This is a genomic window from Vibrio sp. HI00D65 (assembly GCF_001635455.1).
Taxonomy (GTDB): Bacteria; Pseudomonadota; Gammaproteobacteria; order Enterobacterales; family Vibrionaceae; genus Vibrio.
The window spans coordinates 57,672-115,342 of the sequence record NZ_LWEH01000085.1; the positions used below are offsets into that span (position 1 = coordinate 57,672).

At 43.9% G+C, this 57,671-nt stretch carries 52 protein-coding genes, 1 tRNA gene and 2 pseudogenes (1 of these 55 only partly in view); 16 read left to right on the forward strand and 39 right to left on the reverse strand.

The features are described 5' to 3' along the window. On the forward strand, positions 1 to 322 hold the end of the coding sequence (gene trpA, locus A3712_RS08240) for a tryptophan synthase subunit alpha (RefSeq protein WP_063523029.1). 485 nt of this gene lie to the left of the window's left edge; 322 of the gene's 807 nt are visible here — the last part of the coding sequence; its start codon lies beyond the left edge, outside the window; the stop codon is at positions 320 to 322. 83 nt (positions 323 to 405) lie between these two features. Here the strand turns inward: trpA and A3712_RS08245 are convergent, their stop codons facing one another. After that, positions 406 to 1,203, reverse strand: a complete 798-nt coding sequence (locus A3712_RS08245; RefSeq protein WP_063523030.1) for a slipin family protein — start codon at positions 1,201 to 1,203, stop codon at positions 406 to 408. Positions 1,204 to 1,272: 69 nt separating this feature from the next. Then, positions 1,273 to 2,679: an NfeD family protein gene (locus A3712_RS08250; RefSeq protein WP_063523031.1), complete on the reverse strand. Its 1,407-nt coding sequence runs from the start codon at positions 2,677 to 2,679 to the stop codon at positions 1,273 to 1,275. A 469-nt stretch (positions 2,680 to 3,148) separates the two neighbouring features. Here A3712_RS08250 and A3712_RS08255 point away from each other — a divergent pair, with 469 nt between their 5' ends. Continuing rightward, on the forward strand, positions 3,149 to 4,408 hold the full coding sequence (locus A3712_RS08255; protein WP_063523032.1) for a dicarboxylate/amino acid:cation symporter: 1,260 nt from the start codon (positions 3,149 to 3,151) through the stop codon (positions 4,406 to 4,408). Positions 4,409 to 4,521: 113 nt separating this feature from the next. Here A3712_RS08255 and A3712_RS08260 read toward each other — a convergent pair whose 3' ends face one another. From A3712_RS08260 to A3712_RS08285, 6 genes are all read right to left on the reverse strand, one after another. After that, positions 4,522 to 5,103 carry a TetR/AcrR family transcriptional regulator gene (locus tag A3712_RS08260; protein WP_063523033.1) on the reverse strand — a complete coding sequence of 194 codons (582 nt, stop codon included), beginning with the start codon at positions 5,101 to 5,103 and terminating at the stop codon, positions 4,522 to 4,524. 306 nt (positions 5,104 to 5,409) lie between these two features. Next, positions 5,410 to 5,805 (reverse strand): hypothetical protein, encoded by a 396-nt coding sequence (locus tag A3712_RS08265; RefSeq protein ID WP_063523034.1) that lies wholly within the window; start codon positions 5,803 to 5,805, stop codon positions 5,410 to 5,412. Positions 5,806 to 5,816: 11 nt separating this feature from the next. Further along, positions 5,817 to 7,067, reverse strand: a complete 1,251-nt coding sequence (locus A3712_RS08270) for a hypothetical protein (RefSeq protein ID WP_063523035.1) — start codon at positions 7,065 to 7,067, stop codon at positions 5,817 to 5,819. 12 nt (positions 7,068 to 7,079) lie between these two features. Further along, complete coding sequence (locus tag A3712_RS08275) at positions 7,080 to 8,699, reverse strand: methyl-accepting chemotaxis protein (protein WP_063523036.1); 1,620 nt, start codon at positions 8,697 to 8,699, stop codon at positions 7,080 to 7,082. A gap of 116 nt (positions 8,700 to 8,815) precedes the next feature. After that, the gene (locus A3712_RS08280) at positions 8,816 to 10,012 is read right to left on the reverse strand and encodes an EAL domain-containing response regulator (protein WP_063523037.1); all 1,197 of its coding nucleotides are present in this window, start codon (positions 10,010 to 10,012) and stop codon (positions 8,816 to 8,818) included. Between the two features lie 14 nt (positions 10,013 to 10,026). Continuing rightward, on the reverse strand, positions 10,027 to 14,301 hold the full coding sequence (locus tag A3712_RS08285) for an ATP-binding protein (RefSeq protein WP_063523038.1): 4,275 nt from the start codon (positions 14,299 to 14,301) through the stop codon (positions 10,027 to 10,029). A 541-nt stretch (positions 14,302 to 14,842) separates the two neighbouring features. Between A3712_RS08285 and A3712_RS08290 the strand changes: the two genes are divergently transcribed. From A3712_RS08290 to A3712_RS08310, 5 genes are all read left to right on the forward strand, one after another. After that, positions 14,843 to 15,091, forward strand: coding sequence for a hypothetical protein (locus A3712_RS08290; RefSeq protein ID WP_063523039.1), 249 nt, complete (start codon positions 14,843 to 14,845; stop codon positions 15,089 to 15,091). Between the two features lie 109 nt (positions 15,092 to 15,200). Further along, positions 15,201 to 15,779: a septation protein A gene (locus A3712_RS08295; RefSeq protein WP_063523040.1), complete on the forward strand. Its 579-nt coding sequence runs from the start codon at positions 15,201 to 15,203 to the stop codon at positions 15,777 to 15,779. Positions 15,780 to 16,043: 264 nt separating this feature from the next. After that, positions 16,044 to 16,442, forward strand: a complete 399-nt coding sequence (yciA, locus tag A3712_RS08300; protein WP_004741235.1) for an acyl-CoA thioester hydrolase YciA — start codon at positions 16,044 to 16,046, stop codon at positions 16,440 to 16,442. A gap of 187 nt (positions 16,443 to 16,629) precedes the next feature. Next, on the forward strand, positions 16,630 to 16,926 hold the full coding sequence (locus A3712_RS08305; protein ID WP_017631803.1) for a YciI family protein: 297 nt from the start codon (positions 16,630 to 16,632) through the stop codon (positions 16,924 to 16,926). 1 nt (position 16,927) lies between these two features. Beyond that, the gene (locus A3712_RS08310) at positions 16,928 to 17,323 is read left to right on the forward strand and encodes a GspS/AspS pilotin family protein (RefSeq protein ID WP_063523041.1); all 396 of its coding nucleotides are present in this window, start codon (positions 16,928 to 16,930) and stop codon (positions 17,321 to 17,323) included. 83 nt (positions 17,324 to 17,406) lie between these two features. Here the strand turns inward: A3712_RS08310 and A3712_RS26640 are convergent. Next, positions 17,407 to 17,784 (reverse strand): annotated as a pseudogene (locus A3712_RS26640) (5-methyltetrahydropteroyltriglutamate--homocysteine S-methyltransferase); the annotation flags it as partial. A gap of 312 nt (positions 17,785 to 18,096) precedes the next feature. Between A3712_RS26640 and A3712_RS08315 the strand changes: the two are divergent. Continuing rightward, a complete protein-coding gene (locus A3712_RS08315) occupies positions 18,097 to 19,008 on the forward strand; it encodes a LysR substrate-binding domain-containing protein (protein WP_063523042.1) in 912 nt (303 codons plus the stop codon). Positions 19,009 to 19,120: 112 nt separating this feature from the next. Here A3712_RS08315 and A3712_RS08320 read toward each other — a convergent pair whose 3' ends face one another. Continuing rightward, complete coding sequence (locus tag A3712_RS08320) at positions 19,121 to 19,321, reverse strand: DUF4250 domain-containing protein (protein WP_004741624.1); 201 nt, start codon at positions 19,319 to 19,321, stop codon at positions 19,121 to 19,123. A 98-nt stretch (positions 19,322 to 19,419) separates the two neighbouring features. Next, complete coding sequence (locus A3712_RS08325) at positions 19,420 to 20,100, reverse strand: hypothetical protein (protein WP_063523043.1); 681 nt, start codon at positions 20,098 to 20,100, stop codon at positions 19,420 to 19,422. A 236-nt stretch (positions 20,101 to 20,336) separates the two neighbouring features. Here A3712_RS08325 and A3712_RS08330 point away from each other — a divergent pair, with 236 nt between their 5' ends. Next, on the forward strand, positions 20,337 to 22,712 hold the full coding sequence (locus A3712_RS08330) for a YgiQ family radical SAM protein (protein WP_063523044.1): 2,376 nt from the start codon (positions 20,337 to 20,339) through the stop codon (positions 22,710 to 22,712). 99 nt (positions 22,713 to 22,811) lie between these two features. Here the strand turns inward: A3712_RS08330 and A3712_RS08335 are convergent, their stop codons facing one another. Genes A3712_RS08335 through A3712_RS08345 form a run of 3 tightly spaced genes read right to left on the reverse strand, consistent with a single transcriptional unit; the run spans position 22,812 to position 25,757 of the window. Beyond that, positions 22,812 to 23,285, reverse strand: a complete 474-nt coding sequence (locus tag A3712_RS08335) for a GtrA family protein (RefSeq protein WP_063523045.1) — start codon at positions 23,283 to 23,285, stop codon at positions 22,812 to 22,814. Then, on the reverse strand, positions 23,272 to 24,741 hold the full coding sequence (locus A3712_RS08340; RefSeq protein WP_063523046.1) for an ArnT family glycosyltransferase: 1,470 nt from the start codon (positions 24,739 to 24,741) through the stop codon (positions 23,272 to 23,274). Before A3712_RS08340 ends, A3712_RS08335 begins: the two co-directional genes overlap by 14 nt. Continuing rightward, positions 24,738 to 25,757: a glycosyltransferase family 2 protein gene (locus tag A3712_RS08345; protein WP_063523047.1), complete on the reverse strand. Its 1,020-nt coding sequence runs from the start codon at positions 25,755 to 25,757 to the stop codon at positions 24,738 to 24,740. The genes A3712_RS08340 and A3712_RS08345 overlap by 4 nt, the downstream gene beginning before the upstream one ends. A gap of 125 nt (positions 25,758 to 25,882) precedes the next feature. Here A3712_RS08345 and A3712_RS08350 point away from each other — a divergent pair, with 125 nt between their 5' ends. The 4 genes from A3712_RS08350 (at position 25,883) to A3712_RS08365 (ending at position 29,850) form a co-directional block, all read left to right on the forward strand. After that, on the forward strand, positions 25,883 to 26,560 hold the full coding sequence (locus A3712_RS08350) for a response regulator transcription factor (RefSeq protein WP_004741618.1): 678 nt from the start codon (positions 25,883 to 25,885) through the stop codon (positions 26,558 to 26,560). Beyond that, the gene (locus A3712_RS08355; RefSeq protein ID WP_063523048.1) at positions 26,557 to 27,813 is read left to right on the forward strand and encodes a sensor histidine kinase; all 1,257 of its coding nucleotides are present in this window, start codon (positions 26,557 to 26,559) and stop codon (positions 27,811 to 27,813) included. Before A3712_RS08350 ends, A3712_RS08355 begins: the two co-directional genes overlap by 4 nt. 150 nt (positions 27,814 to 27,963) lie before the next feature. Then, positions 27,964 to 28,911: a 1-aminocyclopropane-1-carboxylate deaminase/D-cysteine desulfhydrase gene (locus A3712_RS08360; RefSeq protein WP_063523049.1), complete on the forward strand. Its 948-nt coding sequence runs from the start codon at positions 27,964 to 27,966 to the stop codon at positions 28,909 to 28,911. 201 nt (positions 28,912 to 29,112) lie between these two features. After that, positions 29,113 to 29,850 (forward strand): dienelactone hydrolase family protein, encoded by a 738-nt coding sequence (locus A3712_RS08365; protein ID WP_063523050.1) that lies wholly within the window; start codon positions 29,113 to 29,115, stop codon positions 29,848 to 29,850. Positions 29,851 to 29,927: 77 nt separating this feature from the next. On the opposite strand, the gene A3712_RS08370 is transcribed toward A3712_RS08365, so the two are convergent. The 6 genes from A3712_RS08370 to A3712_RS08395 form a co-directional block, all read right to left on the reverse strand. Beyond that, positions 29,928 to 31,181 carry a D-amino acid dehydrogenase gene (locus tag A3712_RS08370; protein WP_063523051.1) on the reverse strand — a complete coding sequence of 418 codons (1,254 nt, stop codon included), beginning with the start codon at positions 31,179 to 31,181 and terminating at the stop codon, positions 29,928 to 29,930. Between the two features lie 295 nt (positions 31,182 to 31,476). Beyond that, the gene (locus tag A3712_RS08375; protein WP_063523052.1) at positions 31,477 to 32,403 is read right to left on the reverse strand and encodes a LysR family transcriptional regulator; all 927 of its coding nucleotides are present in this window, start codon (positions 32,401 to 32,403) and stop codon (positions 31,477 to 31,479) included. 259 nt (positions 32,404 to 32,662) lie between these two features. Next, entirely contained in the window at positions 32,663 to 33,448 is a 786-nt protein-coding gene (locus tag A3712_RS08380; protein ID WP_063523053.1) for an HAD-IIB family hydrolase, read from the reverse strand. 35 nt (positions 33,449 to 33,483) lie between these two features. After that, entirely contained in the window at positions 33,484 to 34,767 is a 1,284-nt protein-coding gene (locus tag A3712_RS08385; RefSeq protein ID WP_017070429.1) for a TRAP transporter large permease, read from the reverse strand. Between the two features lie 9 nt (positions 34,768 to 34,776). Then, the gene (locus A3712_RS08390; protein ID WP_063523054.1) at positions 34,777 to 35,241 is read right to left on the reverse strand and encodes a TRAP transporter small permease; all 465 of its coding nucleotides are present in this window, start codon (positions 35,239 to 35,241) and stop codon (positions 34,777 to 34,779) included. 107 nt (positions 35,242 to 35,348) lie between these two features. After that, positions 35,349 to 36,362, reverse strand: coding sequence for a C4-dicarboxylate TRAP transporter substrate-binding protein (locus tag A3712_RS08395; protein WP_063523055.1), 1,014 nt, complete (start codon positions 36,360 to 36,362; stop codon positions 35,349 to 35,351). 272 nt (positions 36,363 to 36,634) lie between these two features. On the opposite strand from A3712_RS08395, the gene A3712_RS08400 reads away from it, so the two are divergent. Together A3712_RS08400 and A3712_RS08405 are read left to right on the forward strand one after the other, a co-directional pair. After that, positions 36,635 to 37,339, forward strand: a complete 705-nt coding sequence (locus A3712_RS08400) for a glycerophosphodiester phosphodiesterase family protein (protein WP_063523056.1) — start codon at positions 36,635 to 36,637, stop codon at positions 37,337 to 37,339. 9 nt (positions 37,340 to 37,348) lie between these two features. Then, positions 37,349 to 38,092, forward strand: a complete 744-nt coding sequence (locus tag A3712_RS08405; RefSeq protein WP_063523057.1) for a DeoR/GlpR family DNA-binding transcription regulator — start codon at positions 37,349 to 37,351, stop codon at positions 38,090 to 38,092. An 86-nt stretch (positions 38,093 to 38,178) separates the two neighbouring features. Here A3712_RS08405 and gltS read toward each other — a convergent pair. From gltS to A3712_RS08425, 4 genes and pseudogenes are all read right to left on the reverse strand, one after another. Beyond that, positions 38,179 to 39,417: pseudogene (gene gltS, locus A3712_RS08410) on the reverse strand (sodium/glutamate symporter). 253 nt (positions 39,418 to 39,670) lie between these two features. Next, positions 39,671 to 39,761, reverse strand: a tRNA-Ser gene (locus A3712_RS08415). A gap of 160 nt (positions 39,762 to 39,921) precedes the next feature. Beyond that, positions 39,922 to 40,371 (reverse strand): L-alanine exporter AlaE, encoded by a 450-nt coding sequence (locus A3712_RS08420; protein ID WP_063523058.1) that lies wholly within the window; start codon positions 40,369 to 40,371, stop codon positions 39,922 to 39,924. A gap of 249 nt (positions 40,372 to 40,620) precedes the next feature. Continuing rightward, complete coding sequence (locus A3712_RS08425) at positions 40,621 to 43,134, reverse strand: ATP-binding protein (RefSeq protein WP_443083588.1); 2,514 nt, start codon at positions 43,132 to 43,134, stop codon at positions 40,621 to 40,623. 130 nt (positions 43,135 to 43,264) lie between these two features. On the opposite strand from A3712_RS08425, the gene A3712_RS08430 reads away from it, so the two are divergent. Further along, positions 43,265 to 43,834, forward strand: a complete 570-nt coding sequence (locus A3712_RS08430) for a UPF0149 family protein (protein WP_063523060.1) — start codon at positions 43,265 to 43,267, stop codon at positions 43,832 to 43,834. A gap of 130 nt (positions 43,835 to 43,964) precedes the next feature. On the opposite strand, the gene A3712_RS08435 is transcribed toward A3712_RS08430, so the two are convergent. The 15 genes from A3712_RS08435 to ruvA form a co-directional block, all read right to left on the reverse strand. Then, on the reverse strand, positions 43,965 to 44,996 hold the full coding sequence (locus tag A3712_RS08435; RefSeq protein ID WP_063523061.1) for a potassium channel protein: 1,032 nt from the start codon (positions 44,994 to 44,996) through the stop codon (positions 43,965 to 43,967). Positions 44,997 to 45,171: 175 nt separating this feature from the next. Continuing rightward, positions 45,172 to 46,233 (reverse strand): quinolinate synthase NadA, encoded by a 1,062-nt coding sequence (gene nadA, locus A3712_RS08440; RefSeq protein WP_063523062.1) that lies wholly within the window; start codon positions 46,231 to 46,233, stop codon positions 45,172 to 45,174. Positions 46,234 to 46,378: 145 nt separating this feature from the next. Further along, on the reverse strand, positions 46,379 to 47,164 hold the full coding sequence (ybgF, locus tag A3712_RS08445; RefSeq protein WP_063523063.1) for a tol-pal system protein YbgF: 786 nt from the start codon (positions 47,162 to 47,164) through the stop codon (positions 46,379 to 46,381). Between the two features lie 33 nt (positions 47,165 to 47,197). Further along, positions 47,198 to 47,740: a peptidoglycan-associated lipoprotein Pal gene (gene pal, locus A3712_RS08450; protein ID WP_004741083.1), complete on the reverse strand. Its 543-nt coding sequence runs from the start codon at positions 47,738 to 47,740 to the stop codon at positions 47,198 to 47,200. Positions 47,741 to 47,851: 111 nt separating this feature from the next. After that, positions 47,852 to 49,204, reverse strand: coding sequence for a Tol-Pal system beta propeller repeat protein TolB (gene tolB, locus A3712_RS08455; RefSeq protein WP_063523064.1), 1,353 nt, complete (start codon positions 49,202 to 49,204; stop codon positions 47,852 to 47,854). 12 nt (positions 49,205 to 49,216) lie between these two features. Further along, on the reverse strand, positions 49,217 to 50,284 hold the full coding sequence (gene tolA / locus A3712_RS08460) for a cell envelope integrity protein TolA (RefSeq protein WP_063523065.1): 1,068 nt from the start codon (positions 50,282 to 50,284) through the stop codon (positions 49,217 to 49,219). A 13-nt stretch (positions 50,285 to 50,297) separates the two neighbouring features. Next, a complete protein-coding gene (gene tolR / locus A3712_RS08465; protein ID WP_004741086.1) occupies positions 50,298 to 50,741 on the reverse strand; it encodes a protein TolR in 444 nt (147 codons plus the stop codon). Positions 50,742 to 50,744: 3 nt separating this feature from the next. Beyond that, positions 50,745 to 51,428 carry a protein TolQ gene (gene tolQ, locus A3712_RS08470; protein WP_063523066.1) on the reverse strand — a complete coding sequence of 228 codons (684 nt, stop codon included), beginning with the start codon at positions 51,426 to 51,428 and terminating at the stop codon, positions 50,745 to 50,747. Then, positions 51,418 to 51,837, reverse strand: a complete 420-nt coding sequence (ybgC, locus tag A3712_RS08475; protein ID WP_063523067.1) for a tol-pal system-associated acyl-CoA thioesterase — start codon at positions 51,835 to 51,837, stop codon at positions 51,418 to 51,420. Before ybgC ends, tolQ begins: the two co-directional genes overlap by 11 nt. 193 nt (positions 51,838 to 52,030) lie before the next feature. Further along, the gene (gene ybgE, locus A3712_RS08480; RefSeq protein WP_063523068.1) at positions 52,031 to 52,333 is read right to left on the reverse strand and encodes a cyd operon protein YbgE; all 303 of its coding nucleotides are present in this window, start codon (positions 52,331 to 52,333) and stop codon (positions 52,031 to 52,033) included. Beyond that, positions 52,326 to 52,433 carry a cytochrome bd-I oxidase subunit CydX gene (gene cydX / locus A3712_RS08485; protein ID WP_000270284.1) on the reverse strand — a complete coding sequence of 36 codons (108 nt, stop codon included), beginning with the start codon at positions 52,431 to 52,433 and terminating at the stop codon, positions 52,326 to 52,328. The genes ybgE and cydX overlap by 8 nt, the downstream gene beginning before the upstream one ends. A 31-nt stretch (positions 52,434 to 52,464) precedes the next feature. Further along, complete coding sequence (gene cydB, locus A3712_RS08490) at positions 52,465 to 53,601, reverse strand: cytochrome d ubiquinol oxidase subunit II (protein WP_063523069.1); 1,137 nt, start codon at positions 53,599 to 53,601, stop codon at positions 52,465 to 52,467. Between the two features lie 14 nt (positions 53,602 to 53,615). Beyond that, positions 53,616 to 55,202, reverse strand: coding sequence for a cytochrome ubiquinol oxidase subunit I (cydA, locus tag A3712_RS08495; protein ID WP_063523070.1), 1,587 nt, complete (start codon positions 55,200 to 55,202; stop codon positions 53,616 to 53,618). Positions 55,203 to 55,753: 551 nt separating this feature from the next. Next, a complete protein-coding gene (gene ruvB / locus A3712_RS08500) occupies positions 55,754 to 56,770 on the reverse strand; it encodes a Holliday junction branch migration DNA helicase RuvB (RefSeq protein ID WP_063523071.1) in 1,017 nt (338 codons plus the stop codon). A 197-nt stretch (positions 56,771 to 56,967) separates the two neighbouring features. Then, positions 56,968 to 57,579 (reverse strand): Holliday junction branch migration protein RuvA, encoded by a 612-nt coding sequence (gene ruvA / locus A3712_RS08505; protein ID WP_063523072.1) that lies wholly within the window; start codon positions 57,577 to 57,579, stop codon positions 56,968 to 56,970. Between the last annotated feature and the right edge of the window lie 92 nt (positions 57,580 to 57,671).

Sequence of the window (57,671 nt, forward strand, 5' to 3'; positions counted from 1 at the left end):
GCTTGAGTCTGTTTCAGAACTAGGTGGTGGCTACACTTATCTACTTTCTCGTGCTGGCGTAACAGGTGCAGAAACCAAAGCAAACATGCCAGTAACCGCACTGCTTGACCGTTTGAACAAATTCGACGCGCCGCCAGCACTACTAGGTTTCGGTATCTCAGCTCCAGAGCAAGTAAAAGAAGCTATTCAAGCAGGCGCTGCCGGCGCTATTTCTGGCTCAGCGGTTGTGAAAATCATTGAAAACAACGTTGAACAACCAGAAGAAATGCTTAAAACACTGGCAGAGTTCGTTGCACCGATGAAAGCGGCAACACAGAAGTAATGGTTAGCATCTTCTAAACACGACGTTAAATTCAAAAGGCGCCACAAATGTGGCGCCTTTTTTATTACGGCTAAAAACCCACGCTAATCATCGGATTTCATCGCTTTCTTGATCGCCGCTTCATTGAACGTCGCTTTTATTGGATCGGTGATTTTATCCACTAAATCGACAGGCATAGGAAATACGATGGTGGTGGTACGTTCATTCGCCACTTCGGTCAATGTCTGCATATAACGCAATTGGATGGCGTTAGGCGCTTTGTTTAGCACATCTGCGGCTTCTCTGAGCTTGGTCGATGCTTCAAGCTCACCGGTCGCATGTATTACCTTAGCTCGGCGAGAGCGCTCGGCTTCCGCCTGTTTAGCCAGAGCTCGCACCATGCTGTCATCCAGATCGACATGCTTGATCTCAACGTTGGCGATCTTGATCCCCCAGTTATCGGTGTGTTGATCAAGAATGGATTGGAGATCTCTATTGAGCTCTTCACGTTCAGACAACAGTTCATCTAACTCATGCTGACCTAAAACCGATCTCAATGTGGTTTGGGAAAGCTGACTGGTCGCTTCTAGATAATTCTCAACATTATTGATCGCCATCTTAGGATCCAACACTCTGAAGTAGACCACAGCGTTAACCTTCACTGACACGTTATCTCTGGTGATCAAATCTTGTGTGGGAACATCCAATACAATGGTTCTTAAATCGACTCGAACCATTTGTTGAATGAAAGGAATGATGATAATTAACCCTGGCCCTTTCACGTCATAAAAACGCCCAAGGAAGAATACCACTGCACGCTCGTACTCGCGTAGTACTCTGAACATACTGGCTATCAGTAAGACAACCAACACGATAACAATACCTATAGTGTGTATAAACATAACCGCCCCCTAATGGTAACGATGACTCAACAATGAATAAGTCCTTCGGGTTAACCCTCTAATCAAGCACTAACCAATTTTTGATGATGTCTCATCAGAGAGAGCTTCAACATCCAGAGAAAGTCCTGTTAACTTGATGACTCTGATACTCTGCCCCGCTTGCAGCTCACTAGTGCATTGGGCTTGCCAAATTTCGCCAGCAACAAGCACTCTACCTGCGCCAGGAAAACCGCTGACCACCTTACCTGTCTCACCGACCACCGCTTCCATCCCAGTGGTCACAGGCTTGCTTCTTACTCGAGCTAACATAGAGAGTGTTACGACGATAAAAGCAACGGAGAACAAACTTATCCCGATAATTAGCGGTAATGCGATTTGGTAGCCAGGTACTTCAGTGTCCATCAACATGATGGAACCGAGTGAAAACGCAGCAACACCCCCTAAGCCAAAAATACCAAAACTCGGACTGAAGGCTTCGGCGACCATCAAGGCAATACCGAGCAAAATGAGGGCAAGGCCGGCATAGCTCACAGGCAACATTTGTAAGGAATACATAGCCAATACCAAACAGATACCTCCAAGCACCCCTGGCAACCCGACACCAGGGTTATAAAACTCAAGCAGCAGACCATAAATACCAATCAGCATTAAGATGTACGCAACATTTGGATTCGTGATTACCGAGAGCAAACTAAATCGCCAATCTTGTTCTCTCTCGACAAAGGCCACGTCATTAAGTTCTATGCCCTGATTGATGCCATTAATCATGATGGTGCGACCGTTACTCATTTCGACCAACTGTTGGAGGTCGCTGGCTATGAAATCAATCACATTCAGCTCAAGGGCATTCTCGGAATCCAAACTCGCTGCTTCTCTTACCGCTTTTTCTGCCCACTCTTCATTTCGATTGTGTAGTTTAGCTAAGCCAACAATGTAAGCCGCAGCATCATTAATGACTTTCTTCTCCATTGCGGTAGTAGCTTTTATTTGCTCGGAACTCTCCTCTTTCGCTGAGCCTTGCTCATTGTCTGTGGTGCTGTCATCATTATTGGCGTCACCTTGAGGAGATAACGGATTGGCTGGCGCTTTTCCTCCGCCAAGTGACACAGGAGTGGCAGCCCCCAAATTTGTCCCGGGAGCCATAGACGCGATGTGACTAGCAAGCAAGATATAAGTCCCAGCACTTGCTGCGCGTGAACCTGCAGGTCCAACCCAAGTAGCAATCGGAATGGGTGAAGTGGTAATGGCACGGATAATGTCACGCATCGACGTATCTAACCCGCCGGGCGTGTTCACTTTTAATATGACGAGCTTGGCTTGCTCATCGTGGGCTTGCTCTATCTCTCTTGTTAGGTAATCACTGGTTGCAGGACCAATACCTCCATTCACCTCAATCACCCAAACATCATCGGCTTGAACATTTACCGAACTGGATAACAGAAGAAATGCGAACAGATACTTTAAAATAAAAGTCATGTCTCTCTCCTTACAACTGAGATGCTAGGTAGACGTTTTATTTAAAGCGCAGAGGTAACATCTTGGTAATAAATCGATACCTTAAGCATAGTTCAGGCTGAATTTCATACAACACTTCCATTTAGAATCACTAAAAGCATAGCGAGCAAAAAAAGAGCATAAATGAAAATCAAATGTTAACAACGTAACCTCAATACTTAAGGATAAAAAACATTCACAAAACACGACACATGCTCACATTTATAAACTCGGTAAATATAAGAACAAGAAAAAACAAAAGCAATCGTTTGCTTGGGTATAAGAAAACACCAAATCACGGTAGGCCTACAATTTTTGGCGTAGTTTCATCTCAGCTCATATTGATAAATGTAAAGGATACGTGTAAAACTCTTCGCGAAATATTTATCCAATGGTACATCGTACATTGGTGAGTAGTTCTGGGAATTTTATATTTAGTAGCACAGAGGTTATGGAAGTGTTAAAAGAAAAGAGTTTAATAAGCAACATTGGCGTTCAAGTCGTTATTGCAATGTTCATCGGTACCCTAGTTGGTGCGATGATGGGTGACAGCGCAACAATGTTCGCTCCACTGGGTGCTATCTTCATCAACTTGATCAAGATGCTGGTTATCCCTCTAGTTGCGGTTGCCCTAATCTCAGGTGCAGCAGGCCTAGGTAATAGCTCATCTGCTGGTAAGGTTGGTATCACAACCCTAGGTTACTTCGCACTAACGTCTGCACTTGCTGTAGCGCTAGCGCTTGTAATGGGCGAAGTATTTGAACCAGGTCGTGGTATCGATGTTTCTGGCGTAGAAGGCATGTTCTCTTCTGAGTACGCTGCGAAAGGCGAACTGCCAACGTTCTGGGCAACTATCACCGGCATGATCCCTACCAACGTTTTCCAATCATTGAACGAAGCAAACATTCTGCAAATCCTAGTTTTCTGCTTGTTCTTTGGTATTGCGCTTTCTAAGCAAGCGAAAGAAAAGCGTGATCCTATCATCAATGGCGTAAATGCGATTGTTGACGCGATGGTTTGGATGATCAACAAGGTAATGATCATCGCTCCACTTGGTGTATTTGGTCTAATGGCTGAAGCGGTAGGTACATTCGGTTTTGGCGCACTAATGGTTGTGTTTAAACTGTTTGTTGTTTACATCGCCGCTATCCTGATCTTCGGCTTTGTTGCTTACCCGCTAATGATTCAAATCTTCACTAAGACTTCAGCTAAGAAGTTCCTAGTTGCAATGAAGAAGCCTCAAGCGGTTGCTCTTTCAACAGCATCTTCAATGGCTACACTGCCTGTAACCATGGACACTGTAGAAAACGAGCTAGGTGTACGTAACTCTACGGCTTCGTTCGTTCTACCGCTCGGTGCAACGATCAATATGTCTGGTAACGCGATTTACTACGGCCTAGTGGCTATCTTCTTCGCACAGCTATTCAACATCGACCTGTCTATGGGTGCTTACGTTGCTATCATCGTAACATCAACATTAGGCGCAGTTGGTCAAGCAGGTGTTCCTGGTCCTTCTTTCCTAGTTGTTGCCGTTCTTCTGGCGGCTGGTATCCCTATCGAAGGTTTACCACTGTTGTTCGCTCTAGACCGTATCTTCGACATGATTCGTACAGCACTGAACATCACTGGTGATGCAGCATGTGCAGTTATCGTTGACTCTCTAATTGAAGACGAAGCAAAAGAAGCTGAACTACAGAAGAAACAAGCATAAATTTTGATTACATCGAAAAAAAAGCCACTCTATGAGTGGCTTTTTACATTTTAAGATAAGGTCATTGCTGAGCTAAATTCATAGGCTCCAGCCTTTTTGATGTTCTACACACCTCAGTAAACGTAGCTATTTTCTTTCTTAAACAAGCTTGCGATAACTTCTTGATACTGCATCAAGTTAAATGTCGAGCTCTCAGAGTTGTACTTTTGCTGTCTAGTCTCTAAATAAGGCTGAGAAACCAGTGAACTTAACAGCATCTGATAATAATCAAAGTTGGATTCGTTACAGCCATCAACTAAATAAAGTAGGTTTTCAAGAGTTTTGTGATAGATGAAACCGAACTTAGATTCTTTTAACCTTTGCACATTGTCGTGATTAAAAGAGTTACCACCAAGGGTGAATAATAAAAATATATTTGGCGCTCTTTCCCAAAACTCAATAAGCTCTGAGATTAACTGTTGTAGCTGTATCCCTTCCACTCTTTGATATTTTGAAAACTGTTCCTTAAATCGATTTGTATGCTCTTCAATGAGCTGGTCAAAAAGCTGTTCTTTATTATTAAAGTAATAAAGAATTAAAGCAGGACTTACCCCTGCACATTTGGCAATAGAGCGAATTGATACTTTATTATAAGGCTGAGAAATAAATAACTTTTCTGCTGAACTTAATATTTCTTCTCTTTTTTCTTTTGGCATCAGATTGTATCCCGCCCGCTTGCTTACATTTACCACACATTTTATAACTCTAAGAAACAATCTCAATATGAAAAAAAACACATTTAATACACCGTTAGATAATCAAAACTTATAACTCTAAACTTAATGTTTTTTTAAATAGTATAATTAAAATCAAACTGAATAATTACTTTAAGAAACAATAACATATAGATAAACAATGTCATGTAAGGGTTTAGTAAGGCTAGCTATCTTAAATGTAAGGGAAATCAGCTTAAACGTAAGCCAATGTAAGAGTGGCGCTCATGTTGAGCGCCACATATAAAATTAAAGCTTTAAAATCACTTTAACTGTACTATCAACTAAAGATTCGTCGATATAAGCAATCGTATTTTTCGAGCTAGCAACCATGTTTTTTGCTAGGCTCTCCTGGCCAACAGCCTTAGGTGGCTGACCTTTACCCGTGAATACGCGCTTTGCCCAATATGCTTGCAACTGCGCTTCGGTTTTTTGAGTAATAGCTTGGTGAAATTCACCTTTCTTTGGGTGTCCGTCTTCCAAATCAACCGCTTCAATTTGTAGTGACTTGGCTTTTCCTAAGTACAACTTCTTAACCGTTGAAGCATCAAGCTCAGACATAGCAGGGTTACCAACTACAACTAGGCCACCGAATGCGTTCATGCTACTAAGAAGAGCAGCGACTACAAATGTTTTTTTCAACATGATTCTCTTCCTTAAAATACCGCATCAACTTTTACAGTGTACAAAATGTTATCGTCGTTCTTATATTCCGACGCTACACCACCATTAGTTGAACCAAAGCCAGTTAGGTAACTAATATCACCTTTTAGCGCAATATTCGGTAGGAAGTCCCAACGAGCACCAATGCTGTATGTTGTGCGCTGTGTGTTTAGCTTATCAGCCAATGCTTTTGCTGAACCATATGCGTATTTCGCAGACGCACTGGTTGGGTTTTGAAGTACATTTGCAAGCTGACGGTTAGCTTCTGCATTTCGCTCGTCATCGTCCTGCGTTTCCATGTGTGACACGGTAATGTAAGGCGTTACTTCATCTAGACGGTATGCTGCAGTTAAGTAAGCTGAATCCACATCGTAAAGAAATCCTTCAACGGTTGTGCGTGTCATTTCTGAAACCAGCATTAAGTTGCCGTTTTCGTATCGACCACCCAGACCATAAAACTTCGCTTTCTCGTCATCAAACGTTGTATTCAATGCTTCATTGTTGCCCACATTCCAGTTAGTCGAAGAACTGACCACAGCCTGGGCATACACAGCACGAAGCGTCCAAATATCATCAGTCCAGTTGACCACACCACCAGCAATATCATCAAACTGAGTATCCGCTTTGTAGGTGTTTCTTGAACCCGAAAGCTTCTGTGAACCAGCGAAGCCTTGGAACGATAGCATGCTGTCATCCAGCTCTACATCATAAATGAAGTCGACACCCGTTAGAGAGGTAAGCACCACTGAACCGTACACTTCATTAGGTACTCGTACACCAACTTGTGCGTACCCCACTTCTAGATAATCAGAGTACATGAACAGTGGTAAACGTAATTTACCACCACGAACCGTTAAGTTCGGCGTCACTTTGTGGCTTAAGAATGCCCACTCAATATCTGGAGACCAGTTCTCTTTTTTATTACCACGAGCAACCATTTGAACAACGGCTGAAGTTGACGCATTAACTTCGAACTCACCTTGTAAACCAAACAAAGAACCTTCATCAAAACGTACTTTATTCTCCGAATTCATGAAGGCGTGGCTTTGATTACCTAGTTGCATGTTCAAAGATGCGAAACCATTGAAACTAAATTTATCAGCAATTGAGTTTTGCTCTTTCGCTTCAAGGATAGCGACCTTTTTCTCTAGCTCGGCCAATTTTTGCTCATCTGAAGCATGTGCAGCAAACGTTGCTGCAAGCGCCACTGCTACAGGCAATAAGCGAAATGGGGAGTTAGTCATTATTGTTCTCCGTTATACTTTGAATTGTGATGTTGATTCGCTAAGCTCTGTCACGATGCCACTCAACTGGTGGCTCAGAGCTTCTAGTTGATCGGTAGACTGAGACACTTGGTGAGAGCACTGTCTAAAATCGTCCATATGGGTATGAATTTGTTTTGAAGCGCGAGCTTGATGCTCTGTCGTACTCGCTATCTGACGGTTCAGCTCAGTAATTTCTTCGACCTGGCCGCTAATTTCTAATAGGTAATCACCGGCATTTTGTGCATCCCCAACCGCTTGAGAAGAGCTGGCGAGACCTTGGTCCATCGCACCTACCGCCGCATTCGAACCCGACTTAAGCTCACCGAGTAAGGCATTAATCTCAGTTGCTGATTGTTGAGTGTTATTGGCGAGCACACGTACCTCATCGGAAACGACTGCGAAGCCGCGCCCATGCTCTCCTGCTCGAGCAGCTTCAATCGCTGCGTTTAGGGCCAATAGATTGGTTTGCTCGGCAACGCTTTGAATCGTGCTTAAAATTGAGCCAACATTGCTCGCATTCTTGTCCAGTTCTTTCAATTTGGTTGCGGTATCACGAATATTGCTCGCCAGTTCTTCTATCTCTTGGCTTGTTTTCAGCACCACTTGAGTACCCGTTTGAGCACTGGTATTGGCCTTTTGAGCTTGGGAGTCTGCATGTGATGCAAAGCCAACGACTTGTTCAATCAGAGCGATGATGTTGTTGACGGCATCGGTCACTTCTTCGATGTGATCACGCTGGGTGCTGTTCAAGGCTAAGGTTTGATTGGACTCAGTACGGATTTTGTCGCTCACAACCTCAAGCTCTTGCCCAATGCTTAACGTGCTTGCAATGATCCCTTGAAGCTTCTCAATGAACTGATTAACACTTTGTACTAAGGTTGCTATTTCATCTTTGCCGGAATAATCGATGCGAACGGTTAAATCACCATCTCCGGTTGCGATTGCTTGCATTTTCTCAGTGACAAGCAGGATTGAACTGATGACAGATTTGAAAATCGCATAGCCCACTATAAAAACAGACAAGACAAAGAAAACGCCAAGCCAGATTGACTGCTGAGCAGCATCGTTTGCGGCATTCTCTGAGTGCAATATGGTGTTTACGACATTTTGACTCGCAGATGAGCGAAGTACTCTACTTGCCGCAAGTAACGAATTATATTCAGCAGTGAGTGCATTCGATCTTGCAGTCAGATTCTCGAAGGAGTCGTTCAAGTTAATAAAATCTATACTTAACGCGTACGCGGAATCCGTGTACTTTTTTAGCGAGGTCGACAGTTTGTTGAATGCTTGCGCCTGTGAAGGTAAAATATTGGCTCCTTTACTGGCTTCAACTTGAAGTTCAGAGGATATTTGGCGTGCATAGTCGAGAGCCTGCTCATCTTCCATGATCACAGCAGCTTCGAACTGCTGTTGAACATTGGGCAGCAGCGAGTGAATTTTAGTGGCGTGCTCTAATGCAGGGTAATAACTTAATTCTAACTTAGTTAGTCGTTGGCTATTATCGCGGTGAATAAAAACATTAATGGTTATTATCGCCGCTAAACTGAGCGAGATAATAGATAAAAGAACGACGAATTGTACTTTTATATTGATATAACGAGACAGCAGCATAAGGTTCTATTGAATTAGCGCAAATTGATAATTATGTTACCGCCAGTTCACTTTTATCGGTGAACACATTCACTAAACAAATATCACTTTATGTTTAAATGGCTCCCCTATTATCCCTACGCCAGTAAATTGAACTCGGTTATTTTCTTTTCCCAGCTACTTTTCCACTCAGGCAGTTGATCAGCTGGCATCGGACGTGCAATAAAATACCCTTGAGCCAATGTATCTTTATTACTCATTGAGCGTATATCTTTCCAAATTGATGTATCTTCAATACCCTCTGCTACAGTCGTTAAATCCAATAATTTAGCGAGGTAAAGTGAAGCTCTCACAATTGCTCGACTAGAGCGGCTTTGCTGGATGTTTTTAACGAAGTCGATATCCAGTTTCAATGCAGAAAATGGCAGATCATCGAGTTGTTTCAGTGAGGAGTAACCCGTTCCGAAATCGTCAATTGCGAGCGGAATACCACGCATGCATATTCTTGTTGTAGACGCTAAAGCAAGCGCAACACTTTCAACTAGATCGGATTCCGTTAACTCCAGTTTAATCTGTTCAACATCTAACCTACCGTTATCGATAAGCTTAAAGATATGATCGACAATTTCACCGTCGATCATATCTTTCGCTGTTAAGTTCAAGACAAACCTTCGGCTGCATAGGAAGCGTTGATCGTTAATCGCTTGCTCGAGTAACTGCTTCAAAACATTTAGCATTAACCCTGAATCAATGAGACGCGTCAAAAAGAAAAATGGACTAAGGACACCATAGTGGGGATGCTGCCAACGAATTAACGATTCACTCTCCGTCCACTCTCCCGTGTGAATACAGACGATGGGTTGATAGTGCAAAACCATCTCATGGTTCTCGACAGCCTTTACAATGTCCTCATCAGTGATCACGATATCTCGATTTGAACTTAAAGCCGATTCTGGTTTTTTAGTATCCCTGCTTACCAGCTTTAACAGCCGTGCGCGATCAATCGGCTTTTCTAATACACCCAATAAATTGAGATTAAATGCCTTACACATTTTACTAGCTGCATCGAGCACGGTTTGGTTTTCAGCACTCGTTATGATGATATTGCCCTTGAAGTTCAAATTAGCTAACCGTTTTAGCAATTCGATCCCATCTATCATTGGCATATTGAGGTCACACAATATTAGGTCGACCGAAGACTGTTCAATGTGGTCTAAAGCCTTACACCCACACTCGAAAGAATGAACCATACCGACACTTAAGCTGTTCAATACCATGGTCATGACATTCAACTGAAAGGGGTGGTCTTCGATTACAACAATATTTTGATCCATAGTGTTCCCTTAGCCTATTGAGCATACGTCGTGTAGAAGCTTTGTAACTTCTGCGTTAGTCGCTCCACTTCATGGAAATACTCTAAGTATCCACCTCTTTGGTTTGCAGAGGCGTCTTCTAGCTGCTGCAGTTGCTCAGCCAGCTCAGTACTGCCAACCATCTTCGCTGCACCTTTCATTTTATGGACAACTTGTTTGATCTCATCGAGGCTCTCGCTCTCACATGCAGCGAGTAACAAAGGCAAGTCTGAGCAGTGACTCAGAATAAAATCCTTGATGATCTGCTCGATGAGATCCTGATCTCCAAATAATTCCATCAGGTTTTGAATATCAATGGGCGCAAGGCTAGTTTCAACACTCGCATCGTTGGCCACTAACGGGCTAACAGCCGGTGTGCCTCTCATAAGATGCTTATTGATCGTGTCACCAATCACTTTGAGCTTGGTAGGCTTAGACAAAAAGTCATCCATGCCAATCTCAAAACATTTGTCATTTTCACCCTTAACAGCGTTTGCTGTCAGCGCAATGATAGGCAATCGAGGTATATTGTAACTTTGCTCTTTCGAACGAATCTGTTTCGTTAGCTCATAGCCATCCATCTCAGGCATATGACAGTCTGTGATAAGTAAGCCATAGTCTTGCTTATCGAGCACCGCTAGCGCTTCTCTACCGTTATCTACCATATCGGCATGAAAACCTAGCTGCTCGATCTGCTTAATAATGATCTGTTGGTTAATTGGGTGATCTTCCGCAATCAGTATCAGCCTATTATTTTCCATCGCCGATTCGCGTGATTCAGTGCTTAATCGTAAGTTGTTTTCTTCCTTTACGACTTCTTCGACAAAGGTTGGATTATTGCTTAAGCAGTGTCTTAGCTGTGAAGGCAGTAATGGGTTCGCCGATAAATTCCAACCTAACTTACAAAGTGCAGGTGAAAGCATTCCATGTTCGCTTAGACAGATAAAATGCACGCTCTCGTCAGGAGAATCCATACTCTGAGCAAGCTCATGAGGGACGAACACAAAGCCAGGCTCAATGGTCTCTACCCAATGCGCCAACTCTTTCGTAGTTTGCACGCTCTTTGCAATCACCTTAATCCCCCAAGATGTCAGGTAGCTCTCCAACTCTTGATGCTGCATGAAGGTTTTGGTGAGCAAAGCGACTTTACCTGTCATATCTTGATACTGGTTATCATCAAGTGATGTCAGAGGTACTGAGATAGTAAATGTTGAACCTAAGTTCACCTTACTTGTCACGTTCAGTGTCCCGCCCATTTGCTCTATCAATTGCTTCGAGATAGTCAACCCAAGGCCCGAGCCACCATACTTTCTCGTAGTGCCTTCATCGGCCTGCACGAAAGGTCTAAATAAATTTCGGATATGCTCTTCGCTAATGCCGATTCCGCTATCGAAAACTTCAAAACAGACTTGTTGCTGGCCATCGTTTTGACTGACTAACTTCGTCGTTAAACCAACAGTTCCATGCTCAGTAAATTTAATCGCATTGCTCAAAAGGTTATTCAGTACTTGCCCGAGGCGGATGTCGTCCATCAATACCGAGTCTTTTAATTCAGGGTCTCGCCAGAACTTGAACTGCAAACCTTTGGCATGCGCCTGCCTTGCCTGCAGCTGAATTACCCTAAGAGTCAAGGTATCCAGACTTGCAGGCTGGTAATCCAAAGTCAGCTTACCTGCCTCAATTTTAGAGAAATCAAGAATGTCGTTAACGATGTGCAATAAGTTATTAGCGGACTGGCTTAACGTTGTATGAATCTTTTGTACTTCATGACCCACTTCATATTGCTCGGAAAGCTCTAACAAACTCACAATACCACCAAGGGGCGTTCGGATCTCATGACTCATGTTGGCTAGAAATCTCGATTTCGCCTCGGTAGCCGCAATCGCACTCTGCCTTGCCTGAGTAAGCTCTCCTTGCTGCTGCTTTAGCTCGGTAATATCCGTCAGTACAGAATCCCACTCATAGTAATCACCACGATCGGATATTTTGCTTTGTAGGTTAAGCCAGCGATTCTGGTTCTCGATATTGACGCCAATATCCAGACTCAATTTTCCATCTTTGTTGCCACAACGTATTTTTCGAATCAGAGTACGGCGATCTTTCGCATTTAACGGCGCAAAGAAGCTCGTTGGAGAACGACGTAATTGAGATGGCGTAAGCCCAAGAAGTTCTTCGATTCCATTGCTGATAAACACGAACTCGATATCGTGTAAACTTCGCTTAGGCTGGATGTGTTGTATCACCGCACCGTGTAAATTGTTCGCGAGTTTTTGGACGCGGTCATCTGCACTTTTAGCGATTTTTTTCGCTTCATACAATTCAGTCAAATCATCGAGAATCGTTACTGAACCTTCGATATTTCCATTGGAAATGTACGGGCACTTCCAGTACGCGTAATGCTTACTGCCAAATGGCGAGACCACCTCTTTTTCCAAACGAGGCAAAACATTCCCTTTGTGGATCATGGCGTCTTCGTCTGGATTATTAATGATTGCTGCTTCTATTAAGTCAAAATCCTTAAGCGCCCTAGCCACACTGTTGAAACTCACAAGTTGGTTATCTAGATCACGTACCACAATTGGAAATGGCATTGCGTTAAGTAGTGAACGCTCGAACTCGACTTGATGCTTCAACGCAGACTCAGCACGCTTACGGTCCTCAACCTCACGGCTTAATTTCCAGCTCCATGCCATGATCGCCATGATAAGAACGGATGCGACAGAAATAAGAATGGCAGCACCCAAAATCACATCTTTAGTGTCAACTCCAGATTCGTAAGAAACATCTAACCAATTCTTTTTAATTTGCTGGAATTTATGATGTGGAATCGCAAACAGCGCTTTATTGATAATGTTTCCTAATATCTCTTGATCAGCTTCCACGCTGTAAGCTACAGGAACATCATTGTCTTTAGAAAGTAGGCTAATTACTCGCAAGTACCCTGAATACTGTCCTTGAAGAAGCGGTGATGCTAGATACAAAGAGAGCATTGCAGAGTCAACTTGCCCTTTATCAACCGCCTCTAATACTCGCTCAACCGAGTCATACTTTTTTATTGGGCAAGCTTCGCAGTAACGCTTGGCCAATTGGGAGCCAACGCTATCGTCAGTAGTACCAATAATAGCGTTCTGAGAAAGCTCACCAAACACATTGACCTTGTTACTATCGCTTTTACCAATCAGCGCCCACGGCTCAACCATAAAAGGTTTTGAGTAAAGGTGACGATCGTCCACACCAGCAAAAGGAGTCGCTTTAGTATGGATCAGGGGTAGAGAAACCGTTTGTAAGTCGTTCCCTTCGATACCGAAGTCATTTTCAAAAATGAAATTTAGACCAGTAAGTCGAGAGATCTCATTCAAGATATCAATAGAAATACCATCAGGCTGCCCTTCACTGTTCACAAATGAAATCGGCTTTGAATCACGAATGTACGACACATAGATATTGGGGTTCAGTGATAGGTATTGCTGCTCTTTTTCCGTCAATAACAACTTATTTTTGCTAACAACCAGTAATAGACGCCTTTGTATTTCGTTTAACCATTTCTTATGGATATTAACGATTTGATTAGGCTTATCTTGGTTAATTGAAGTATTGATGATGTTCAATAGCTTCCTATTTTCAGGAGTATCAAGAAAAGCGATAACGTAGTTATTCAGAGGCAAGCCATCATGTAAATTCACAGACAGCGATGCATCATAGGGGCTATTCATCAACTTACTGTGTAACAACACGCCATCATCCACAACTGCGAGAACTTTCTCACGTGCAACAGCGGCTATCGCATCCTGATATGATGAGTATGATTTAAATGAAGAAAACGGAAGTAAGGACTTTACAGACGATGCATTGCTCGAGTTTTCAAAGTATGCAAGCTTGCGTCCTTTCATGAGCAAATGACTCTCGATAGGTTCGCTGCTCAAACTGATCATTCGGCTCGATAAAATCGGTTTCGAGTAGATAACACCACCACTTGAAACATTTTGTTCTGCCGTGATGATGGCGTCCACGTCACCCGTTTTTAGCATATTGTTAAGTTCAGACGGTGACTGGTAACCAACAAACTCTACACCATCAAGTCCATCTTTCACGTAGAAATCAACTAAGTCCGGCAATAAACCCGAAACCTCTCCTTGTTGTGATTGAGCATAAGGAGCAAAATCTGAGATTTGAGTTCCCAGTTGAATTGATTCATCAGCTTGTGCTTTGTGTGATGCGAAAAACACCAATGTAATCAAAGAAAATAACTGAAAGAAAAAGATACGGTACATGATAAACCTGACGTTATAGCAGCAGCGTGCTTTATAACGTCAACTTCACAGCTATTCAGCAAGTAGCGTTAAACAAAATATTGATAATGTTTAATAAGCTAACCTCTCCCCCATGCAGTAAGAGTTTTCGCATGCTGATATAATACACTCGTCTACTTTCGGCAGTTCCTCAAATTGAAACTCTTCAGCTTACGCATGAATCAAATCTCAATTGGCTAATCACCAAGACTAATACCCTAAAAAAGCTTTTCGATATGGGAACGAATCAGTTTGACTCAACAACAGCGCATTAATTCTCAAATTGAAGGCGAAAATTGCCCCTCAAAATAAAACTATTACTTAGCAGCTACGTATTGTCTCGTGAGAACAGAGAACACAGACATTTAACTAATTGAAAAAGTGACTATTTCAATTTGGTACGGGAAATGTTCCGGAAAACTAGACAAAATGGCATTTGATTTGCTTTGTCATAGATAACCCAACCAATATACAGCAGGTTGCACTAATTATTACCACTGCAGCTTGTCACGGAGGATAGGCTATGACCTTACGAAGACATACGTATTACGGCTTGATTCACCACGGGATAAAAACCTTATTAATGGATAGAGTTGGTCATTTCACTGAGCGTGAATATCATGAGTATCTTGACCTAACGACCGGAAAATCCACCTGCTTCGCGATGAGTGAACAAGAATTAGAGAACACTTTAGACAATCTCAAGAGCGAAGGTTATCTAGAAGATATCAAGAAGCTGATCCCTCGCTACCAAACGTCATCGACGCGTTGAAATTCTGCTGGCTTCAATCAATTTAATACCCAACTGTCTCGGGCTGTTTTGCATCGAGGCAATTTTGGTTAGACTGTCGGTAACTCAACTAACCGGATACTCAGTCCACATGAAACAAATTCTTGACTTCATCCCTCTCATCATTTTTTTCGCGCTGTACAAGATGTACGACATCTATACGGCTACCGGGGCATTGATTGTCGCTTCTGCACTTCAAATCGTTTTGACGTACTTCATCTACAAAAAAGTAGAAAAAATGCAGATGATAACGTTTCTGATGGTCGCAGCATTTGGTGGAATGACTATATTCTTACACGACGACAACTTCATTAAATGGAAAGTCACGATCGTCTATGCCTTATTTTCTATTGGCCTAACCGCAAGCCACCTTATGGGGAAACCTGCGATTAAAGGCATGTTGGGCAAAGAGATTACACTTCCGGAAGCGGTGTGGAGCAAGATCAACTGGGCTTGGACATTCTTCTTCACCCTATGCGCAATCATCAACGTGTATGTTGCTTTTAACCTACCATTGGATGTGTGGGTCAACTTCAAGGTGTTTGGCCTGCTAATAGCAACATTACTATTCACACTGCTAACGGGTTTATACATCTACAAGCATTTACCAAAAGAACAACTACAAAAAGAGCAGCAAGAACTAACTGATAAAAATACTAACGAGAAGTAACCCCAAGGGGTGAGTCCTCATTCCGTTTTTGTTACAATTCTTGTCAATATGCTATACCTAGCGGCCAATGATACTCGTGATCATTGGCCGTTGGTTTTTTTGTGTTGCGGACACTGGTCAAAATAAAGCCTATTATTTAATGTAAATCGCACTAAATTATTGGCTATCTGATCTCTGTTGTTCATTGCGCTCGTTTGCAAATGCGCTTCACCAACCAACACTTCTGTTTTTATTTAGATAATCAATACCACCAAGAGTACAACAATGACGATTCAATCAACTTTGAACCCAATTGGTTCCCTACTTCTTCGCACATTAGCGATGCCTTCTGATACCAATGCAGCAGGTCAAATCTTCGGTGGTTGGATAATGTCTCAGCTCGACCTGGCCGGCGGCATCTTGGCCAAAGAGATCTCTAACGGCAAGATAGTTACCGTGTCAGTATCGAGCATTGAATTCAAGCAACCCGTATCCGTTGGTGACGTGGTATGTGTTTATGGCGATTGCACTAAGATTGGTCGTAGCTCGATGAATATCGACTTGGAAGTGTGGGTGAAACCGGTTCTGGATCACGGCATTGGCGACCGCTACAAGGTATGTGGTGCAACATTCAACTACGTAGCCGTTGATGAAAGTGGCAAGCCTCGAACCATTAAAAAATAAGCCAGCTTGCTTCGGGAATGGTCTTTAGTCTCAACCAGTGAAACCACTAAAGACCATCCAAGTCTCTCGCACCAATTCACAATTTCTTATCATTAGCTCTTCCAATACCAATTAGTTCGCGTAAATTAGCAAGATAACTACTTTATAATCTCCCCAATGCAGTGAAGAAAAATAAGGATATGCCAATATGTGGTACGTGATTTTCTCTCAAGATGTCGAAAATTCATTAGAAAAACGCCTCAGTGTTCGCCCACAACACCTAGAACGCCTACAAACACTTCACGATGAAGGCCGACTATTAACAGCGGGTCCAATGCCAGCGATTGATTCAGATAACCCAGGCGAAGCTGGTTTCACAGGTTCAACGGTAATCGCTGAGTTTAACTCTTTAGAAGACGCACAGGCATGGGCAGACGCAGATCCGTATATCGAAGCTGGCGTCTACCAAAATGTCATCGTAAAGCCATTCAAAAAAGTATTTTAACGTGAAAAAATGGATTATCGCCTCACTGACAGCTGCTCTGCTTGCAGGCTGCGCTTCAAGTGAGCAAGACCAGCAAAGACAACTCGAGATGATGGCGCAGCACCGTGCTGGCGTATTATCTGCGGGCCTGCCGATTGAGTATGGTCCACTATCAGTTATGCGAGTTCTGGCGAAAAACACCGTGATAGAAATCATGATGATTTACAACCAAGATGCTAAAGGTGCTAAGCCTTTAAACCAAGTTGTCGATATGAGTGTGAATAGCTACTGTACTAACTCAGAAGTAAGAGTAAACCTAGACATGGGCTTGGCTTACAACATCAAGATCCGTAACACACGCGGACAACTGATGGTTGAGAAGCTGATAAGCAAAGATACTTGTCAGATCGCCAATTAAGGTTAGAGATTCGAACAAATATGAACGTCAAAGCCTCGCAGTAGCGAGGCTTTTTGTTTTGAGTCATCTAGCTCTTGTGATAGTTAAGCTTCTGCTGACTCCCACTTTTTACGCAACTCCTTAGTCGCGGAGACTAGGTTAGTCAGTGCTGTTTCTGCGCAATTGCAAGTCTTTAGGCTACAATTTGTGTTTGCCCATCAGCGTTCTGTCGGGATCTTCTCAGCTGCTTTCTTAAACAGACCAATAATCCACTCTTGTGGTGGAATGTTTGGCGAGTGAATATCGTAAACAGTTGAGCCAATCGCATTCGGGTAGTTGAATTATTCAAACGCTTTAAGCAGTTCCATGTTCGAACGAGACGTCTCAATAGTAATCACATCAGCATCTAATGCGGCCACTGAATCAATGATTTCGTTGAACTCGCTGTAAAACATGTGGGTCTGAATTTGAGTTCGCGTTTTTCGCAGATACATAGGTAGCCAAGAATATGCGTTGTTGTGGTCATGAACCGATTCCTTATTCAATAATTATTAGGGCCTGTTGAAAATTGCGCTTTTCAAAAAGGCGTCTGGATGGCTAAACCATCTGTTGAATCAGCTCGACGAACAACGTCCAAATATTCATCTTGTTTATTAAAAATATTCATCACCAGCGAGTCAGAGATGAACATGGCCAAATCCATCTAGACATCTAGACGTTTACAAATGATAAAAAAACCCGTAGGGTAATTATTAAGAAATATTGAATTGGCTTAGGGAATATGAGGAAGACTCATGATAGAGCTTAAACATCTGCGAACCTTGACGACCTTAAGAGATAGCGGTTCACTCACAGCAACAGCAACCTCTCTTCACCTGACTCAGTCTGCGCTTTCTCATCAATTGAAGGATCTAGAGGCGCGTATTGGTGGGCAGTTGTTCCTACGCAAAACTCGGCCAGTAAAGTTCACCTCAGAGGGTGAGATCTTACTTAAGCTCGCCGATGAGATTCAGCCAAGAATCGCTAAAGCAGAGAATGAGCTCGCGAGTCTGAAAGAGGATGTGAATGGTCGCCTCCATATGGCGATCGAGTGTCACTCATGTTTTCAATGGTTAATGCCTGCTTTGAAAGAGTATCAAGTTGCTTGGCCAAGCGTGACTCTCGATTTCTCATCCGGTTTTGGCTTTGAACCGCTACCCGCGCTAATGGCCGGCGAGTTGGACCTAGTGATCACCTCAGATATTCAGCCTCGATCTGAGATCCACTATGAGCCACTTTTCGATTTCGAGATGCGTTTGATCACGGCGATTAACTCTCCTCTAGCTGAGAAACCAAGTATTGATCCCCAAGATCTTAGTAATCTCACGATGCTTTCGTACCCGGTTCAAAAGCAGCGTTTAGATGTGGTGAAACACTTCTTGCAACCTGCAGGTATTGAACCGAAGAAATGGAAACAAGCAGACAACACCTTGATGTTAGTGCAAATGGTATCAGCCGGGTTAGGAGTTGCAGCCTTACCAAACTGGGCAATCAGTGAGTTTTCAAGACAAGGATTAATTGCTAGTAAGTCGCTGGGTAAAGGGCTTTCAAGAAGACTATTCGCCGCGGTGAGAAATTCAGAGAAAGACAAGCGTTACCTGCAAGCATTCTTCAGCACAGCAAGGCAGCAGAGTAAGAGCCACCTAGATGGGATTGAAGTCGTTTAGTCAGTTATTAGATCAGCAAGACGTACAAAAACAAAAAAGTCACAGATTACCTGTGACTTTTTAGATTCCGCAGCATTGGTTTCGCGATACCTGTTCATTCGCGAAACATAGATTACCTTGCGTATGACTTAAATTGGTTCGTCAGTGGATCGTACTGATAGCCGAGCATGTCTAGCTTACCTACGACACTTTCTATATCCATTTCATACATGCTAATCAGTTCTTCAAAACTGTCGCATTCTAAGCGCAGTTTTTCATTCACTATTCCCAGCAAGATAATACTATCTAGGCTTTTGACGTTACTTAAATCCATCTCGTACTCCTTACGAACACTCTGACTAGAATTAAGTTTAGAACGCTTAATCGCCCCACGCTAAAAAACAGATCACACTTCTTAACTCACAGAAATGCTTACAGCGCCCAAACTGGTGTTAGGCCAACGACAGCAGCTAACAGCATCAGTAGTGACACCGTAAGTTGAACCTTCTCTGGCGTTTTAACAAACAGTAGGTGCCAGCACCACACCACGATTGAAGATATAAGTAGTGCGAAGCTAAACAACAATGCTGAGATAACAGGTTCTAACTGAGCTTCAGAAAGTGAGTAAACGTTCACAACCGTCGCGAGTACTACCAGCATCCCTGTTAATACGCCTACAACCGGCAAAACACGGTGAAACGCTTGCAAACGCGTTCTTGCGATAGTCAGAAGTAGATGAGCAAACGCCGCACCTAGCAAAATCACCAGCAATAATGTTGCAATAATGCCGACCGTCGTTGATTGCTCAAATGCTTGGATAGCAACATAAGAAAGCGCCAAACCACACGCTAAATACATCACCCAAGTCGGGCCCGAATCACGTGTTTTCTTAGTCTGAACTTGAGAATAGAAATAAAAGATTGCGAACACGACAAGAAACGCTTCGACTTTAATTGAAGCCACGGCCAGCCAAAGTACGCCAATCGCTGGTAGCATTTTATGGATACGACCACGTTGCCCTGGGCAAATATCACCCTTTACCAGAATCAAGATTAATATCAGTTGAGCTCCTAATAACATTGGAGCAAATTGCAGTAATAATGTTTCGACCATTGTGGATCTACTTATCTAGACTTATTTTCGCGAATAATATCAAAAACTGCTGCGAACACTAATCAAAATCACAAATTAGCGACGTTATTCAAGGCTTCAACTATGCTGTTGTTTGACTCTTTTGTCGTTTTATCAGCAAAATGACGAAAGACACCAAAACTAACAGGGGCATGTTCTACTGGCTAGTCAGGGCGCATGCCGCTATAATTCCCGCCTCAAAAATCAGAGGTCGAAATATGTACAGCGATATCACTCCTATTCACGAACACAAAAAATACTGGGCCGAGTGCTACGGAACAGCACCCTTTTTGCCTACCAGTAGAAAGGAGATGGATGCTCTTGGATGGGATAGCTGTGACATTATTATTGTAACTGGTGACGCTTATGTTGATCACCCAAGCTTTGGTATGGCTATCATTGGCCGTCTTCTTGAGGCTCAAGGTTTCCGCGTGGGCATCATCGCTCAACCGAAATGGGACAATAAAGATGCTTTCATGAAGCTAGGTAAACCTAACCTATTCTTCGGCATAACTGCGGGTAACATGGACTCCATGATCAACCGCTACACCTCTGATCGCAAATTACGTCACGATGATGCGTACACGCCAAATAACGAGGGTGGTAAGCGTCCTGATCGTGCAACTCTGGTATACTCTCAGCGTTGTCGTGAAGCCTACAAAGGTACACCAATCGTATTGGGTGGTATCGAAGCGAGCTTGCGTCGTGTAGCTCACTATGACTACTGGTCGGATAAAGTTCGTCGCTCTGTACTTTTTGATGCAAAAGCGGACATCCTGTTATTTGGTAACGCTGAGCGTGCTCTAGTAGAGGTGGCACACCGCCTTGCTGATGGTGAAGATATCTCTAACCTAACCAACATTCGTGGTACAGCGATCAACCTGCCTACTGCACCTGAAGGTTACAAGATTATCGACTCTTCTCGTATCGAAAAGCCAAACAAAGCTTACGTACCAGTAAACCCGTACGAAGTGGAAACGCAATGCGATACCAAAAAAGATGAAGAGCCAAAGGCGCAGCCAATTACGATTCGTCCTTCTCGTCACGATGCGAAGACGACAGCAGTACGTATCCCAGCGTTTGAAAAGCTTAACAACGACCGTATTCTTTACGCTCACGCAAGCCGTATTTTACACCTAGAGACAAACCCGTATTCAGGCCGAGCTTTGATTCAACGCCACGGTGATCGCGAGCTTTGGGTTAACCAAACGCCAATCCCTCTAGCAACAGAAGAGATGGATTACGTGTTTGGCCTTGCTTATCAGCGTGTGCCTCACCCGATGTACGGCAAAGCAAAGATTCCAGCCTACGAGATGATCAAAACCTCGGTGAACATCATGCGTGGCTGTTTTGGTGGTTGTTCTTTCTGTTCAATCACAGAACACGAAGGCCGTATCATCCAGAACCGTTCGAAAGAATCTATCTTAGATGAGATCGAAGACATCAAAGATAAAGTACCTGGCTTTACTGGTACCATTTCTGACTTGGGCGGTCCAACAGCGAACATGTACCGTTTAGGTTGTTCAGACCCGAAAGCAGAAGTGAACTGTCGCCGTCCGTCGTGTGTGTTCCCGAAAATCTGTGAGAAGCTAAACACAGACCACAAACACACCATCGACCTTTATCGTTCAGCGAGAAAAGTACCAGGCGTTAAGAAGATCATGATCGCTTCTGGTGTTCGTTACGACTTGGCGATTGAATCACCAGAATACGTGCGTGAGCTTGTAACGCACCACGTAGGTGGCTATTTGAAAATTGCTCCAGAGCATACTGAAAAGGGCCCACTAGATCTGATGATGAAACCGGGTATGGGCACTTACGATCGTTTCAAAGAGATGTTCGAGAAGTACAGCGCTGAAGCCGGTAAGAAGCAGTACCTAATTCCTTACTTCATCTCGGCTCACCCGGGCACAGAAGACGAAGACATGCTGAACCTGGCATTGTGGCTTAAAAAGCACAACTACGAGTGTGACCAAGTACAGAACTTCTACCCATCGCCAATGTGTAACGCAACGTCGATGTACTACTCAGAGACAAACCCTCTGAAACGCGTTAAATACAAAAAGCGTGAAGATATCCCTGTGCCAAAAGGTGACCGTCAACGTCGTCTGCATAAAGCACTGCTTCGCTACCACGATCCAGAGAACTGGAAACTGATTCGTGAAGCTTTGATTGACATGGGGAAAAAACACCTGATTGGTGATAAGCCAGGTTGCTTGGTTCCTGAGGATGACTTTGATGCTCAAACACCAGCGCAGCGTCGCAAGTCTGGCCGTCACGGCTCACAACGTTTTGCTACTAAGCACAGCAAATCTCAACCAGGATTAGGCGGCGAGAAGCCACGTAACCACTCTAAATCTGGTGGCAATAAGCCTAAACCAGGTGGTAAGAAACCTGCTGGCAACGACAATGGTGGACAAGGCAACGGTGGCGGTAGTAGAAACTCTCGTAAGCCAGCAACGGGCTTCATCAAGAAAGGACCGGACGGTCAATCGCAAGGCAATGGCAAACTAAACCGTAATAAAGGTGGTAATGGCCAAGGTGGAAAGCCGACAGGTAACGGAAAGAACCGTCAACGTGCCGCACAACGCTAATCTTTTTAAGCCGATACCATTAGCGAACAAAAACACAAAGCGCAGCTATTTAGCTGCGCTTTTTCGTATCTTGCGATTGATGATTCTAAGTTCAGTTAATCATGGCGCCTCGCGGGCGAAAACCCAATGCTGACTGAAGAAATAGTTTGTCACCATACCTACTAGAATCCCCACTGCCATTGCAACAAATGCGGCCCCTGTAAATTCGGGTAGTAGTTGCATCACCAACTGAAAACACAGCAAGTTAGGTATGGCCGATATTGATGCTGACAGCATGAACTTTTGCCATTGAATCAACTTATCTGACCAACTACCCTGCTCTTTGCAATCAAACGTCAGCACGCGATTACCAGACCACGTTGTTGTAGCAGCAACAATGAAAGCACCTATCCTCGCACTCATCAGTGTTAAACCTATTAAGTAGTGCAGCAGCACAAACACGGCGCAATCAACAACAAACCCACCAACACCAACTGTAGCGAACCGAAAGATCTTATGTTGGGACTGTAACCTCTGGCTGCACACCCGAAGCTTATCTTTGCCAACGCGTAAGCTTAACTTAAGGCTGACCATAGCTTCCAATGTATATTTGACTCAACGATTGGTTGTGTTTGACGTTCTGGCTATGACAAGTAAACAAAGCTCGATTTATTTTGACAGTCGGCTCCAAAATACAGGTCAACGCATTTTCTTTTATCTTGGCTTCTACTTCTGCTCTTTTACCAATCAAATAAAACTTATCGACACCATCAAGTTGCTCGATGTTGAGTAGTTTCTTCGCTTGCCCGTGGCTATAAAATTGACCGGAGAATGGTCGCTTGCCCACGTAGAAGCTTGGCGCAAAATCCGTAATCTGTTCAAAAATAATGCGGTCACTCTTCTCGTTCGCCTTACCTAAGTTCAGGTAAACTATTGCAATCATCAACAACACTGGCAGAACCAAGGCCACGCTGGAGAACCATTTCTTGTCTTTTTCCACCACTAACATCGCCACTAACAAACCAAGCGCCGGGATCCCCGGGAGAACATACGCAGGAAGAATGTTACCTGCCATGGTAAATAGAATCAGAGGTGACATTAACCAACATACAAGAAATGAAAACAGCCCACGATTCTCAATGTTGATTTGAGCGATTTTCTTACGGCGAACGAAGGCCAATATCGGCAAAACAATCGACCAAGGCGCGGCGGCTTGAATCCAGAATACCCAAATCATGCCTCGCGTCTGGTCGTGTGCAGAGCCATAAAGATCCCCTTCCCAGCCACTGACAACAAAACGCTTAAAGTGTTCGCCAACAATAAAGTAATCGATAAAGCCCGGTGTCGCCATTTCTGCCATGATGTACCAAGGCAAGGCAATCGCCAGCATCACACCTAATCCAGACAACAATGGAAAGCGTTGCCATAACACTTTGAAAGCGCCAAAGAAGCCATGTTGTAATACTAACCAAGGAAAAACTGCGATACCCATAATGACAACGGCCACTGGGCCTTTTGCAAGTAAACCTAATGCCAAGCCAATGAAACCGATATATCCCCAATTTCTATTGGTCTTGTCACTGCCTTCTCCCTGCCAACACAAATAAAACCCTAGCATCGCAATCGTCATAGATAAAGTTAGCGCCATATCCGTCATTACAGCACCGGCAGCAATCGAGAAAATGCCACAGGTCGCCAATACCACTGCCGCAACCAGCGCACTTTGTCCGGTACGCTTTGCCATATACGCGACCAATAAAATTGTCGCGAAACCTGCCAACCAATGCGGAGCACGGACAGCGAACTCGCTTAATCCAAAAAGCTCAATGCCAATCGCGCTCATCCAGGTAAACATCGGAGGCTTACCCCAGAAAGGGATTCCGTAATCGAACTGAGGGGTTAACCAATTGCCGGTTTCCACCATTAGACGCGCCATTTCCCCATAGCGAGCCTCAGTGGTATCCATCAACGGATATGTCGCCAAAGACAACAGCCTCAGAACCAATGCAAAAGCCAATAAATACCATAGGTGTGTTCTATTCAGGCTCATGCCGATTCCTCTAGCTTAAAGTGTGTTTTTAATGCTGGTGTATCAACGACAGACTGGATCAAATACAAGGGACGATTCTTGGTTTCAATGAAGATACGACCTATGTATTCCCCCATTAAACCGATACTCAGAAGTTGAATGCCGCCAAGGGCAAGTTGAACCACCATCATGGATGGATATCCGGTGATTGGCTCACCAAACATCATAGTTTTGAAGACAATAACCATCCCGTAGATAAACGCGCTCAGCGCAACTAAACCACCCACAGCCGTCGCAATACGCAGCGGTCGAATAGAGAATGACGTGATGCCATCCATCGCCAACCCGATCAGCTTAAGGTAATTCCACTTCGTCTCCCCACAGAAACGCGCATCACGATTAAACTGAATGGTGGCTTGGCGAAAACCCGGCCAAGAAAAAATGCCTTTCATGTAGCGGTTACGTTCGGGAAGTTGGTTAATATGGTCGACAACTTCACGGCTCAACAGTCGGAAGTCACCGACATTCTCAGGAACATCAATCTTCGCCGCTGCATTCATCACTTTATAAAAGCTCGCCGCTGAGAACTTCTTAAACCAAGTTTCTCCGTCACGTTGGCGACGTTGCATGTTCACCACGTCATAGCCCTCACGCCATTTGGCAATCATTTGAGGAATTAACTCAGGAGGATCTTGCAAGTCTGCATCTAATAAGATCACCGCTTGCCCGCGACAATGCTCTAAGCCAGCACTCATCGCCGACTCTTTACCGAAGTTACGGCTCAGCCCGATAACAGAAATAGAACTATTGATTGAGGTAAATGAGCTCACCACGTCTAAGCTGTTATCTTTACTGCCATCATCGACATAAACAATCTCACTGGTAATCGGCAGGCTATCTAACACCTTGGTTAAGCGTGAATGAAACTCTTCCAACACCTCTTGTTCGTTATAAAAAGGCACAATGATAGACAGCAAAACCGCTGGGTGGATCTGCGAGAGGGATTCTTTAGGTCGGCTAATATGAAGTTCAGACATAATACGTTCTTCTATTTATTAATCTGAGATCAATTTACGCGCCCATAAGTGAAAGTTATGTTATTGACATATTTTTCACGCTCACCCAGGATAATGTTACTGTCTATTTCTGTATGAGATTCAAAATGAAACGAGTTCTATTGGTCGAAGATAACCGTGAAATTGCAGGTGTCTTATTTGATTATTTTGAGTGTATTGGGATGGAACTCGATTATGCAGACAACGGAGAGCTTGGCCTGCAGCTCGCAATGGACAACTCATTTGATATCATTATTTTAGATCTCATGTTGCCACGAATGGACGGCCTAACGGTTTGCAATAAACTGCGAGACCAAGGAAATGCAACACCTATCCTGATGCTGACTGCACTCGATAGCCGTGAAGACATGTTGAAAGGCTTTGACCACGGTGCGGATGACTATCTCACCAAGCCCTTCGACTTAGATATTCTAGAAGCAAGGATGAATGCGCTGGTTCGCCGTTACCGCGGAAAAGTGGCGTCCTCTAAACTTCAATTTGACGAGCTCACCATCGACCAGAAAACCCGCAAAGCTTACCGTCAAGACAAGCTACTTGCACTCAACCCAACCACCTATACCATTCTTGAGATGCTATGCCAGAATGCACCTGAAGTGGTAACGCGTGAAGACATCTCGTACAAACTATGGGAAGAAGACGAACCGAACAACGATGTGCTACGCAGTCACATCTACCAACTGCGTAATCAACTCGATAAGCCCTTTGATACTCAGATGCTAATTACGGTTCCTAAGGTTGGATTCCGCCTGGAGTCTTACAATTGATTCTCAATGTTCTCACTAGCACAAAAACCCTTACAGGCCGTTTAGCGCTTTTCTTTGGCTTAATGGCAGTGATTGTGACGGCATTTGTCTATGTGGTCTTTATATCAGCACTGTTTTTGTCTGAAGACAGCGTCGGCGAAAGGCGAATCCTGATTGACCGCAACTACGCCATCAGCCAGTTTCAAGCTGGGGAGAATGGTGAATTAAGGATAGATGAACTGACCACGGCCTACAATGACCCAACCCTCATACCGGAAGAATACTCTAAATTTATAAAAGGCAGAGAAAACTTCCTTGGCGAAGTGGGTCAAGAACCAAACTCGCGCATGGTCTATGTTGGTGAGTACACACACCAAGGAAAAACCTATCCTATTATTCTATTGTCTGAAATAGACCTTATCGAACTGGACCAAACAGAATCAGTGTACGCGACAATGTTTATACTCACGTTGCTCTCTATCCTAATCTTTTGTTTTGGTTCAATACTTTATCGATTATCCAAACGGCTTATTGAACCATTTAACTCTCTCTCTGCACAGCTTGAGTCGAACAAACTCAACCTCAACGAAGAATTTGGAGTAAGTGACGATGCTGCGATAGAATTCCGTCAACTGACCGATCAACTCAATCAATATCGTCGAGAAATCAACTCCCTTATCAAACGTGAGCAAGCCTTTGCACGCTACGCAAGTCATGAATTGAGAACACCATTAACGGTTGCTCGTGGCGCTAATAAACTGCTGATCCGCAGTGAAACGACAGAGTTTCAATCTCGTCAGGTTGAGCGTATTGATGACGCCATCGTGCAGATGTCGGAGATGGTCGATGCCTTGCTTGGCCTCGTGCGATATGAAAGAAACAGTGACGACGCACCACTGCGCTTATTTAGCCAACAAGAACTAGAAGCTATTGTGTCAAAAAGCACTTCACAGGCCTCTGACAAAGAGGTCGAGATATCATTAACCGTTGAGTCTGAGCCGACCATTCAAGCCACCAGCGCTATCATGAACATGCTGATTGGTAACCTACTAAGGAATGCTATTGCTGCAACCAATAGTGGTACTGTGACAATTACTTTGTCTCAAAACGGCATTACAATTGAAGACCAAGGCGAAGGCTTACAAGATCAATACAACCCTAGCGGTCACGGCTTAGGGTTACTGATTGTTGACGACCTATGTCAACGCTATCACTGGGACTTCAAACTATTCAACCGAACTTGCGGTGGGTGCACAGCTCAAATCACCTTTTAGAGCGATCGATATTCACTAGTATCTATTGGGTTCAATATCGAGTGAAAACTTGATGTAGTTGGTTTACAGAGCCAATAACCTGCTAGATACTCGTAAGTCCAATTTGATTTTAAAATACTGGCTTTTTAGTCAGCATTTTTACTAAGTGCAATGAAACTAAATAATAGTCCTGTAACTCAGCATCAATACAACGACCACACCTTTTTCTTAAAGCGTGACGACCAGCTACACTCCCATTTTTGTGGCAATAAAGCTCGCAAGTTCATGAAGCTGCTAGAAGACGATCATCCGAACATTACCACCCTGATCAGCTACGGCTCAGCTCAAGCGAACTCTCTGTTCTCACTCGCGGCATTGGCAAAGATTAAAGGTTGGACGCTGGAGTTTTACGTCGACCACCTACCTCAATGGTTACAAGAACGCCCAATCGGCAATTACCGTGGTGCTATTGACCTGGGCGCTAAAGTCATTTCAGTCAAAGAGACAGGCTCTGAACTTCATCCACAAGCGTATATTGAGCAAGTAAGACAACCAGACTCACAGTGTATCGTGTTACCTGAGGGTGGCCGCTCTCAACTTTCCGAATATGGCGTAAAACAACTGGCGATGGAAATACTGAGCTGGACGCGCTTTGAAAACCAATACGACTTTGTTGTAGCACTACCAGCGGGAACTGGCAGCACTGCTCTTTATCTTCATAAGCACCTAAAGTTACAAAATATCCCGGTGCTCACTTGCGCTTGTGTCGGTGGAAGTGACTACCTGACTCAGCAATTCAATGAGCTTGGCGAAACCGAACATCCACAGATATTGCCTCTCCCGAAAAAGCATCACTTTGGTAAACTGTATAAGCAAGACTATCAGACATGGCTAGATCTTCAGGAGCAAACTGACATTGAATTCGATCTGCTTTATGACCCATTAATGTGGCAATGTTTAGAGCAATGGCAGGCAGATAACCCAACCAAAACCATTATCTATATTCATCAAGGTGGCATCTTAGGAAACGAGTCGATGTTACCGCGCTATCAACGAAAGTATCCTGATATTAGAACAAGTCTTCCTTGCAGCGATAACAGCACAGCCCCTACTTGGTAATGGTTCAAACCTCCTAAACCTGTTATTCGAACAATCACAGTGACGGCTTACTGTGATTGTATCTTCCGCATAAGTTTCTTCCGTTTAAGACAGCTGTCCTTCCTGCTTTACCCACCAAAGCCGAACTGACAATCTGGCGAGAATCATAACGTTATCTATACTTTCCATTGGATTGCCACTCGTCACCTGAAGGATTAATGTATGCGAGCAATTACTACACTAGGTCTGTTTTCGGTTTTGCTTCCTTTTGCAGCACACTCTGGAGAAAACGTCATCTACCAGGTAGATGGCATGGAGTATGAAGGTTATTGGAGTGAAGCCAGCGAGCAAGCCCCTCTAGTACTTTTAATACACGATTGGGATGGTTTGACCGACTACGAGAAAAAGCGTTCTGAGATGCTCAACGAACTCGGTTACAACGTGTTTGCTATCGACCTGTTTGGCAAAGACATTCGCCCAACAGAAGTGAAAGATAAAAAGCAACACACGGGCGAGTTGTATAAAGACCGTGAAAAAATGCGCGCACTACTTAATGCAGGCGCTTTGGAAGCGCAAAGGCTTGGTGGTAACTTAGATAACAATGTGATGATGGGTTATTGTTTTGGTGGTGCTGCCGTATTAGAAGCCGCGAGGGCAGGAATTCCATCCAAAGCTTATGTCACCTTCCATGGTGGTTTATCGACACCGAAAGGACAAGACTACTCACAAACCAAAGCGCCAGTTGTCGTGTTCCATGGAACGGCTGACGCTATGATATCAATGCAGGATTTTGGCAACCTTGCCGCTGAATTGGAATCGGCCAAAGTACATCATGAGATGATCACCTACAGCGGAGCCCCTCATGCGTTCACCGTGTTCGGTTCCAATAATTACCAAAATGAAGCTGACCAAAAATCGTGGCAGCGATTCACGCATGTGTTAGAAACCACCACCAGATAAGCAGCAACACTAAAGCCTAATTAGCCCAGGTTTATAACTAAGCATGGGCTAATTTTTCTGAACACGTTTTTAATGAGCTACATGTAACGATGAATACTCAAGTCGTCTGATTGAATATCGCTATTTGAGCCACTAACCACACTCGCTAACAACTTTCCTGAACCACACGCCATCGTCCATCCCAACGTCCCATGACCAGTATTGGTAAACAAGTTCTTAATTGGCGTCTTTCCAATGATAGGCGTGCCATCTGGCGTCATTGGCCTCAACCCAGTCCAGTACTCTGCCTTGGAAAAGTCCCCCGCCTGCGGGAACAGGTCTTTTATCACCATATCAATCGTCGCTTTGCGTTTTTCAGGAATCAGGTAATTGAAACCAGCAAGCTCAGCCGTCCCAGCAATCCGAATTCGATCATCAAAACGCGTCATCGCCACCTTATAAGTTTCATCCATAACGGTTGATGTTGGTGACTTATCCGCACTCACGATTGGCAATGTCAAAGAGTAGCCCTTCACTGGATAAACAGGAATCGACAAGTCGACCTGTTTAAGCAGATCTCGAGAATAGCTTCCCGAAGCCACCACGTAAGCGTCGGCTCTGAACTCTCCTTGAGTCGTGGTCATGCTCTGAATAACTAGATTTTTACGGTTCAGCTTGAGTACTTCCGTATCAAACACAAACTGAACACCAAGCGCCTTAGCTTTCTCAGTCAAAGCTAAACAGAATTGATGACAATCTCCCGTTTCATCATGAGGTAAGTATAAGCCGCCCACCAGCTTGTCTTTCACGTCAGCTAATCCCGGTTCAACCGACAGACACTGATCAACACCAAACAGTGAGTGCTCAATGCCGCTTTCTGTTAGTAGCTTCATATCTTGCTGAATAGCATCTAACTGCTTCTCGCTTCTAAATACTTGCAACGTCCCTTGCTGCCGCCCTTCGTATGCCAAATTTTCACTGGTTCGAAGGTGGGTTAAACAGTCTCGGCTGTAGTTTGCCACTCTTAACATGCGAGACTTATTCACGGCGTATTTAGCTTCGTTACAGTTAGCGAGCATCTTAGTCGCCCAAGCCACCAACTCTGGAGAAAGTGATGGCTTAACTTTCAAGGGAGCATGCTCTTGGGTGATCCATTTCATTGCTTTCAACGGAATACCCGGCGCTGCCCAAGGTGAAGAATAGCCATAAGAAATTTGCCCGGCGTTCGCGAAACTAGTCTCTTTACCACTACTATCCTGGCGGTCGATAACCGTTACTGAGTGGCCCTCTTTCGCCAGATACCAAGCACTGGTCAAGCCAATAACACCGCTGCCAATTACAATTACTTCCATTCTATATTCCCCTGCACTCGCCACACAGCCGAGCCTTACTACCTGTTTGAAACATCTGTCGTTAATAGTTTGTAACGTATTCATCAAGCGTTGACTTAACAATTCAACATATGTTGATAAAAAGTCAATTTAGTCGTAAATCAGGATAATGAGTTTTGGAAGTGTGATGTTGAAGGGCTTCAGAGTACAAGACATTGCTTGGCCCCAAAGGGTAAAGACACCCAATAAATAATTTCATTGGCGGTAACAAGTCGAGCCAAGAGTAAGACTATGCGTTTCACCAACCCTGTTCTATTTAGATATTGTGAGCATCATGACTTAAGAATGTGGCGTTCTCGATGAGAAAGTCTAAAAAGGTTTCGGCTTGCAATGACAGTGCTCGACCTTTGAGAGATTGAACTTTCACCGTCGCTTTAGAGAAGGTATCTAGCTCAGTCGCAACCACTTCAATTTGTCCCGATTTAATCTCATCAAGCACAGTGAGCTTAGGCATGAAGGTCACGCCTAGGCCTGCCGAAACAAAGTTAGTGAGTGCGGTAACTGAGTTAGTTTGAAGCTTAGGTTGCAAAGTGAGATGAGAGTTTTGTTCAGCCTGCTTTACGAGCCTCCCCATACCTGTCGAGTTGTCGATCAAAGCAATAGAAGCCTCTCTAATATCTTGCAGTGTCACCGGTGCTTGTTGGGTCGTCAATACGTGCCCTTTTGGAGCGATAAGCTCTAAAGGGTGGCTACGCTCAACGTATGAATGCAGTTTAGGGTGAGGAGCTGACGCATAGGTAATCGCGAAATCAATCTGTTGATCTTCCAACATTTTTACGGCATCCAATGCACCCGCAATCTCGATCGATAAATTAATATCTGGGTAACGAGCCATGAAAGTCTGCATGGGTTTAGAGACCAAGTTTGTGATAAATCCTTCCCCAATCGCGATGCTAACGTTACCTCCCTTGAGGTTTTTCAGCTTGGTTAGGCGTGCTAGCACCGCCGTTTCACTGCGAACGATAGAGCGGTAATAATTCAGTAATTCGTTGCCCGCCTCAGTCAGCAGTGATTGACGATTATTGCGTTCCCACACCTTCATTTCTGCTTGTGTTTCAAGCTGAGTCAGCATTCGACTCATTGCTGCTGGGTCAACGTTCATCATCTTAGATGCTTTACGCAGCGACCCATATTTTGATAACGCATTCAGATACTCAAGCGCACGAAGATTAAAATGGTGCATGCAACTTCCTTGTGATTCGACTGACACAACACAAGCCTCTCACAATTTTCTCCTTTGCCCATCTAGGAATTAAGATACCGACAGAACAAGTTCGCAAGTTGTGGGCTAAGTCACCAACACAAGTCTTTGAAGAGCGATAGCCACCATATAGAAGAAGTATTTATTCAACTCTAATAAAACAAAAACACAGCTCAATCCAACGAAGAAATGAGCTGTGTTTGATGTTCACTATCGGCTGTTTTAAGCCGATAACCAGTCGCTATTTTAAAGCAAGTAGCTTATCGACAAACTCTGAGAAACCGTATCCGCCGGGTTTGCTCATCACCACTGATGGGTGATGCTCTAGTCGTTCCCAGTAATGCTGGATATTGGCCACACCTATACTGTTCGGCAAAATTTCAAACATGTATTGATCGTTCATCGAATCACCGACATAGCAACTACGCTCGACTATCTCTTGGTCAGACAGCCCCTTTTCTTTGAGAAAAGTGGTCGATGTCGCTTTCTTAGAGTGCTCACCATACCAAGCATTAATGTGAATAGAGCTTGCTGTAGCATGAGCGCCTAACGCGTGAATCTTAGAGACTATTTCTTCAATAATCGCATCATCAACCTTCGGACGGTTTTGCCCGATGTCTATCGCAACTTCACATAAGCGGTACGACTGATCCAGCGTTAAACTGAGCTCTGGATAATCACTCAAAATAGCTAAGACTTGTTGTTTCAGTTTGCTCTGATTAGAACTGACTTCTGGCAAAGGAATATCTGAGCGCAATGTCAGATACCCATTTTTCTTTTCCATAATGAAAGCGCCATTCTCGCCGAGAACCGCATCAACAGGCCACAGCTGAGCAATGTGATCACACCAACCAGCACAAGCCCCCGTTACCGCAACCACTTTTTTCCCTGAATCACGCAGCTTGCTTAACGCAATCAAGGTTTCAGGCGGCAATTGACCTTGCCACGTTAAGGTGTCATCCACATCGGTTAACACCCAATCTACCTTTTTCCAATTTTGGTTCAATTCATTCGATACCGAATTCATTTCTACACCTCTAAATAATCGATCACTAAACAGTGTTAAAGCAAATTCGGCAAAAACATCACTAAGCTTTCAGAGAAAGTCAGCAACATCAGAACCGTGAGTAGTGCTAGCAACAACGGAGCCACTTCTCTTACGAAGTCGACCATACGAACTTTTAAAATCGAGCAAACCGTAAACATCATTGAGCCAAATGGCGGAGTCACACCACCAATCATGATATTCACAATCACAATAATGCCGAAGTGAACCGGGTTAACACCTAAGTTAAGAACAGCTGGCAATAGTAATGGCGTGAGGATGATCATCGCGGCACCGCCCTCGATGAACATGCCAACCACTAGCAGCAGCACGTTAATCAACAACAGTAAGACGAGCTTGTTGTCTGTCAGCTCAATCAGAGCCGAAGCAACATTATGTGGGATCTGCTCTAGCGTCATGTAGTAGCCGAAGACCATGGCACCAATAATGATGAACATGACACTACTGGTGCCCTGCACTGTTTCACGCATGATCAGCGGGATATGGCGGAAGCCCAGTTGACGATAAACGAAGATGCCAATAATCGCGCAAAGTAATACCGCGATAGCGCCCGCTTCAGTAGGCGTGAACAAACCAAAACGCATGCCTAAAATAATGCCAAATGGGATCAACAGTGCCGGAATCGCTTTCAAGAAATAGTGAAAACGCTCTTTGGCAGAAGCTGGCTCAGAACGAGAAGGTTTGTAACGGCGTTTACGAGCGATGAACGCGATCGTCACCATTAGAGACAGCGCCATCAAAAATGCCGGCACGTAACCCGCAATAAACATTTGATGGACTGACACGTTCGCTAATAAAGCAAAGATGATTAGGTTAATACCCGGTGGAATTACAGGGCTGATACTTGATGACGCAGCTGTTACAGCGGCCGTGAATGGCAAGTCATACCCACGCTTAGTCATCTCGGGAGCAAGAATCTTCGACTGCATCGCTGCATCCGCGTTTGCAGATCCAGAGATACCACCCATAAGAGTACTCAATGCCACATTCACTTGAGCAAGACCACCGGTTTTATGCCCAATCATTGAATCGGCAAAGGCGAGTAAGCTCTTACTGATCCCGGCATAGTTCATCACCGAACCCACCATGATAAAGAACGGGATGGCCAACAACGGAAAAGACTCAGCAGAACTAATAAAGCGCTGCATCACCAAGCTCACAGGAATAGAGTCATTGATAAAAAGAAAGTAAACCATCGCCGATGCAATCAAAGAAAACGCGATGGGGATGTTCAAAAGAAACAGAACAAACAGAATAAGGATTGGAAGATAGCTTTCCATGAATCGTACCTACTTAGAAGAGCGCTTTAGAAAAGCGACATCGTTCGCGATAAATCGAACGGTGTGGATCGCCATCAATGAGAAACAAAGCAACAACACGCCATTGATAACAAAATATGATACGCCCATGACTGGCGTTACCTTGTTAGATAGCATGAGATATTGATAACTCAGAACTGCCATTAAAATGTTCAGAGCTAGTAGGAAAACGGAAACACACAATCTAAACGGGATTTTTGCTTTTTCTGGCAACATGGCAACCACCACATCGACACCCATGTGAAGCTTGTGTTTGTAACAGGAGCTAATCCCTAAGTAGACAGCCCAAATGAAGCAAATAACCGACAGCTCTTCACTCCACGGAACAACAAAGCCAAATCCATAACGCAAGACGACGTTAACGATAACAACCAAAACGGTGATCGAAATAGCGATAGAAGCGAGGATTTCTTCAATATTTTTCAATAAAAACAAAAGACTTCTCCAACGAAATACCGAATACGACGTGGGTATTTCAGGAATAAAACGGCCTAAGAATAGTTAGGCCGTAATCATTAACTAATTAATTTACGTATGCACGATTACTGTGCAGCGCGGATCGTTTCTAGCTCTTTCATGATCGTCGCGTGTATGCCTTCACTCCAGCTTGGGAACTGGTTGTACACATCCGCCGTCAACTGGTTGAACTCTTCAGAATTCACTTCATTGAAGGTAACGCCTAGCTCTTCAAGTTTCTGAGTGTATTCAACATCCAATTTAACCAACTCAGCAGTGTTAGATTCAGCACCTGCCTCTAGCTCTTCGTTGATGATCTGTTGTTGTTCTGGCGTAAATTTGTCCCAAAGCGATGGTGAAATGTAGATACCCACAGTGCCAAGGAAGTGCTTAGTCAAAGACATGTTCTTAGCCACTTCGTAGATCTTGGTTGAGTACATTGTCAGGATAGAACCCTCAAGACCGTCAACAACGCCTTGTTGAACGCCTGCGTAGGTCTCAGGGAATGGAAGAGAAGCTGGAGCTGCGCCCATTGCTGAAAGTGTGCTGATGAACAGCTGACTTTGTGGAACACGAATACGCATGCCTTTCATGTCATCAGAGTTAACGATCTCTTTATTGGTGATCATGTGGCGGAAGCCAAACATGTAGTCTGCATTCAATACTTTGATGCCCTTCTCTTCCGCTTTAGCTTTAAGGCCAGCGACGAAATCAGTGTCCATCATCGCTAAATATTCATCATAGGTGTTGTACAGCATTGGACCTGCCAGTGCAGCGAAGTCAGGCACGTAATCACCTAGATAAGTCAAATCCTCTACGGCAATCCAGTTGGCACCGTTAACCACTTGTTCCAAGTTATCTTTGTAAACAGGCAATTGACCACCAGGGAAAACTTTAATGTTCACCGAGCCATCGGTTCTTTCTCGAATTTTGTCGGTCGCTTTGATTAGCTCTTGCGTAAGCAGCTCATTTTGAGTGAACACAAGGCTCATGTTGATATTGATCTGCTCATCTTTAGCTTCAGAACCAGCCTTGTCGGCTTCACCACAACCAACAAGCAGCGTTGCCGCCATAATTACTGTACCTAATAGCTTTTTCATTTTTAATCACCTTTATGTGGCTATCGTTTTCTAAATATAGAGGTTTTATTAAGTTTTCGTAGAGTATGTGAGTCAATTATTACATTCATATGAACATTTATCTTAGCGATTTGAACATAATGAGTATAAGGTCTCAATATTGTACAAACTCTATCCAACTCTTTTTAACTAGTTCCCACTCAAAACAGCGCAATATGGTGGAGAGTTAATAAATCTGTAATAAAGTAGAGCTACTGTTTCCTGAATTTTCAAATGAACATCGAGATTGAATTATGATCACAGGCCACCGCGGTGCCGCTTCTTTAGCACATGAAAATACGTTAGTGAGTATTGAACACGCAGCAAGAGCTGGTGCTAAATGGATTGAAATTGATACCCAATTGAGCGCTGATGGCATCCCTATGGTTTTTCATGACAAGACAGTCAATCGTTGTACTAACGGAACGGGCAATATCGCCAATTTAGACTTAACCACACTCAAGACGTTAGATGCTGGTAGTTGGTTTAGTAGCGAGTTCTCGGGGACCACGATTCCTACTTTAAGTGAAGCGCTCGATAAATGCCTAGAACTTGATGTAACTCTAAACCTTGAAATCAAAATTTATGACGATAAGGCTATTCAGCCTTTGGTTGAAACAGTGATCGCACTGGTTGAGCAAAAGCAGTTCCCTATTGAAAAACTGCTCATCTCAAGCTTCAAAAAAGAGGCACTAAGTCTTTGCCAACAGATGATGCCAGAGGTTAAACGTGGTTTTATCTGCGAAGTGTGGAACGATTTCAGTCTGGCATCCCTTCAACCACTCGATCTGTACAGCATTCATATCGATCACCGCATCCTTGATGAGAAAACAGCAAAAGCGATCAAAGCTTCAGGTGCAATTCTGAAAATATGGACCCTGAACGATCCACAATTGGCGACTAAATATTTCAACCTAGGCGTCGATAACATCATCACTGACGTACCAAACCAATTTTAGTGGGCTTTTATGGAACTGAACCATCGCCAGAAAGAAATACTCGCAACGCTTAAAGCTAACCAAGATATTCAGATCGACCACTTAGCTGAGTTGTTTGCTGTTACCACTCAAACCATTCGTCGTGACGTAAACCACCTGTGTGAGCAAGGTCTAGCACGTAGAGTACATGGAGGCGTCAGCCTACCTACTACGCTCACGAATACGAGTTATCGATTCCGCGCTGGCGTTGAGTCAGAAACAAAAGACAGTATTGCTATAGCAGTTGCCGATGCGATACCTGAAGGCTCAACGGTTATGATGGGCATTGGTACGACCGTCACTCGAATTGCACAGTACTTATTAGCAAAGCCAGCGCTAAGAGTGATCACCAATAACCTTCAAGTCGCTCGTATCCTTGAGGCAAATGAGCAGATTGAAGTGTATTTGGCGGGTGGTTTATTCAGACGAGAGCATCAAGATATGGTTGGCAGTAGCGTAGTCCACTTCTTCTCTAACTTTGAAGCGGACATCGGAATTTGTGGTTGTGGTTCAGTAACATACAGCCATTTCGCTATGGAACATGAACAAGTTGAAGCTGACCTATCTAAGTCAATCATAAAGAACAGCCGTGAGAGTTGGCTAGTCGCAGATGCTAGCAAGTGGGGCCGCTTTGCTGCTCTGAAGGTAGCGTCACTGAATGATTTTGACCGCATCTACACAAACAACACGCAGCTGCCACCTGAATTAAACATACATTTAGTCGAAGACGAATGACACCAATAAAGACGAAAAACATAGATAGAAAAAAGCCTAGCTACAACGCTAGGCTTTTTTGCTTAACAAGATAGACGGGAGAAAGACTACATCCCAACAAAGAAACTGATCACCAGCGCATCAATCAAATCTACAAAGAAGCCACACACTAAACGCACTATGATAAATGCTTGTGGGCTCGTACCGTAGCGATGAGTCACGGCAGTCATGTTTACAATCGCTGTTGCAGTCGAACCTAAAGTGATGCCTCCGAAGCCAGAACATATCACCACTGAATCGTAGTTTCTTCCCATCAAGTAATAAACGACAAACACTGCAAATAGCAGCGAAAGTAGAATTTGGATGCTCATGACCACAGAGATATAACCAAACAGCCCGTCAAGATCCCAAATGCGGAGTCCCATTAATGCCATGGTTAAAAACATGCCCAGGCAGATATCCGAGATCATTGCCAACCCTTTCCGACCTAGGGCAATTTTTTCTTGTGTGCGACGCTTCTTGAACAAAGCCCTACCAACGTTTCCGGTTGAGATACCTGCGATTAAACAACTTGCGAATAGAGGCAGCTATAAGCCCATTGATTCAATAACTTCACTTAAGCTATAACCTAGCATAAATGTCAGGTTTAAAATTAACCATGCCCATAAAACACCGTAGTGGCTGAGCGCGGTTTTGGTTTCACTCTCTTGGAATGCACCAACCGTTACCTCTTCTTCATTTGAAGGGCTCACTTTATGTTTATTGAAAAAGTAGTTGGCAATCGGACCACCGATGACACAAGCTGAGATTAAATTAACCGTGTTGGAAGCCACAGCAAGCTCCAGCGCATTCGAAATTCCAAACTCTTCGACAAACATCGGCGCCCAAGCTAGGGTTGTACCGACACCGCCAATCAAGCTAATAGAACCTGACAGCAAACCCGCTTTCGCATCCATACGAAAACCCGATGCGACAGCCATACCAACCACGTTTTGAAGAACGATAAAAGTCGACGCCAAACAGAGCAGGATAAACAGCGGCCGCCCACCTTTTACTAGCGTCTTAATGTCAGCTTGAAGACCAATACCAGCAAAAAAGTAGAGAAGTAGAGAAGTAGAGAAGTAGAGAAGTAGAAAGTCTCTCACATCGAGGCTAAAGGTGATTTGGATTTCAAAGAGATAGTAAAGCGCAGCGACGATAGCAGCGCAAACAAAGCCACCAATAACTGGCTCTGGTAGTGAATACTTCCTTAATACTTCAGAGCGCTCGATTAAGCCTTTACCAATGAACAGAAATGAGATCGCAATGGTAAAGGAGAGCATTGGAGAAGCGAGGGTTTCTGTCATGATGAGATAGATTCCTAAGAGTTAAGATTATTCATAATGTTGCTTACTCTAAATCTTGTAGATTCATGACTATAAATCACGCGTTTATCGGTGGCATCAATCGCTAATCTGGATCAAAATGCTTCAACATAAACAGTGGGGGGACGAACAAAAACAGGATTTGAGAAAGTAATGTTTCGAAAAGAAGAAGGATATAAAAGTTTAGGTGCCCAAAAACGGAAAACCCCAGCATTTCTGCTGGGGTTTAGAATAGTGGTGGAAGGATGGGGATTTGAACCCCAGATACGCTATAAACGTATACTCGCTTTCCAGGCGAGCGCCTTAAGCCACTCAGCCATCCTTCCAAAAATTTTGTTGAGCTCGTCACTCAACGAGGCGCTACTTTATTGATTCTGCTTGCTTTGGTCAAGGGGCATTATCAAAAAAAGTGACTTTTTAAGTTTGTTCGATTACAAATTAACTCATTAGATCAAAAACAAACCAAATTTGATGCTGTCTCTATTCTTAAGCTTGTTGATAGTAACCTGGAACTCTAAACCACTTACGGCACATATCTAAGAAGTAACCGTACAATACACCCATCCCGCAAGAGATCATCGCGTTACTGGTTACCGCAGTCACGATCTGGTCACTTGACGCACCAACAGCTAACAAAATACCAGCATACACTGGAGACTGGAATAACACGTAAGCCATTAAGTCAGAGAGGTTTTTCATCAACGAGCTTTGTGAGAGTTTTGCACCATTACGCAAGAACCAATCACGGAACACGCCATAAGGCCATGCAATCGCAATGTTCACCGGAATCGACAGCGTTCGAGAAGCAAGAGATTGCTCAAACGTCATACCAGAGATGAACACTTCTACGATCATGCCGGAGATAAAACAGAAAACTACCATAGCAAATGTATCCGCCGCTGCGTTACGAATACAAAATGGACCACGAGACTTCATTTAGCGTTAAACCTAAAATATATCACTACCCATTTAGTGATTTAGCAACATATAAACAAGGCACTTTCGCGCCTCACCAGATAATATCGCCATTAAAACACAATATTAGCAGTCATATATTTCAAATTAAAAATCAAGCTGTAAATTAACAACCAAAAACCATTTAAAAACCAGTCACTTCAACCAAAAAATCACAGTAAGGTTATAATTTGGCCATTTCGTTATTAAATTTCCGTAATTTAACAACAACTATGCCATAGGCAAGTTGACGGTAATTTTGTTGATCACATCTTGAGTCGGCGGTTCGCCTAAAGAAACCTGTTCTAATGCTTTATCAACTTGGCGAGAAAGCTCAGCATTGTCCATAGGTTCGACATGCTTACGCAGACTTTCTAACGCCGATTGAATCAGGTCTAGGTTATTGTCTTCTAACGCTATATAGAGTGTCACGAGTAGCTCTTCGGTATTGTCCTTGTTGCGCAGATCAGGTTTCGGTAGTGAGCGACTTAGGCTCTTCTTATGAAGGTTTGCATCATGACTATTTAAGCTTACAGGTCCCCCCAGAGACACGTTGTCATTCTGGTTTTTGGTTTCATGATATTGATAAAGCTTGTTAGAGTAACGGAACAAGGCATCATCAAGTTCACGCTCATCAATCGGCTTAGCGATGATATAATCGACTCCAGCCCCAAGCATGCGCTCACGAGTCTCTTTAAAGACATCAGCCGTACAACCAAATATCAAGACAGAAGACACTTCACCAATTAACGCTCGAATTGCTGTTGTTGATTCTACGCCGTCCATAACTGGCATGTGGTTATCCATCAATACGAGATCAAATCGCTCAGCAACAAGCGCCTGTATCGCCAGTTCACCGTTTTCAACGCTCTTACAAGTAAAGCCCTTACTATTCATAAAGGTCTCAATGATTACCGTGTTGGTTCGATTGTCCTCAACGATCAGTACCTTCAAGCCAGAGTAATCTAACTTCTTATGTGGCAAGCTCTCTATTTCACCAGGCTGACAAGGTTGAATTTTTAACCAAACGTCAAAGCTCGTGCCTATCCCCTCTTCACTTGTGACGGTAATATTGCCATCCATTAGTTGAGTAATTTTCTTTACAATGGCTAGGCCAAGCCCTGTACCACCAAAACGTCTTGTCGTCGAAGACTCTGCTTGTTCAAACGGTTTGAAAATACGCTTTTGCGCCTCTTTCGATATACCGATACCGGTATCACGAACTCGAATGCTGAGGTAAGTATCGCTGCCTTCGACTATCTCTTTAAGGTAAACCTCAACAAAACCGCGCGAGGTGAACTTCACCGCATTGTTTAAGAGATTAAATAGAATTTGACGCAAGCGTGCTTTGTCGGAGAAGTACCAACGACCGGAAGGCACATCCGAATACACCTTAAATTGGAGCCCTTTCTCAGAAGACAATGTGTAGTAAACGCTGTTGATACTGCCGATGATCGAATCCAGCGGGAAGCGCGTCTCATCGAGGTCTAACCTACCCTGCTCAACCTTAGAAAAATCCAAGATTTCGTTCAGCAAGGTCATCATGTGATCGCCTGATTCATACAGACTCTTTAGGTGCTTCTCTTGCTCAGCATTAAGCGGAGTTTTTAACAGAATTTGCGCGGTCCCCAATACACCATTCATTGGGGTACGAATTTCGTGTGATAGGGTCGCAAGGAAAGCGGTTTTTGCATTGGTTGATGCTTGTGCTTTCACTTTTTCGGCTTCGAGATATACCGTCTTCTCATTGAAGGTTTTGATCAGGTGACCGATCTCATCATGACTTGAGTAATCAACATCAATCACTTCACCCGCTTTTGAACTGTTGACCTGAATGGCGATGTTGGTGATTGGAGTGATTAAATAACGGTTCAGTAAGTAGTAACCCGCCATCACACAAAGTAGCAACAAGGGCACAATACCCCCCTCGATACTCATCACCTGACGAAACACTTCATCTGCTACCCGCGATTTAGAGTTAACGACATCGACTTGCCAGCCAAATTCACCGAATTGATTGCTACTAATGTAGGTCCCTTCAACAAGGTTAAAGTTATGAGAAATCAGGACTTGGTTGAGCTTGTCTCTCAAGGTAATACCCAGGTTGTACTCTTCTGCGTGATTCTTAATAAAATCCAGTAACTCTTCCAAAGAGAGATCCACCGTCGCGATACCTGCAAAGGTACCATCGTAATAATAAGGCGAAGACGCTGTGATCATTCGAACGTGCGTGTAAGGATCGATGTAGACATCACTCCATGAGATGGTTCCCTGCGGTTCATCGACTACCGAGGTATACCAATGCTCTTCGTGATAAGGTGCACTTTTAGGGTTGTTGTAAGAAAAAAGCTGATCGATGGTTCCGTCGTCAGCTTTGTTGAAGAAGTAACTATTCAGCAACTTATCGGAATCAAGCGTATAAGGTTCAGGCCAAATACCAGCACTGACGATGGTGTCGTCACTCGCGGCTAACATCGACTTGAACAGCGGAATAACATCTTTACCTTTACGGTGTGCCTGAGCAAAGCCAACTAAACTATCAACAAAGCCTTGAGAGCTGCTGAGTGGCTCTGTAATCAACGAAGACAATAATTGCGTACGAAGGTCGAGGTTCTGTTGCAGTTTGGCGCGCACTGGTGATTCTACGACGTAATACGTCACACTACCGACAATAGCGATAAACATTGCAAGGTATAAGCCAAGCGCTACCATGCTTTTTTTCTTTAAAGACGCCCGTATCTGCATAATTGTTTTCTTTTCTGTCAAACCTAGTGTTTATCATCAATGACATCAAGCATTTTTAGATTGAAGCTTGATTGGCACAAGTTCATTGGTACTATAAGCGCAAATATGTTCCCTTTTACGGTACCTCACTTTGACTTTACAAGATATTCTTGCGCTTCCAGAGTTGGAAGGAAAGCTAATCACAGAACACAAAACCATGGGCTTTGTCACTGCAATGGCTGCAGCGCCTAATGTGTTGACCCCGCATGAGTGGCTACCGTTTCTTTGGGGTGGCCAAGAAGTCGCTCCTTTCACTGATGGTGAGCAATTAGAAAGCTACATTGAAGTAATCATTGCGCTTTGGAACAAAACTCGTCCCGAACTAATCGAAGGCACTTGGGTTTGGCCTGAAGCTTGTCAATTGGACGAAGAGGAAGTAGTTAATACTGCTGCTCGTGATTTCTGTGAAGGCTTACTTCAAGGCTGGCAGATTGCTCGCGATGATTGGGAAACGCTAATGCCGGAAGATAGCGAAGACAACGCTCTGGTTGGCGGCGTTCTACTTTCTCTTAGCATGCTTTACGATCCAGAAACTTCAATCGCAACGCTTGCCGAACAAGGTATCGAAGGCCTAGAGCAGTTTGAAGAGATCTTCAATGCGGTTCCTATAATGCTTTGTGGTCTAACTCAGCGTGGTATTGCACTGGCTGAAGCTCATTAAAATTATTCAACAGAAACTACGAAACAAACTGCAAAAGGCCTCATGATGAGGCCTTTTTTAATGCGAAAATGCCCAGTAAGGCGAAGTGCTCTAATACATACAAGAGCGTTCACATAAAAAGAGTCGCAACTTAAAAACCTTTCCAATCAAAGTCGTCGATACGCTCATCGGCGATATAGAACAACTTAGTACCGCTACTGACGACTTGATCCAATTCTGGGTTGAGTTCAATGCCGTTCCCGGAGTCTATCGCAATCAACGTCGCTTGATACTTCTCTTTGAACACAGAGAAAATCGGCGCCACAGTCACGGGTTCAGCATCTTGAGGATAGTAAGTCGAATACTGCGTCATACCTCTTGTCGAGCTAAGCAGCTCTTGGTGCAGCGCACTGGATCCTGGATCGACCGCAGCCTTCGCAAGCATTTCTGCGCCTACCGCAGGAATACACTCAGAGTTCGGACAATGTGTATGCAGCAGATCACTCAATGCTTCATCTTTAAAGTAAACCAACAGATGCGCTTGTGGGTTGCGGTTGGCACAGTAAAGTGCTGCAGATAAAGTAATATCATCTTCAGGGTTATCAATCAGAATACAACTGGCTGATTCAATACCCGTCTTTTCCATCTCTTTACCGTCAGTGTAGCTATTCACTTTCACGAAACTGATTTCACCAGGGAGTGGGTTTTCAATGTCTGAACGCGTACATAACACAATTGGACGCCTACCCGTCTCTTCATGCTGGAGCATACGAATAAGGTGAATGGTTCTTTGCTCATTCCACCCCAACATTAAAATATGATTTTCCACTCGTACTCTCCTTTTTCCTAACAAGCCAGCTCGCCAATATTCAACACCTTCTGTGGCAACCTTACCGAGTAACGCTGCGAACAGGCTCAGTCCCCCCGGTATCACAAATAGAATGACGATCCATCGACCCGCTTCTGTCGTTGGTGATAGGTCGCCATAACCTACTGTCGAAGCGGTCACCACTAAGTAATACGCGAATGTCGTAAACGAACTGGTTAAGCCCGTCTCACCCACCAAATACAAACTCGACCATGAAATAAACACATAGCTAAGAAAAGTAAATAGCAGGTTTTTGCCGTTCAAAACAAAGATTTTTGCTTTGATCCAACGTTTGAGTTGCAACCAGATTATCATTCAAACCTCAAATCCTTCGATCTTACTTACATGCTAGAAAAAATACGCGATATCAACAAGATGAATCATCAGAAAAAGATACATACTCACAAGATTGATATTGGCAGGCTATCTTTAGGTACAAAAAAACCAGCACTATAGGCTGGTTTTTAATTTAGTCAGATAAGTAAGCCGCTTACGCGTTGCCCTTTACCTGCATGTTTAACTGCTCTGCGAAATCTAACATACGGTTCAATGGGATAAGCGATTTAACACGTAGCTCGTCAGAAACGAAGATTTCGTGTTGCTCACCGCCATTCTCAAGTGCGTTTTCAATCGCTTCAAGACCGTTCATTGCCATCCAAGGACAGTGTGCACAGCTACGACAAGTTGCACCAGCGCCCGCCGTTGGCGCTTCAATCAGCTCTTTTTCAGGAACCAGTTGCTGCATCTTGAAGAAGATGCCTTTGTCTGTCGCAACAATCATCTGTGGATGCGGCAGCTCTTTCGCTTTCTTGATTAATTGGCTAGTAGAGCCAACAGCATCAGCCAACTCAACAACACTTGCTGGAGATTCTGGGTGCACAAGAATTGCAGCTTCAGGATATACCGATTTCATCTTTCTCAATGCATCTGCAGAGAACTCATCGTGAACGATACACTCACCTTGCCAAAGCAACATGTCAGCACCGGTTTGATTCGCGATGTAAGAACCTAAGTGACGGTCAGGCCCCCAGATGATTGGTTTGCCTTCAGCGTCTAGGCTTTCAACGATTTCCAAAGCAATGCTCGACGTAACCACCCAGTCTGCACGAGCTTTAACAGCCGCAGAAGTGTTTGCGTATACAACCACAGTGTGGTCAGGGTGAGCATCACAAAATTCTGTGAATTTATCAGCAGGACAGCCAAGGTCTAATGAACATTCAGCTTCAAGCGTTGGCATGAGAATACGTTTTTCAGGAGTAAGGATCTTCGCAGACTCACCCATAAAACGAACACCAGCGATGACCAAAGTGCTTGCTGAGTGACGGTTACCGAATTTAGCCATTTCTAATGAATCGCCAACGAAACCACCAGTTTCTTCTGCTAGAGCCTGAATTTCAGGATCTGTGTAGTAGTGTGCAATTAGAACTGCATCTTTTTCTTGAAGTAGTTTTTTGATGTTTGCGATGTGGGCCTGTTTCTGAGCGTAGCTCAGTGGAACTGGCTTAGGCGGAAACGGGTAAACTGTATCGATTTTTTCTAGTATATGGCTCATTGCTCTTGCTCTACGCAACTTCTTCCGAGAATCCGAGTATTCTACACAGGACAGGCATGAGGATCAAAAACGATTGGGGGTAAGCAAGCACGATGGGTATTGAAGCGGGTATAAAAAAGAGGCACCTCAGCACCTCTGTTTTACTTTATAAGTGGGTTTGTGCCACTTTGGCCGAAGCACTGTTTGGGTACTCGGTAACGACTTGTTGGTAATATTTCTTAGCTTGCGCCGCATTGTTATTGCGCGCCGCTATGTCACCAAGCTTAACCAGTGCGTCCGCTCGCTTGTTTGAGTCTTTGTACGACACAACAGCGGCAAAGCTCTTCACAGCTTCTTTATCCTGCTTTTTGGCAAAATAAAGCTGACCTAACCAGTAGTGAGAATTAGGTGTGAAGGTGGAATCTGGAAAGTCTTTTTGAAACTGTTGGAATGCAGTAATCGCACCCGTGTAGTCTCGTTGCTTTAGAATCATGTCTACAGCATTTTGATAAGCAGTCTGCTCATCAACATCAGTACTGAACGTACCAGAAGCTTCTTTAGAGCCTTCACTCGCGGCCACTGCTACTGTTGCGGTACCTGCTGCTTTCACCTCACCTCTTACGCGATCAAGCTCGATAAAGAGTTCACGTTGGCGCTCTAGCATTTGTTTCATATCGTAACTGTTGCGTTCTAGCTCACCACGAAGCTCACTGATTTCCAGTGCCATATCGTCCATTTGCTGTTGCATTTGAAGCTGAACAAGATTGCGATTTTGAAGTAGGCGCTCTAAACGCTCAATATCTGATTCGTTAGATGCTGATCGAGAGGAAGAAGAAGTTGAATTGGTTGCGGTGCTATTGAGATCGGATACTGGAGCTGGTGCAGCGAACGCAGTGTTCGCTGCACTTGCCAGTAACGAAAGCAAAATGACTCGCTTTGTGTCACTGAACATGAGGCAATTCCTCAATTAAATAGCTTACTAGAATTAGTAAACTAGTACTGCGCGACGGTTTTTAGCATACACATCTTCAGATTGACCTAGAAGAAGTGGCTTCTCTTCACCGTAGCTTACGATAGAGATTTGGTCAGCTTGAACACCTAGAGCTTGTAGATATTTTGCTACAGCTTGTGCACGTCGCTCGCCAAGTGCGATGTTGTACTCTGGAGTACCGCGCTCGTCAGCGTGACCTTCGATAGTTACTTTCATGTCTACGTTCTTAACTAGGTAAGCTGCGTGAGCTGCTAGCATTTCTTCGTAGTCGCCAGCGATAGTAGAGTTATCAAATGCGAAGTAGATTGTTTGAGTTTCACGTAGTGCTTGCTCTTTAAGCTCTTGCTCAGACAGTTGACCGTTAGCGTCAATTGGCGTTACAACAGTTGTATCTACGTTGCCTTCTGAACCAGAAGTAGTTTGGTTGCTTTCAGTACCAGATGTTGCAGATGTTGCTTCATCAGTTGAGCTACATGCCGTTACTGCCATCACTGGTAGTGCAATCATTAAGCCTTTAAGAACTTTATTAAGTTGCATCGTTTTTTCCTTACGTTATCAAACTTAGTTTCTACAGCGACTAAGTGCTATAGATAGTTAAATGCCACAATAGTTAACACTATCAATAGCTAAAAGAATATTTGACTCATCCTAGAGGAACGGAGACCATGCAGGCGCTCTTACACGTCCATTGGTAGCCGGTAATCTAGCTTTAAAACGGCCATCGATAGAAACCATCGATAGTACGTTCGTCTTGTTGTAAATAGAGCTATAGATAACCATACCTCCATTTGGTGCAATACTTGGAGACTCATCTAAAAGTGTTTTTGTTAATACTTGAACCGCACCAGTTTCCAAATCTTGCTTGGCCAAGTTAAAGCCTGAGTTGCTGCGATTAACCATGATCAGGAATCGTCCATCAGGGGTAATCTGGCCACCTAAGTTTTGGCTACCTTGCCAAGTAATACGAGATGTCGAATTATTTGACAAATTTACATTATATATCTGAGGTTTACCACCACGATCAGACGTAAAGATTAGAGACTTACCGTCTGGGTGCCAGAATGGTTCCGTATTATTCGAACGGCCGCGGGTAATTTGAGTCAGCTTACGGCTTGCTAGGTCAAGTGTGTACACCTGAAGGCTGCCTGTTTTCGACAATACTAGCGCAAGCTTTTTACCATCAGGCGAGAATCTTGGCGCACCATTATGACGAGGGTATGACGTCACTTTCTCACGTTCACCCGTGTAAATATTCATGATGAAGATTTCAGCTTGGCCATTCTGGAAGCTCACGTAAGCAAGCTTTTTACCGTCTGGAGACCATGCTGGCGACATTAGAGGCTGCTTAGAGCGAAGTACTAGGCGTTCATTGAAACCATCGTAGTCTGCTACACGAAGCTGATATGGGTATTTGTCTTTATCGTTCACAACAACGTAAGAGATACGTGTTAAGAACGCACCTTTTTCACCTGTGAGCTCTTCATAAACCAAGTCAGAGATACGGTGTGCGTACTCTCTTAGGCGCTTACCAGTTACGGTCGCTTTCTTGTTGAACAACACGTGATCTTTAGAAAGCACCAATTGACCTTCATCGCTTAGCGCGCGGCTTTGTCCTTTCGTCAGCTGACCACGAACAATATCGATCAGCTGGTAATTAACTACGTACTGCCCTTCGGCATTTTTTGTGATACTACCCGTTAGTAGTGAATCAACACCTAGGTTAGTCCAAGCATCAAAGTTTACCTCTGTTTCACTGTAGGGCGTTTGAGGCATTTTGCTTGTCGCAACTGGGCTGAATTTACCACTACGCTGTAAGTCAGAAGCGATAACCGCTGACACATCGTGTGGTAGTGGCTCAGCACCTTCCCAGCGGAAGGGTACGATAGCGATAGGCCGTGCAGAGTTAATACCGTCTGTAATAACCAGCTCCAGTGCTGCATGCGCAAACTGGCTGCTTGTCGCTATTACAAAAACAAAACTCAGTAATAGTTTCTTTAACACAAGTTCGTCCTTTTACTCTGGTGATACCGTTAAATTAATGTCTTTGAGTGATTTCACAATATCTGGGTCTTTGGGCAGTGGGTAAGATTGTACCTGTGCCACCGCGCGTTTGGTTGCTGCACATAGGCGGCTATCGCCATCCAATATGCTTAGACTACCCAAGATAGCATTTGATCCTGTTGGAATAAGCTTAAGGTTCACTCGGCATGAGCGACCTCGGTAGCTGTCTTCTAACAGAAGGTTTTGCTGAATCAACTGGGTGTAAATTGCACCGTAATGTTGTACTTCATCATTAATAAATTGTTGTCTTGCCGAAGAGTTCTGAGTCGCTTCAGTTTCAAGCCCTGCAAAGATATCGTTCAGTGCAGCTTCTTGCTGTTTGCGTTCTTTCTCCGCTCTGGCTGCTGCCTCTTTTGCTTTACGCGCTTTCTCAGCTGCAGCGGCGGCTTCTTTCTCTTTCGCTATACGTTGCTTCTCAGCACGTTCAGCGGCTTCTTTTTCTTTACGAGCTTTTTCAGCGGCCTCTTGCGCAGCTTTTTCTTTTGCCACACGTTCTTGTTCCGCTTTTGCAATCGCTGCTTCTTTCGCTTTACGCTCTTGCTCTGCTTTCACTAGAGCCGCTTCTTTTAACTTGCGGTCTGCTTCTGCTTTAGCTGCTTTCTTCTTCTCTTGCTCTAAACGTGCTTGTTCAGCTTTGCGTTTTTTCTCGTTTTCGACTCGTCGCTTTTCAGCTTCTCGAGCGGCTTTCGCATCCTTCGCTTGTTGCTCTTTTAGCTTACGGATATTTTCTTCTTCAGCCTTGCGATTTTTTTCTAGCCTTTCACTTTCGCGTCGAAGCTTGTCTAGGCGATCTTGCTCTTTCTTACTCGCCGCTTCACGTTGTTGACGAATTTGTTGAGCTTGTTGACGAACCAGTTGAGGGTCAATAACTACAGCCTGCACCATCTGCCCAGTAGGCTTGGGTTCAGACATAGTAAAATCCGCTCCCCATATGAGCGCAACGAATAAGAGTACGTGCAGCCCAAGTGAAATTAGAAGCGGCTTTTTGAAACTGTTGGATTTTTTATTATTCGCTTTCATGAATGCTACGGAGCTATTCCCTTATATCCGTTAAAAGGCCAACCTTTGGCACACCTGCACGGCTTAATTCATCAAGTAACAAAACTACTTCAGCGTAAGGAGTCGCAGCATCGCCACCCACCGCTACTGGAGAATTTGGTTTCAAAGACAGTTCAGCTTTTACTCGGACGATGATGTCTTCCAATGATAGACCTCGTTGTACCTCTTCGTCGTTAACGCTTAGGCCAAGCTCGCCGTCTTTATTCACTTCAACGATAATGAAACTCGCGTTGTCATCACCTAATAAATCTTGCGCTGACTTCGCGGTAGACGCCTGTGGCAGTTCAACATCCACACCTTGAGTTACAAACGGCGACGTTACCATGAAAATTATCAGCAATACGAGCATAACGTCGATATAAGGTACGACGTTAATCTCAGCTGTCATTTTACGTTTTTTAGGTTGGTATCCAGCCATCTATTATTCCCTGCCAGCCATCGCTTGACGGTGAAGAATGCTGTGGAACTCTTCAGAGAAAGTCGCGTAGTTATGTTCTAGCTTACCAACACTGCTACTAAAGCGGTTGTATGCCATTACAGCAGGAATCGCAGCGAAGAGCCCCATTGCTGTTGCGATCAGAGCTTCTGCAATACCTGGTGCAACCATCGCAAGTGTCGCTTGCTTTACTTCACCTAGCGCAATGAATGAATGCATGATACCCCAAACTGTACCGAACAGACCAATGTATGGGCTGATAGAACCAACAGTCGCCAAGAAAGGTAAGTTAGTTTCTAGCTCATCCACTTCACGGGCCACTGCTACGCGCATTGCACGGCCAGTGCCTTCCATGATGAAGTCCGGAGATGCCGCGTTAGATTTACGAAGGCGTGCAAATTCAGTAAAGCCTGCGTAGAAAATTTCTTCTGTACCAGAAAGCTCGTCTTTATGTTTGTTGCTCTCTTGGTACAACTTAGCCAAATCAACACCAGACCAGAATTTATCTTCGAAGACTTCTGCTTGTTTAGAAGCTTGAGATAGCACTTTACTTCTTTTGATGATCATTGCCCAAGAAACGACAGACATACCCATAAGAGTGAGCATGACCATTTTAACCAGTAAACTAGCTTCTAGTATTAGGCCTAAGATTGAGATTTCAGCAGTCACTATTCGTTAGCTCCGTAAGAATGAATGTTGGCATTGCCTTGGGTTTCATTTTTTGATTGTCGATACATGCTACCTTAACCTTTGCTTTACACAATGCTTTGCCATCAGGATTTACGATCTCTTGACAGAAGACCAAGGTTGCTCGCTTTAATTCGTAAATGTTTGTAACGACTTGTAAATAATCATCAAGACGTGCGCCTTGAACAAAATCAATGTCCATATGTCGGACTACAAAACCGATGTTTTGTTCTAATAATATTTGTTGAGAAACACCAATTGAACGCAGCATCTCAGTTCGAGCACGCTCGAAGAACTTGAGATAGTTAGAGTGGTACACCACGCCACCTGCGTCGGTGTCTTCGTAATATACGGTTACTGGCCAAGTAAACGGCTTAGATAATCCCTGCAAATTGATACCACAAACCCAAAATCGATAAAGAAATCACTATAACCTAACTCCTTATCATTAATAGTATATGGCAGTGAATTTTTTGATTTAACAGACTAAAAAAAAGGCCATCTGTATAAGATGACCTTTTTTTGATTAAAAACCAAACAAGCACAAGACTCACATTAAATGAGAACCTAAAAATAAACCTACTTTATAGAAGGCGGAGCACTGTTAGGTAGAGCAGAATGGTAAGTGAAACATATGGGCTGAACAATAATTGCCACATCCAAGCTCTCGGCTTAAACCCAACACCGTAAACCATGCTTGAGCACACAGCCCAAATAAACATAGGTCCGATGATCGCGTTAAAGCCACCGATGCTTGCTGCATACGCTTCAGGATCCCACATCACTAAGCTAATATGCATAAAACCCAATATTAAGGCCAGGGCTCTAAAGAGAGTCTTGTCCATTGGTCGATGCAGCTTAGCGACTTGTTCTGCGAGATTACTCACTGTCTTTGTCCATCATTTCAGAATGCTCAAGCCATAGAGCATTGATGATGCCGAATGCACATGCTAGAAGTACACCCAAAATCCATGCGAAATACCACATAAAATTTCTCCTAAGTTATTTCACTTCTATCTTAGTAAGCTGAAACGTCGTTATCTTCGATGTGTTTCTTATCTAGGCGACCGAACATTTTGTAGTATGTCCAAGTTGTGTAGCCAAGAATCACAGGAACCATTACCGCTGCAACTGCAGTCATTAGACCAAGTGTCAGCTCACTCGCTGTTGAGTCCCACATAGTCAAACTATGGTCAGGGTTCAGGCTTGATGGCATTACGAATGGGAACATTGCAAAACCAGCCGTTAAGATCACACCAGCGTTAGATAGGCTCGAGAATAAGAAAGCGAAACCACCGCGCTCAAGACGAGATGCAATTACAGCTAATAGTGGCATAACCACACCTAAAATCGGTGCAGCCCACATTGCTGGGTACGTCTCAAAGTTTGTCATCCACGCGCCAACTTGAAGTGATACTTCTTTATTTAGCGGGTTAGAGTCTGCGAACGTGTCAATCGTACTTGTAATTACATAGCCTTCGATAGATTGAACCCAGAAGCCACCAATAACGAATAGTGCAATTGAAATTAGGCCTGTGATCTGAGCAACGTTACGAGCACGAATGTGCAGCGCCCCTGTTGTCTTCATTTGTAACCATGTTGCACCTTGCGTTACGAACAACATCAGAGCCAATACACCACATAGCAATGCAAACGGATTTAGCAGAGCGAAGAATGTACCGTGGTACTGAGACATCATTAGGTTATTCAGGTCAAATGGAACACCTTGTAGAAGGTTACCAAATGCTACACCGAAGATGATTGGCGGAACTGTACCACTGAAGCAAAGTGCGTAGTCCCACGCTTTACGCCATTTCGGATTTTCAATCTTTGAACGGTAATCTAGAGCAAGTGGACGTAGCCAAAGTGCAGCGAGAGTCACGTACATAGCAAAGTAGAAGCCAGAGAAAGACGTTGCGTAAACCATTGGCCAGGCAGCGAAAAGTGCACCACCAGCTGTAATCAACCAAACTTGGTTACCATCCCAGTGAGGGGCAATCGTGTTCAGCATAATACGACGTTCAGTGTCACTCTTACCGATTATCGGTGAAAGTGCTGCAACCCCCATATCGAAGCCATCGGTTACTGCAAAACCTACTAGTAGAACACCGATTAGGATCCACCAAATAAGTCGTAAGCTTTCGTAATCAAACATTAATATCCCCTCACTTATACTTCAACTGAACGGCTAACTTTGTCTTCAACAGAGTTATCACTTTGTTCGAAGTGGTAACGGCCTGTCTTCAAGCTACTTGGGCCTTTACGTGCGAATTTCAGCATTAGATAAACTTCAGCAATCAAGAACACTGTGTACAGTGCCAATATAGCGAAAAGAGAAGTCCAAAGCTGTTCAATAGTCAGTGCTGATGCAGCAACGTTAACCGGTAGTATTTCACCAACCGCCCATGGTTGACGACCAAATTCAGCAACAAACCAACCTGCTTCAATCGCAATCCATGGTAGTGGGATGCTGAATAAAGCAGCTTTGAGAATCCAAGGTTTCTGTTCGATTTTCTGGCGGCATGTTTGGATAAATGAGGCACCGAAAACGAACAACATAATAAACCCGCAACCAACCATAATACGGAACGCACTAAACAATGGCCAAACTGTTGGGATTGAATCGTCCGCTGCCATTTGGATTTGGTCTTCCGTTGCGTCAACAACATTGTCTGTGTAACGTTTTAGAAGTAGTCCGTAACCTAAGTCACCTTTGACTTCGTCAAATGCACTCATATTTGCTTCAGACTTATCACCTGCGCGAAGCTTTTCAAGTAGCTCGTATGCATAAATACCCGTGCGTATACGGTCAACATGCTGTTCACGTAGGTCGTGTAGACCTGTTACTTGCTCATCAAACGAACGTGTTGCAATAATACCCATTACGTAAGGGATCTTGATTGCGTAATCCGTGTTCATGGTTTCTTGGTTTGGTACACCAAATAAAGTGAATGCAGCAGGTGCTGGCTCTGTGTGCCATTCAGCTTCAACCGCAGCGAGTTTCACTTTTTGAACTTCACCTAACTCGTAACCAGATTCATCACCTAAAATAATCGTTGATAAAATAGCAGCCATACCGAAAGATGCTGCAATAGCGAATGAACGACGGGCAAACGCTACATCTCGGCCTTTTAGTAGGTAATATGAACTAATCCCCAGTATAAACATGGCACCACACGTGTAGCCAGAAGCTACTGTGTGTACAAACTTAACTTGTGCAACTGGGTTAAACACGACTTCTGCAAAACTTACCATTTCCATACGCATGGTTTCGAAGTTGAATTCTGCGCCTACTGGGTTTTGCATCCAGCCATTCGCTATAAGAATCCAAAGTGCAGAGAAGTTAGAGCCAAGTGCCACTAGCCAGGTTACCGCTAAGTGCTGACGCTTTGACAGTCTGTCCCAACCGAAGAAGAAAAGACCAACAAAAGTAGACTCTAGGAAGAATGCAACAAGCGCTTCGATAGCCAGCGGAGCACCAAAGATGTCGCCAACATAATGAGAATAGTAAGACCAGTTAGTACCAAACTGGAACTCCATAGTTAAGCCAGTCGCTACACCAAGAGCAAAGTTAATACCAAACAATTTACCCCAGAACTTGGTCATGTCCTTATAAATTTGCTTGCCAGTCATTACATAAACAGACTCCATAATGGCAAGTAAAAATGCCATACCTAAAGTCAGTGGAACAAATAGGAAGTGATACATCGCTGTAAATGCAAATTGCAAACGCGACAGATCAACAACATCAATCATGGTAACTCCTTTGTGTCGGCTGAATGACACTTGTGTGATTATTCACCTCAAAAGTCCATGTTAAAACAATCTGCAATATTGTTATTACAACATGAAATTTGTAGCAAAAACGTACCGTTATAGTTAGATTATTGTTAAGATACAGCTAATATAGCTGGCGCTAATATTACTGCTAAAATCAGTATGTTTCAAAAGGTTTATGGAAGAACCCTGCGTTGATTTGTATCAAATTTATCCGTGCAAATTAGAGGTTTTTTTGAACAACTATGATTAAAGTCACACCAATTTAGCTTGTCTTAATAACACTGCGTGATAGCTGTGACAAAACCTCAGCACACAGTCAACATTGGAGTCACAACACCCATAAAGTAGTAACAAAAGATATGACAACTTATTTCAATCTTTGTTAGTTAAATCAAAGGTGAAATCAAAGTTTTCATTTTTGACGCGCCCTGTTCGAACTTTATAGCGACTCGCACAATAGAGTTGTTATTCAGTAAAACGCAAAAATCCCAGCGCTTATGCAACTGGGATCTTTAGAAATGAATAATTTAACGATTGGACGGTCTATCTATTGCAAAGTGTAAATAGGCTCGGTCGGTCGCAATTCGGCCTCTTGGTGTTCTTTGTAGATAACCTTGCTGAATCAGATACGGCTCTAATACATCTTCAATGGTGTCTTTTTCTTCACCAATGGCTGCCGCCATGTTATCGATACCAACAGGACCACCACCAAACTTCTCCATGATTGCCAGTAGAAGTTTTCTGTCCATATAGTCGAAACCTTTAGCATCGACATCGAGCATGTTCAGTGCGCTATCTGCAACCTCAGGGCAAATATGACCGTTCCCCTTCACTTCTGCATAGTCACGTACACGGCGCAATAAACGGTTTGCAATACGTGGTGTGCCACGAGCACGACGAGCAACTTCTAATGCACCTTCCGGTTCCATCGATAAGCCAAGGCAATCAGCACTGCGCTGAACGATGTTTTGCAAGTCTTCGACTTTGTAATACTCAAGACGCTGAGTGATACCAAAACGGTCACGAAGTGGAGAGGTTAGTGAGCCAGCGCGAGTGGTTGCGCCAATCAAAGTGAAAGGTGGCAGGTCAATTTTGATTGAGCGTGCCGCGGGGCCTTCACCGATCATGATGTCCAACTGATAGTCTTCCATAGCTGGATACAACACCTCTTCAACCACAGGGCTTAATCGGTGGATCTCATCAATAAATAGCACATCATTTTCTTCAAGGTTAGTTAGCAGCGCCGCCAAGTCACCGGCTTTCTCTAATACAGGGCCAGAAGTGGTGCGAATATTCACATCCATTTCATTGGCAACGATATTCGCTAACGTCGTTTTACCAAGACCGGGAGGACCGAATATCAACAGATGGTCAAGCGCTTCATTACGCAACTGTGCCGCTTTGATGAAAATCTCCATCTGGTCACGAACGTGGTCCTGACCTTGATAGTCGGCGAGTGCCTTTGGTCGTATTGCACGATCGATAACATCTTCATCTTTAAAAACCGGGTTGTCAGGAGCAATGAGGCGATCTGCTTCAATCATAGAGAGTTCCAATTTGAGAGTGTTAACTCTGTTTTCTTTCAATTCTTGTTTAAAGTATCACCAACGTTAAAAAAACGAAGGTAAACACTCGTTTTACCTAACGTCGAGGCATAAGAGCCGACACGCTAGATACAAGTATCTTTTATCAGCCATACCTTAACCTTTCAATTGAACTGGGGCTGTATTGTCAAGTTCGATTAGACCATCGATTTCAAGGCTTCGCGAATCAGCTGTTCACTTGTCATGCCGTCTTTCGCGATTTGAGAAACCACCTTAGAAGCTTGAGTTGGTTTGTAGCCTAGTGCAAGTAGCGCACTTACCGCTTCTTCTTCAGCATCATGAACCGTTGGCATAGAGTCAATTGGTGCAGCGTCAGTCGCAGGCGTAAACAGGTCACCTGCACCCCACCCTTTCAGGCGGTCTTTCATTTCGACAACAAGACGTTCCGCCGTTTTCTTACCAACACCAGGAAGTTTCACTAGCGTAGAAATGTCTTCGCGTTCAACACTCTGAACAAACTGGCTCGCCGTCATACCAGAAAGGATACCAAGGCCAAGTTTAGGGCCAACACCGTTCGCTTTGATCACTTCGCGGAACAACGCACGCTCTTTCACTGTGTTGAAGCCATAAAGGAGCTGCGCATCTTCACGTACTACAAAATGCGTGTAGATAATTGCTTCTTCGCCTACGTTCGGTAATTCATAAAAACAGCTCATTGGCATTTGTACTTCGTAACCAACACCACTGACTTCAATCAATAATTCTGGTGGCTGTTTTTCTATTAATGTACCGCGTAGACGTCCGATCACAATTTACTCTCTTGATGGAATTTAATTTGAGGGACAGAATATAAAAGAACTGGATGCTTATCCAGTTCTTTGTGGTTTTTCGAGGGATTTAT

Coding starts and splice junctions, on each gene's coding strand:
- A3712_RS08245 (WP_063523030.1), bottom strand. CDS start 1,203: ATGTTTATACACACTATAGGTATTGTTATCGTGTTGGTTGTCTTACTG.
- A3712_RS08250 (WP_063523031.1), bottom strand. CDS start 2,679: ATGACTTTTATTTTAAAGTATCTGTTCGCATTTCTTCTGTTATCCAGT.
- A3712_RS08255 (WP_063523032.1), top strand. CDS start 3,149: ATGGAAGTGTTAAAAGAAAAGAGTTTAATAAGCAACATTGGCGTTCAA.
- A3712_RS08260 (WP_063523033.1), bottom strand. CDS start 5,103: ATGCCAAAAGAAAAAAGAGAAGAAATATTAAGTTCAGCAGAAAAGTTA.
- A3712_RS08265 (WP_063523034.1), bottom strand. CDS start 5,805: ATGTTGAAAAAAACATTTGTAGTCGCTGCTCTTCTTAGTAGCATGAAC.
- A3712_RS08270 (WP_063523035.1), bottom strand. CDS start 7,067: ATGACTAACTCCCCATTTCGCTTATTGCCTGTAGCAGTGGCGCTTGCA.
- A3712_RS08275 (WP_063523036.1), bottom strand. CDS start 8,699: ATGCTGCTGTCTCGTTATATCAATATAAAAGTACAATTCGTCGTTCTT.
- A3712_RS08280 (WP_063523037.1), bottom strand. CDS start 10,012: ATGGATCAAAATATTGTTGTAATCGAAGACCACCCCTTTCAGTTGAAT.
- A3712_RS08285 (WP_063523038.1), bottom strand. CDS start 14,301: ATGTACCGTATCTTTTTCTTTCAGTTATTTTCTTTGATTACATTGGTG.
- A3712_RS08290 (WP_063523039.1), top strand. CDS start 14,843: ATGACCTTACGAAGACATACGTATTACGGCTTGATTCACCACGGGATA.
- A3712_RS08295 (WP_063523040.1), top strand. CDS start 15,201: ATGAAACAAATTCTTGACTTCATCCCTCTCATCATTTTTTTCGCGCTG.
- yciA (WP_004741235.1), top strand. CDS start 16,044: ATGACGATTCAATCAACTTTGAACCCAATTGGTTCCCTACTTCTTCGC.
- A3712_RS08305 (WP_017631803.1), top strand. CDS start 16,630: ATGTGGTACGTGATTTTCTCTCAAGATGTCGAAAATTCATTAGAAAAA.
- A3712_RS08315 (WP_063523042.1), top strand. CDS start 18,097: ATGATAGAGCTTAAACATCTGCGAACCTTGACGACCTTAAGAGATAGC.
- A3712_RS08320 (WP_004741624.1), bottom strand. CDS start 19,321: ATGGATTTAAGTAACGTCAAAAGCCTAGATAGTATTATCTTGCTGGGA.
- A3712_RS08325 (WP_063523043.1), bottom strand. CDS start 20,100: ATGGTCGAAACATTATTACTGCAATTTGCTCCAATGTTATTAGGAGCT.
- A3712_RS08330 (WP_063523044.1), top strand. CDS start 20,337: ATGTACAGCGATATCACTCCTATTCACGAACACAAAAAATACTGGGCC.
- A3712_RS08335 (WP_063523045.1), bottom strand. CDS start 23,285: ATGGTCAGCCTTAAGTTAAGCTTACGCGTTGGCAAAGATAAGCTTCGG.
- A3712_RS08340 (WP_063523046.1), bottom strand. CDS start 24,741: ATGAGCCTGAATAGAACACACCTATGGTATTTATTGGCTTTTGCATTG.
- A3712_RS08345 (WP_063523047.1), bottom strand. CDS start 25,757: ATGTCTGAACTTCATATTAGCCGACCTAAAGAATCCCTCTCGCAGATC.
- A3712_RS08350 (WP_004741618.1), top strand. CDS start 25,883: ATGAAACGAGTTCTATTGGTCGAAGATAACCGTGAAATTGCAGGTGTC.
- A3712_RS08360 (WP_063523049.1), top strand. CDS start 27,964: ATGAAACTAAATAATAGTCCTGTAACTCAGCATCAATACAACGACCAC.
- A3712_RS08365 (WP_063523050.1), top strand. CDS start 29,113: ATGCGAGCAATTACTACACTAGGTCTGTTTTCGGTTTTGCTTCCTTTT.
- A3712_RS08370 (WP_063523051.1), bottom strand. CDS start 31,181: ATGGAAGTAATTGTAATTGGCAGCGGTGTTATTGGCTTGACCAGTGCT.
- A3712_RS08375 (WP_063523052.1), bottom strand. CDS start 32,403: ATGCACCATTTTAATCTTCGTGCGCTTGAGTATCTGAATGCGTTATCA.
- A3712_RS08380 (WP_063523053.1), bottom strand. CDS start 33,448: ATGAATTCGGTATCGAATGAATTGAACCAAAATTGGAAAAAGGTAGAT.
- A3712_RS08385 (WP_017070429.1), bottom strand. CDS start 34,767: ATGGAAAGCTATCTTCCAATCCTTATTCTGTTTGTTCTGTTTCTTTTG.
- A3712_RS08395 (WP_063523055.1), bottom strand. CDS start 36,362: ATGAAAAAGCTATTAGGTACAGTAATTATGGCGGCAACGCTGCTTGTT.
- A3712_RS08400 (WP_063523056.1), top strand. CDS start 36,635: ATGATCACAGGCCACCGCGGTGCCGCTTCTTTAGCACATGAAAATACG.
- A3712_RS08405 (WP_063523057.1), top strand. CDS start 37,349: ATGGAACTGAACCATCGCCAGAAAGAAATACTCGCAACGCTTAAAGCT.
- A3712_RS08420 (WP_063523058.1), bottom strand. CDS start 40,371: ATGAAGTCTCGTGGTCCATTTTGTATTCGTAACGCAGCGGCGGATACA.
- A3712_RS08425 (WP_443083588.1), bottom strand. CDS start 43,134: ATGCAGATACGGGCGTCTTTAAAGAAAAAAAGCATGGTAGCGCTTGGC.
- A3712_RS08435 (WP_063523061.1), bottom strand. CDS start 44,996: ATGATAATCTGGTTGCAACTCAAACGTTGGATCAAAGCAAAAATCTTT.
- nadA (WP_063523062.1), bottom strand. CDS start 46,233: ATGAGCCATATACTAGAAAAAATCGATACAGTTTACCCGTTTCCGCCT.
- ybgF (WP_063523063.1), bottom strand. CDS start 47,164: ATGTTCAGTGACACAAAGCGAGTCATTTTGCTTTCGTTACTGGCAAGT.
- pal (WP_004741083.1), bottom strand. CDS start 47,740: ATGCAACTTAATAAAGTTCTTAAAGGCTTAATGATTGCACTACCAGTG.
- tolA (WP_063523065.1), bottom strand. CDS start 50,284: ATGAAAGCGAATAATAAAAAATCCAACAGTTTCAAAAAGCCGCTTCTA.
- tolR (WP_004741086.1), bottom strand. CDS start 50,741: ATGGCTGGATACCAACCTAAAAAACGTAAAATGACAGCTGAGATTAAC.
- cydX (WP_000270284.1), bottom strand. CDS start 52,433: ATGTGGTATTTCGCATGGATTTTGGGTGTACTTCTAGCATGTGCATTC.
- cydB (WP_063523069.1), bottom strand. CDS start 53,601: ATGTTTGATTACGAAAGCTTACGACTTATTTGGTGGATCCTAATCGGT.
- cydA (WP_063523070.1), bottom strand. CDS start 55,202: ATGATTGATGTTGTTGATCTGTCGCGTTTGCAATTTGCATTTACAGCG.
- ruvB (WP_063523071.1), bottom strand. CDS start 56,770: ATGATTGAAGCAGATCGCCTCATTGCTCCTGACAACCCGGTTTTTAAA.